This is a genomic window from Reyranella sp. (assembly GCF_044224635.1).
GTDB lineage: Bacteria > Pseudomonadota > Alphaproteobacteria > Reyranellales > Reyranellaceae > Reyranella.
Map to the genome: position 1 here is coordinate 110,242 of NZ_JBGAKA010000006.1, position 56,945 is coordinate 167,186.

Annotated in this window: 50 protein-coding genes (2 of these 50 only partly in view); 18 read left to right on the forward strand and 32 right to left on the reverse strand. The window is 67.4% G+C overall.

The genetic code is table 11. From position 1 onward, the window contains the following. The 4 genes in view from ACILR9_RS08035 to ACILR9_RS08050 are tightly spaced (at most 13 nt apart) and all read right to left on the reverse strand, a layout consistent with a single transcriptional unit that may run on beyond the window. On the reverse strand, positions 1-509 hold the 5' portion of the coding sequence (locus tag ACILR9_RS08035) for an ABC transporter ATP-binding protein (RefSeq protein WP_395709385.1). It extends 235 nt beyond the left edge of the window; the window shows 509 of its 744 coding nt (coding positions 1-509); its start codon is at positions 507-509; its stop codon lies beyond the left edge, outside the window. Continuing rightward, the gene (locus ACILR9_RS08040; protein ID WP_395709386.1) at positions 490-2,292 is read right to left on the reverse strand and encodes an ABC transporter permease subunit; all 1,803 of its coding nucleotides are present in this window, start codon (positions 2,290-2,292) and stop codon (positions 490-492) included. The genes ACILR9_RS08035 and ACILR9_RS08040 overlap by 20 nt, the downstream gene beginning before the upstream one ends. 13 nt (positions 2,293-2,305) lie before the next feature. Beyond that, positions 2,306-3,175, reverse strand: coding sequence for a branched-chain amino acid ABC transporter permease (locus ACILR9_RS08045; RefSeq protein ID WP_395709387.1), 870 nt, complete (start codon positions 3,173-3,175; stop codon positions 2,306-2,308). A gap of 3 nt (positions 3,176-3,178) precedes the next feature. Further along, positions 3,179-4,378 carry an ABC transporter substrate-binding protein gene (locus tag ACILR9_RS08050; RefSeq protein WP_395709388.1) on the reverse strand — a complete coding sequence of 400 codons (1,200 nt, stop codon included), beginning with the start codon at positions 4,376-4,378 and terminating at the stop codon, positions 3,179-3,181. A 198-nt stretch (positions 4,379-4,576) separates the two neighbouring features. Between ACILR9_RS08050 and ACILR9_RS08055 the strand changes: the two genes are divergently transcribed. Beyond that, positions 4,577-6,634 carry a molybdopterin-dependent oxidoreductase gene (locus tag ACILR9_RS08055; RefSeq protein WP_395709389.1) on the forward strand — a complete coding sequence of 686 codons (2,058 nt, stop codon included), beginning with the start codon at positions 4,577-4,579 and terminating at the stop codon, positions 6,632-6,634. 237 nt (positions 6,635-6,871) lie between these two features. Here ACILR9_RS08055 and ACILR9_RS08060 read toward each other — a convergent pair whose 3' ends face one another. Then, on the reverse strand, positions 6,872-7,309 hold the full coding sequence (locus ACILR9_RS08060; RefSeq protein WP_395709390.1) for a PaaI family thioesterase: 438 nt from the start codon (positions 7,307-7,309) through the stop codon (positions 6,872-6,874). 106 nt (positions 7,310-7,415) lie between these two features. Continuing rightward, the gene (locus tag ACILR9_RS08065; protein WP_395709391.1) at positions 7,416-8,618 is read right to left on the reverse strand and encodes an acyl-CoA dehydrogenase family protein; all 1,203 of its coding nucleotides are present in this window, start codon (positions 8,616-8,618) and stop codon (positions 7,416-7,418) included. 79 nt (positions 8,619-8,697) lie between these two features. Between ACILR9_RS08065 and ACILR9_RS08070 the strand changes: the two genes are divergently transcribed. Then, positions 8,698-9,627, forward strand: a complete 930-nt coding sequence (locus tag ACILR9_RS08070; protein ID WP_395709392.1) for a LysR family transcriptional regulator — start codon at positions 8,698-8,700, stop codon at positions 9,625-9,627. Positions 9,628-9,769: 142 nt separating this feature from the next. Here the strand turns inward: ACILR9_RS08070 and ACILR9_RS08075 are convergent, their stop codons facing one another. The 7 genes from ACILR9_RS08075 to ACILR9_RS08105 all read right to left on the reverse strand — a co-directional run bounded on the left by ACILR9_RS08075 (position 9,770) and on the right by ACILR9_RS08105 (position 18,440). After that, positions 9,770-11,011: an MFS transporter gene (locus ACILR9_RS08075; RefSeq protein WP_395709393.1), complete on the reverse strand. Its 1,242-nt coding sequence runs from the start codon at positions 11,009-11,011 to the stop codon at positions 9,770-9,772. Further along, positions 11,001-12,173 carry an MFS transporter gene (locus ACILR9_RS08080; RefSeq protein WP_395709394.1) on the reverse strand — a complete coding sequence of 391 codons (1,173 nt, stop codon included), beginning with the start codon at positions 12,171-12,173 and terminating at the stop codon, positions 11,001-11,003. The genes ACILR9_RS08075 and ACILR9_RS08080 overlap by 11 nt, the downstream gene beginning before the upstream one ends. Before the next feature lie 475 nt (positions 12,174-12,648). Then, entirely contained in the window at positions 12,649-14,076 is a 1,428-nt protein-coding gene (locus ACILR9_RS08085) for an NAD(P)-binding domain-containing protein (protein WP_395709395.1), read from the reverse strand. Between the two features lie 48 nt (positions 14,077-14,124). Continuing rightward, the gene (locus ACILR9_RS08090; RefSeq protein ID WP_395709494.1) at positions 14,125-14,454 is read right to left on the reverse strand and encodes an ArsR/SmtB family transcription factor; all 330 of its coding nucleotides are present in this window, start codon (positions 14,452-14,454) and stop codon (positions 14,125-14,127) included. A gap of 63 nt (positions 14,455-14,517) precedes the next feature. Further along, on the reverse strand, positions 14,518-15,579 hold the full coding sequence (gene arsB / locus ACILR9_RS08095; RefSeq protein ID WP_395709396.1) for an ACR3 family arsenite efflux transporter: 1,062 nt from the start codon (positions 15,577-15,579) through the stop codon (positions 14,518-14,520). 86 nt (positions 15,580-15,665) lie between these two features. Continuing rightward, on the reverse strand, positions 15,666-16,883 hold the full coding sequence (chrA, locus tag ACILR9_RS08100; protein WP_395709495.1) for a chromate efflux transporter: 1,218 nt from the start codon (positions 16,881-16,883) through the stop codon (positions 15,666-15,668). A gap of 321 nt (positions 16,884-17,204) precedes the next feature. Then, positions 17,205-18,440, reverse strand: a complete 1,236-nt coding sequence (locus ACILR9_RS08105; protein ID WP_395709397.1) for an LLM class flavin-dependent oxidoreductase — start codon at positions 18,438-18,440, stop codon at positions 17,205-17,207. 72 nt (positions 18,441-18,512) lie between these two features. Here ACILR9_RS08105 and ACILR9_RS08110 point away from each other — a divergent pair, with 72 nt between their 5' ends. From ACILR9_RS08110 to ACILR9_RS08140, 7 genes are all read left to right on the forward strand, one after another. Further along, the gene (locus tag ACILR9_RS08110; RefSeq protein WP_395709398.1) at positions 18,513-19,244 is read left to right on the forward strand and encodes an SDR family NAD(P)-dependent oxidoreductase; all 732 of its coding nucleotides are present in this window, start codon (positions 18,513-18,515) and stop codon (positions 19,242-19,244) included. Between the two features lie 165 nt (positions 19,245-19,409). Further along, positions 19,410-19,979, forward strand: coding sequence for a DUF5681 domain-containing protein (locus ACILR9_RS08115; RefSeq protein WP_395709399.1), 570 nt, complete (start codon positions 19,410-19,412; stop codon positions 19,977-19,979). Positions 19,980-20,269: 290 nt separating this feature from the next. Continuing rightward, a complete protein-coding gene (locus ACILR9_RS08120) occupies positions 20,270-21,244 on the forward strand; it encodes a Bug family tripartite tricarboxylate transporter substrate binding protein (protein ID WP_395709400.1) in 975 nt (324 codons plus the stop codon). An 88-nt stretch (positions 21,245-21,332) separates the two neighbouring features. Beyond that, on the forward strand, positions 21,333-22,841 hold the full coding sequence (locus ACILR9_RS08125) for a sulfatase (RefSeq protein ID WP_395709401.1): 1,509 nt from the start codon (positions 21,333-21,335) through the stop codon (positions 22,839-22,841). 173 nt (positions 22,842-23,014) lie between these two features. After that, the gene (locus ACILR9_RS08130) at positions 23,015-23,998 is read left to right on the forward strand and encodes a tripartite tricarboxylate transporter substrate binding protein (protein WP_395709402.1); all 984 of its coding nucleotides are present in this window, start codon (positions 23,015-23,017) and stop codon (positions 23,996-23,998) included. Beyond that, a complete protein-coding gene (locus ACILR9_RS08135) occupies positions 23,998-24,594 on the forward strand; it encodes a glutathione S-transferase family protein (RefSeq protein WP_395709403.1) in 597 nt (198 codons plus the stop codon). Before ACILR9_RS08130 ends, ACILR9_RS08135 begins: the two co-directional genes overlap by 1 nt. Positions 24,595-24,711: 117 nt before the next feature. Further along, entirely contained in the window at positions 24,712-26,037 is a 1,326-nt protein-coding gene (locus ACILR9_RS08140) for a methyltransferase domain-containing protein (RefSeq protein ID WP_395709404.1), read from the forward strand. A 10-nt stretch (positions 26,038-26,047) separates the two neighbouring features. Here ACILR9_RS08140 and ACILR9_RS08145 read toward each other — a convergent pair whose 3' ends face one another. From ACILR9_RS08145 to ACILR9_RS08175, 7 genes are all read right to left on the reverse strand, one after another. Next, entirely contained in the window at positions 26,048-26,521 is a 474-nt protein-coding gene (locus ACILR9_RS08145) for an NUDIX hydrolase (protein ID WP_395709405.1), read from the reverse strand. A gap of 8 nt (positions 26,522-26,529) precedes the next feature. Then, complete coding sequence (locus ACILR9_RS08150) at positions 26,530-27,879, reverse strand: MmgE/PrpD family protein (protein ID WP_395709406.1); 1,350 nt, start codon at positions 27,877-27,879, stop codon at positions 26,530-26,532. Positions 27,880-28,187: 308 nt separating this feature from the next. After that, positions 28,188-29,498 carry an amidohydrolase family protein gene (locus ACILR9_RS08155; RefSeq protein ID WP_395709407.1) on the reverse strand — a complete coding sequence of 437 codons (1,311 nt, stop codon included), beginning with the start codon at positions 29,496-29,498 and terminating at the stop codon, positions 28,188-28,190. Between the two features lie 93 nt (positions 29,499-29,591). After that, positions 29,592-31,289 carry an AMP-binding protein gene (locus ACILR9_RS08160; protein WP_395709408.1) on the reverse strand — a complete coding sequence of 566 codons (1,698 nt, stop codon included), beginning with the start codon at positions 31,287-31,289 and terminating at the stop codon, positions 29,592-29,594. Between the two features lie 27 nt (positions 31,290-31,316). After that, positions 31,317-31,805: a hypothetical protein gene (locus ACILR9_RS08165; protein WP_395709409.1), complete on the reverse strand. Its 489-nt coding sequence runs from the start codon at positions 31,803-31,805 to the stop codon at positions 31,317-31,319. 181 nt (positions 31,806-31,986) lie between these two features. Next, positions 31,987-32,751: an SDR family NAD(P)-dependent oxidoreductase gene (locus tag ACILR9_RS08170; protein WP_395709410.1), complete on the reverse strand. Its 765-nt coding sequence runs from the start codon at positions 32,749-32,751 to the stop codon at positions 31,987-31,989. Positions 32,752-32,769: 18 nt separating this feature from the next. Continuing rightward, positions 32,770-38,697: a hypothetical protein gene (locus ACILR9_RS08175; RefSeq protein WP_395709411.1), complete on the reverse strand. Its 5,928-nt coding sequence runs from the start codon at positions 38,695-38,697 to the stop codon at positions 32,770-32,772. A 163-nt stretch (positions 38,698-38,860) separates the two neighbouring features. Between ACILR9_RS08175 and ACILR9_RS08180 the strand changes: the two genes are divergently transcribed. Continuing rightward, positions 38,861-39,661: an SDR family NAD(P)-dependent oxidoreductase gene (locus ACILR9_RS08180; RefSeq protein WP_395709412.1), complete on the forward strand. Its 801-nt coding sequence runs from the start codon at positions 38,861-38,863 to the stop codon at positions 39,659-39,661. 155 nt (positions 39,662-39,816) lie between these two features. On the opposite strand, the gene ACILR9_RS08185 is transcribed toward ACILR9_RS08180, so the two are convergent. Genes ACILR9_RS08185 through ACILR9_RS08195 form a run of 3 tightly spaced genes read right to left on the reverse strand, consistent with a single transcriptional unit; the run spans position 39,817 to position 41,661 of the window. Continuing rightward, entirely contained in the window at positions 39,817-40,446 is a 630-nt protein-coding gene (locus ACILR9_RS08185) for a GntR family transcriptional regulator (protein ID WP_395709413.1), read from the reverse strand. A 36-nt stretch (positions 40,447-40,482) separates the two neighbouring features. Next, positions 40,483-40,908, reverse strand: a complete 426-nt coding sequence (locus tag ACILR9_RS08190) for a heme-binding protein (RefSeq protein WP_395709414.1) — start codon at positions 40,906-40,908, stop codon at positions 40,483-40,485. 12 nt (positions 40,909-40,920) lie between these two features. Further along, a complete protein-coding gene (locus ACILR9_RS08195; protein ID WP_395709415.1) occupies positions 40,921-41,661 on the reverse strand; it encodes a TenA family transcriptional regulator in 741 nt (246 codons plus the stop codon). A 97-nt stretch (positions 41,662-41,758) separates the two neighbouring features. On the opposite strand from ACILR9_RS08195, the gene ACILR9_RS08200 reads away from it, so the two are divergent. Further along, positions 41,759-42,544 carry an aromatic ring-hydroxylating dioxygenase subunit alpha gene (locus tag ACILR9_RS08200; RefSeq protein WP_395709416.1) on the forward strand — a complete coding sequence of 262 codons (786 nt, stop codon included), beginning with the start codon at positions 41,759-41,761 and terminating at the stop codon, positions 42,542-42,544. A gap of 199 nt (positions 42,545-42,743) precedes the next feature. Here ACILR9_RS08200 and ACILR9_RS08205 read toward each other — a convergent pair whose 3' ends face one another. From ACILR9_RS08205 to ACILR9_RS08215, 3 genes are read right to left on the reverse strand one after another with little or no spacing between them, the layout of a single operon-like run. Beyond that, positions 42,744-43,298, reverse strand: a complete 555-nt coding sequence (locus tag ACILR9_RS08205; protein WP_395709417.1) for a tyrosine phosphatase family protein — start codon at positions 43,296-43,298, stop codon at positions 42,744-42,746. Positions 43,299-43,309: 11 nt separating this feature from the next. Further along, a complete protein-coding gene (locus ACILR9_RS08210) occupies positions 43,310-44,047 on the reverse strand; it encodes a sulfite exporter TauE/SafE family protein (RefSeq protein WP_395709418.1) in 738 nt (245 codons plus the stop codon). Next, entirely contained in the window at positions 44,044-44,967 is a 924-nt protein-coding gene (locus ACILR9_RS08215; protein ID WP_395709419.1) for an alpha/beta fold hydrolase, read from the reverse strand. The genes ACILR9_RS08210 and ACILR9_RS08215 overlap by 4 nt, the downstream gene beginning before the upstream one ends. A gap of 375 nt (positions 44,968-45,342) precedes the next feature. On the opposite strand from ACILR9_RS08215, the gene ACILR9_RS08220 reads away from it, so the two are divergent. Genes ACILR9_RS08220 through ACILR9_RS08230 form a run of 3 tightly spaced genes read left to right on the forward strand, consistent with a single transcriptional unit; the run spans position 45,343 to position 49,414 of the window. Further along, entirely contained in the window at positions 45,343-48,135 is a 2,793-nt protein-coding gene (locus tag ACILR9_RS08220) for a glycosyltransferase (RefSeq protein WP_395709420.1), read from the forward strand. A 53-nt stretch (positions 48,136-48,188) separates the two neighbouring features. Further along, positions 48,189-48,788, forward strand: a complete 600-nt coding sequence (locus ACILR9_RS08225; RefSeq protein WP_395709421.1) for a class I SAM-dependent methyltransferase — start codon at positions 48,189-48,191, stop codon at positions 48,786-48,788. Then, positions 48,785-49,414, forward strand: a complete 630-nt coding sequence (locus tag ACILR9_RS08230) for an NUDIX hydrolase (protein ID WP_395709422.1) — start codon at positions 48,785-48,787, stop codon at positions 49,412-49,414. The genes ACILR9_RS08225 and ACILR9_RS08230 overlap by 4 nt, the downstream gene beginning before the upstream one ends. A gap of 228 nt (positions 49,415-49,642) precedes the next feature. On the opposite strand, the gene ACILR9_RS08235 is transcribed toward ACILR9_RS08230, so the two are convergent. Both ACILR9_RS08235 and ACILR9_RS08240 read right to left on the reverse strand, forming a co-directional pair. Further along, positions 49,643-50,098, reverse strand: a complete 456-nt coding sequence (locus tag ACILR9_RS08235; protein WP_395709423.1) for a MaoC family dehydratase — start codon at positions 50,096-50,098, stop codon at positions 49,643-49,645. After that, positions 50,095-50,598 (reverse strand): GNAT family N-acetyltransferase, encoded by a 504-nt coding sequence (locus ACILR9_RS08240; RefSeq protein ID WP_395709424.1) that lies wholly within the window; start codon positions 50,596-50,598, stop codon positions 50,095-50,097. Before ACILR9_RS08240 ends, ACILR9_RS08235 begins: the two co-directional genes overlap by 4 nt. A gap of 60 nt (positions 50,599-50,658) precedes the next feature. Here ACILR9_RS08240 and ACILR9_RS08245 point away from each other — a divergent pair, with 60 nt between their 5' ends. Beyond that, on the forward strand, positions 50,659-51,654 hold the full coding sequence (locus ACILR9_RS08245) for a Bug family tripartite tricarboxylate transporter substrate binding protein (protein ID WP_395709425.1): 996 nt from the start codon (positions 50,659-50,661) through the stop codon (positions 51,652-51,654). Positions 51,655-51,657: 3 nt separating this feature from the next. Here ACILR9_RS08245 and ACILR9_RS08250 read toward each other — a convergent pair whose 3' ends face one another. From ACILR9_RS08250 to ACILR9_RS08260, 3 genes are read right to left on the reverse strand one after another with little or no spacing between them, the layout of a single operon-like run. Beyond that, positions 51,658-52,716, reverse strand: coding sequence for a YeiH family protein (locus ACILR9_RS08250; protein WP_395709426.1), 1,059 nt, complete (start codon positions 52,714-52,716; stop codon positions 51,658-51,660). Beyond that, entirely contained in the window at positions 52,709-52,915 is a 207-nt protein-coding gene (locus tag ACILR9_RS08255) for a biotin/lipoyl-binding carrier protein (RefSeq protein ID WP_395709427.1), read from the reverse strand. Before ACILR9_RS08255 ends, ACILR9_RS08250 begins: the two co-directional genes overlap by 8 nt. Positions 52,916-52,949: 34 nt before the next feature. Continuing rightward, complete coding sequence (locus tag ACILR9_RS08260; protein WP_395709428.1) at positions 52,950-53,744, reverse strand: hypothetical protein; 795 nt, start codon at positions 53,742-53,744, stop codon at positions 52,950-52,952. A gap of 38 nt (positions 53,745-53,782) precedes the next feature. On the opposite strand from ACILR9_RS08260, the gene ACILR9_RS08265 reads away from it, so the two are divergent. Both ACILR9_RS08265 and ACILR9_RS08270 read left to right on the forward strand, forming a co-directional pair. Next, on the forward strand, positions 53,783-54,427 hold the full coding sequence (locus tag ACILR9_RS08265) for a DTW domain-containing protein (protein WP_395709429.1): 645 nt from the start codon (positions 53,783-53,785) through the stop codon (positions 54,425-54,427). Between the two features lie 152 nt (positions 54,428-54,579). Then, positions 54,580-55,035, forward strand: coding sequence for an acyl-CoA thioesterase (locus ACILR9_RS08270; RefSeq protein WP_395709430.1), 456 nt, complete (start codon positions 54,580-54,582; stop codon positions 55,033-55,035). Positions 55,036-55,301: 266 nt separating this feature from the next. Here ACILR9_RS08270 and ACILR9_RS08275 read toward each other — a convergent pair whose 3' ends face one another. Continuing rightward, positions 55,302-56,264, reverse strand: coding sequence for a LysR family transcriptional regulator (locus ACILR9_RS08275; protein WP_395709431.1), 963 nt, complete (start codon positions 56,262-56,264; stop codon positions 55,302-55,304). A gap of 240 nt (positions 56,265-56,504) precedes the next feature. On the opposite strand from ACILR9_RS08275, the gene ACILR9_RS08280 reads away from it, so the two are divergent. Then, positions 56,505-56,945 carry the 5' end (the start) of a hypothetical protein gene (locus tag ACILR9_RS08280; protein ID WP_395709432.1) on the forward strand. 855 nt of this gene lie beyond the right edge of the window, so 441 of the gene's 1,296 nt are visible here — the first part of the coding sequence; its start codon is at positions 56,505-56,507; the stop codon falls past the right edge of the window.

Below are 56,945 nucleotides of genomic sequence, written 5' to 3' on the forward strand. Positions count from 1 at the left end.
CCGGCCGACGGTTCGTCGAGCATCAGGAGCTTGGGGTGCCGCACCAGGCCCTGTGCCACCGCCAGCATCTGCTGCTGGCCGCCCGACAGGGTGACGGCGCGGTCGTTGCGCTTCTCGGCGATCTCCGGGAAGAACGCCAGCGCCTCCTCGACCCGATCTTCGAGCTCGCGCCGCGCCATGCCGTAGCCCGCCAGCATGACGTTGTCGTGCACGCTCAACTGGGTGAACACGCGATGGCCCTCGACCACGTGCACGAGGCCGGCATTGACCGCCTCGCGCGGGCCGGTCGTGCTCATGTCGTGGCCGGCGAAGGTGACTTTGCCGGTGCGTGGCAGCAGGCCTGACAGGGCCTTGAGCAACGTGCTCTTGCCGGCCCCGTTGGGGCCGAGCAGGGCCACGATCTCGCCGGCGCCGACCGTGAAGTCGATGCCGTTCAGCACGCCGATCTTGCCGTAGCCGGCGCTGAGGCCCCGGACTTCCAGCAGTGGCTCACGCCCCGAGATAGGCACTGACCACCTCCCGATGCGAGCGGATCTCGGCCGGCGTGCCCGCGGCCAGTTCCTTGCCGAGGTTGAGCACGGTCACGCGATCGCAGATGTCGAAGATCAGGTCGGCATGATGCTCGACCAGCAGCACACCGGTGCCGGCGCGACTGATCGCCTTGATCAGGTTGCCCAGCCGGCGGATCTCCTCGGCCGACAGGCCGGCCGCCGGCTCGTCGAGCATCAGGAAGGCCGGCCGCAGCATCAGCGCGCGGGCGATCTCCATGAAGCGCAGCTCGCTGTGCTGCAGGCGGTCGGCGCGCACCCCGGCCAGCGTCTCCAGGCCGACCGTGGCCAGCGCCTGCATTGCCGCCTGCTCGAGGTGCTTCTCGTCGCGGCGATGGCGCGGCAGGCTCAGCATCGCCTCGCTGAAGCTCGCCTGGCCGTGCACCGTGCCGCCGATCATGACGTTGTCCAGCACCGAGGCGGCGCCGACCAGGCGCGGCGTCTGGAAGGTGCGGGCGATGCGGTATTCAGCGCGCCGGTACGGTTGCTCGAACGGCAGCTCGGCGCTCCCCAGCGTCATCGTTCCGGTGCTCGGCCGGTAGTAGCCCGAGATCACGTTCAGCGTCGTGGTCTTGCCGCTGCCGTTGGGGCCGATCAGGCCGTGCACCTCGCCCGAGCGGATCTCCAGGTCGAGCCCGTCGATCGCACGCACGCCGCCGAAATGCAGCGAGATGTCCTTGAGCGCGATGGTGCTGGGCGCGCTCTTGTCGAGCACGCGGGCCAGCAGCTCGGGGCGCGGCACGATCTCACGGTGCTGCTCGAGCGGCCGGCGGTTCTTGAAGTCGAGCAGGTCGGCGATGCCTCCGGGGATCAACAGCACAATTGCCAGCAGCAGCGCGGCGTAGAGGAAGGTCGACCACTGGACCAGCGGCGCGGCGAACTCGGGCAGCGCCGTCAGGATGATGGTACCGAGCGCCGGCCCCAGGATCGAGCCGCGCCCGCCGATCAGGATGGCGATGAAGAACAGCACCGACATCTCGAAGGTGAAGGCGTCGGGCGTGATGTACGACTGCAGCGAGGCGAACAGCCCGCCGGCCACGCCGCCCAGGGCGCCGGCCAGCAGGAAGATCAGCATCAGCAGCTTGGGCTTGGCGATGCCGGAGGCTTCAGCGGCGACCTCGGCGTCGCGGATGGCGACCAGGGCGCGGCCATAGCGGCTCGCGCCGATGTTGGCCGTGATCCAGGTCGCGAGCGCCGCGAGGATGAAACAGAAATAGTAGAAGCCCCAGCCGGGATCGAACGGCCAGGGGAACACCGGACCGGGCGTGCCGACGCCGCCGCCGGTGACGTCCTTCCAGGCCAGCGCCACCTGGGTGACGATGGTGGCGAAGCCCAGCGTGGTCATGGCGAAGTAGAAGGTGCGCAGCCTGAGCGCCGGCAGGCCGACGATGACGCCGAAGATCGCCCCCATGACGCCGCCGGCGGCGAGCGCGAGATAGGCCGGCCACTCTGGCCCGACGCGGCCGGCGGCCAGCGCCGCCGTGGTGTAGGCGCCGAGCGTCAGCATCGACACCCAGCCGATGGCGATCTGACCAGCGTAGCCCACGACCAGGTTCAGCCCGGCCGACAGCACCCAGTAGATGTAGGCGCGCTGGGCGATGACGCCGATGTAGGAATCGTCGAGCAGCGGCAGCAGCAGGCCGATCAGCCCGAGCGCGATCCACGACGCCTTGCCCTCGAGCCAGCCGAGCAGGCCGGCCTGGGGGCGCGGCGCCGCGATGGGAGCGGCGGTATCCGTCGTCATGTGGTCCCGCCCGTCAGACGCGCCGCGCCGTCGCCGCGCCGGCCAAGCCCTCGGGCCGGAGCAGCAGCACGACGATGAAGACCGCGAACACCGCGACCGAGGCGAAGATGCCGCCGACCAGGACGTTGGCGGCCTGCTGGAACAGGCCGAGCGCCAGCCCGCCGATCACGGCGCCGCGGTTGGAGCCCATGCCGCCCAGGGCCACCGGCACGAAGCCATAGAAATTCAGGATCGCCTGGTTGCCGAAGTAGGCCAGCAGCATCTGCGCGCCGGTGAAGCCCGCCAGCGTGCCGATCACTCCGGCGAGGGCGTAGCTCGCAAGCCGGAGCCGCGTCTCGGGCAGGCCGAGCGCGCGGGCGGCATAGCTGTCCTCGGCGATAGCGAGGAAAGCGCGGCCGATCAGGGTCTTGCGATAGAGGAACTCCAGCCCCGCGACGGTGACGGCACAGGCAAGCAGAGGCAGCAGGAATTTCTGGTCGAGCCACGCCGATGCGGACCCCGATTCGATCGGGATCAGCACCGGGAAGGGCTGCGCCTCGGTGCCGAACTCGATGGCGGTGACCTGCTGGATCATGAGGGCAAAGGCAAGCGTCGACAGCACGTAGAGGTGCTGCTCGATGCTCTTCAGTACCGGGCGCACCGTCAGGATCTCGGTGACGAGCCCCAGCAGTGCGCCACACGCCAGCACGAGCACGAAGCCCAGAACGGCGTTCATGCCCCATTTGTGGATGAAGAGCGCGCCCAGCACACCGCCCAGCATTCCCAGCATGCCAGCGGTAAAGCTGAACACACGCGACGCCGAGAACATCACGTTGTACGTGATGCCGATCAGTGCGTAGACCGCTCCTACTGCCAAACCGTAGGAGACGATCGATTGGAACATGGTCTAGCTGCTGTAGCCGGGCGCCAGGTTGAACGCACCGTCCCTCAGTGAGTTGACCTCGCACATCACGACCTCCTGGTCGGGGAAGCCGTTATGCTCCTCGGGTGTCCAGGTCACCGTGCCGTAAACGCCCGGCCAGGCCTTGACCTTGTTCATGTAGGCCACGACGTCCTCAGGCTTGGTCCCCACCGCCTTGAAGACTTCGCCGATCATCTGGGCGCCGTCCCAGCCCAGCGCCACCCACCACAGCAGCGTGTCGCCGAACTCGACCTTGTCCTTCTTCAGCCGCTCGACGTAGGCCGCCGCGCGCTCCGGCAGCTTGCCGTTGACGTAGCAGCAGTTGCGGAAATTGTTGGAATAGACCTTGTTCCAGTACTCGGGCTTCTCGAGCAGGGCCTTGGTCTGCCCCGAGCCCAAAGTCGTCTGGCCGACCACCGGCACGTCCCAATTCATCGCGCCGCGCGTATTGAGGATGCGCGACAGGAAGCCGGCATTGACGCTCCACGGCATGATCGCCTGGGCGCCGGCGTTCTGCATGCGCAGCAGCTCGGGCTTGAGGTCGGGGTTCGCGGCGTCGACGTGGTTGGTGTAGACGACCTCGGCGCCCATCGCCTTCAGCATCGGCACGTAGGTGTTGACCGAGGCGGTGCCGTAGCCGGTGGTGTCGCTGATCACCGCCACCTTCTTCAGCTTGAGCACGTTGTAGACGTAGTGGTTGGCGCCCTTGCCGACCTGGGTATTGGTCGGCGCGATGCGGAACGACATCGGGTATTTCTTGACGTCGATCAGCTCGTCGACCCAGCACGGATGCAGCATCGGCACCTTGTCGCGCGCGATCAGGGGTGTCGCCGCCAGCGCCTCGCCCGAGTTGAGCGGCCCCCAAATGATCGAGGCCTTCGCGCGCTGCGTCAGCTCGGCCACGGCATTGACCGCCTTGGTCGGGTCGCTCTGGGTGTCGCGCGAGATCAGCTCGAGCTTGCGGCCCTTGATGCCGCCCGCCTTGTTGATCTCCTCGACCGCGAGCTGGGTACCGCGATTGATGCCGACGCCGGTCGACGAGCTAGGCCCGGTCAGCGCCGGCAGGTAGCCGATCTTGATCGGGTCGGATTGGGCGATGGCCGGCGCCGGGAAGCCTCCCGCGGCTGCGAGGGCCGTAGCAGTGGCGGCCGATCCGGCCAGGACTTGGCGACGACGAAGTGACATGTCATTCCCTCCCACACAGGGCCCTCGAAAAGGGGATCGTGTTGTTTTGCTTAGCATAGCCGGCGGCGGTGCATGGTCAATGCAGGCGCCTGTCGACAATGGGTATCGTAGTATTAACGATCGGTCTCGTACTATCGCCAATCGTCATTTGACAGCGGCAAGGCAGGCTTTCGAAACCGGCTGCCGCGGAGGAAGCAGATGGGCAAGGTGTTCTGGAAATCGGCCTGTCCGCACGACTGTCCGAGCGCCTGCTGTCTCGAGGTCGAGCGGCTGTCCTCGACGCGCATCGGCCGTATTCGCGGTGCGGCTGCGAACACCTACACCGATGGTGTCGTGTGCGCCAAAGTGGCGCGCTACGCCGAGCGGGCCCACCATCCCGACCGCCTGAAGCAGCCCCTGCGGCGCGCCGGCGAGAAGGGGCAGGGCGACTTCCGCCCGATCTCGTGGGAGGCGGCGCTCGACGAGATCGCCGAGGCCTTCCAGCGCGCGGCTCGCACGCATGGCGCCCAGTCCGTCTGGCCGTACCATTCGGGCGGCACGATGGGTGTCGTGCAGCGCTGGGGCATCGACCGGCTGCGCCATGCCTTCGGCTATTCGCGTCAGAAGACGACGATCTGCGTGACGCCGGCCGAATCGGGCTGGCGTGCCGGTGTCGGCAAGCTCACCGGTCCCGATCCGCGCGAGATGGCCGAGTCCGATCTCATCGTCGTGTGGGGCGGCAATCCGGTCTCGACGCAGGTCAATGCGATGACCCACATCGCCAAGGCGCGCAAGCAGCGCGGCGCCAGGCTGGTGGTCGTCGACGTCTACCGCACGCCGACAATCGAGGCGGCCGACATCGCCCTGGTGCTGCGCCCCGGCACCGACGGCGCGCTGGCGCTCGCCATGATGCACGTGCTGCTGCAGGAGGGCCTGGCCGATCGCGACTATCTGGCGCGTCACACCGACTTCGGGCCCGACATCGAGGCGCATCTCGTTGACAAGACCCCGGGCTGGGCGGCGGCGATCACCGGCTTGCCCGTGGCCGAGATCGTGGACTTTGCCCGCCTGTACGGCCGCACCGAGCGCAGCTTCCTGCGAGTCGGCTTCGGCTTCACGCGCTCTCGCAACGGCTCGGCGGCGATGCACGCCGTGACCTGCCTGCCGGCGATGACCGGGGCGTGGCGCCATCGCGGCGGCGGCGCGTTCTTCATCAACTGGGACAATTGGCGGCTGAACACGACGCTGGCGCATGGCCTCGACATGATCGACCCCAAGACGCGCGTGCTCGACCAGTCGCGCATCGGGCCGATCCTGTGCGGCGAGCCGGAGGCGCTGGCCGGCGGCCCGCCGGTCAAGGCGATGCTGATGCAGAACGCCAACTCGGCCAACGTCGCGCCCGACAGCGCCGCGGTGGCGCGCGGTCTCGGCCGCGAGGACCTGTTCGTCTGCGTGCACGAGCAGTTCATGACGGCGACAGCGAAGTACGCCGACATCCTGCTGCCGGCCGCGATGTTCCTAGAATACGACGACATCTATTACGGGCTGGGCCACACCCACCTGACGGTCGGCGCGCGTGTCCTCGACCGCTACGAGGACTGCCGCACCAACCACGAGCTGATCTGCGCCCTGGCACAGCGGCTGGGCGCGCCGCAGCCGAGCTTCCGCATGAGCGCCATCGAGCTGCTCGACGCCACCCTGCGTGCCTCGGGCAAGGGCCCCTGGGCGGAAGCCGCGGCGCGCGGCTGGGTCGATTGCGTCGAGGACTTCCAGGCGACGCACTTCCTCGACAGCTTCCCGTCGAGCGACGGCCGCTTCCATTTCAAACCCGACTGGAAGGCGGTTGGCCCTTATCACGCCGGGCTGCGGTCGCTGCCCGACCATCTCGAGAACTACGAGCGCGCGACCGACGACCTGCCGTTCCGCCTGGTCGTGCCGCCGGCGCGCGCCTTCCTCAACACAACCTTCACCGAGACGCCGGGCTCGAGCGCGCGCGAGGGCGAGCCGCGCGCCCTGATCCACGAGGACGACGCAGCGCGCCTCGGCCTGAGCGGCGACGGCGCCATGGTCCGCCTCGGCAATGCCCGCGGCGAGGTCACGCTCGCCGCCCGCGCCGCGCGCACCGCCCGCCCGGGCGTGGTCATCGTCGAAGGCAACTGGCCGAGCGACGCCTATCCCGATCGTGTCGGCATCAACACTCTGATCGGCGCCGACCCCGTCCCGCCGAACGGCGGCGCCGCCTTCCACGACACTGCGGTGTGGATGCGGCTGGCGTAGCTCTTTTCCTCCCCCTATGGCGCTGTAAACAGCGCCATAGGGGGAGGTGGCCCGTCATTCTCATTCTCCTCCCCAGCTTAGCTGGGGAGGTGCCCCGTCATACGGGGTGGAGGGGTCATAGGCCCCCTCACGTGACTCATGACCCCTCCGTCCGCGATTACGTGGACACCTCCCCAACTTCGTTGGGGGGACATGAGAAGAGCGCCACAGAGTGGCGCGATCCCGGCGATGAGTGCTTCAGGAGGGCCGATCCCCCGTCCGCGCGAACACCGCTGACGCATGCACGATGCGCTCGCCGTTGCACACCAGGTAGCAGTTGGCGAAGGCGAGGCGGCCGCCGACCTTGTGCACGTCGACATGCGCCTCGACCCAGTCGCCGATCCTGGCCGAGCCGGCGAAATCGGTCGTCACGCTGGCGGTGGTCAGCATCGGCGACGGTGTCTGGCTGCGCGTCGTGCGGTAGCCGAGCGCGATATCGCACATCGTCATCATCAACCCGCCATGGGCGAGGCCGCGCCCGTTGGCATGCTTGGGCTGGATGCGCACGCCGACGACGAACGTGCCGTCGTCGTTGGTCCGGTAGAAAAACGGCCCGTTGTGATCGAGGAACGCGCTCGAGCGGAACAGCGGCTGGAATCCGTCGGGCGGGGTGGATCCATGGTTGTCGTTCTCCATTCTCCTCCTATGAAAATCGGGGCGGGCACCGCCCCGATTTTCTCAGCATCGTGGTGCGCGCCGGCGTGCTGGGGGTCTCCCCAGCGAAGCCGGGGAGGAGTACGAACTAGTTGTACCGTCTGAGCTCGATCCGGCCGATCTGGTTGCGATGGACTTCGTCGGGGCCGTCGAAGATGCGCATGGCGCGCGCGCTGGCGAAGGCGGAGCCGAGGCCGAAATCCTCGGTCACACCGGCGCCGCCGTGCGCCTGGATGGCGTAGTCGATCACGCGGCACAGCATGTTGGGAGCGGCCACCTTGATCATGGCGATCTCGGCCAGCGCCTCCTTGTTGCCCACCTTGTCCATCTTGTCGGCTGCCTTGAGCACCAGCAGGCGGGCCTGCTCGATGGCGATACGCGCCTCGGCGATGCGTTCCAGCGTCACGGTCTGCTCGCCGAGCGCGCGGCCGAAGGCGGTGCGTGACTTCACGCGGCGGCACATCTTCTCGAGCGCCGCCTCGGCCTGGCCGATCGCGCGCATGCAGTGATGGATGCGGCCCGGTCCGAGCCGGCCCTGGGCGATCTCGAAGCCGCGGCCTTCGCCCAGCAGGATGTTTTCGAGCGGCACCTCGACATTGTCGAACACCACCTCGCCGTGGCCGTGCGGCGCGTCGTCGAAGCCGAACACCGGCAGCGAGCGCACGACGGTGATGCCCTTGGCCTCGCGCGGCACCAGGATCATCGATTGCTGACGATAGCGGTCGGGAGTCTTGGGGTCGGTCTTGCCCATGACGATGAACACCTTGCAGCGCGGGTTCAGCGCCCCGGAGGACCACCATTTGCGTCCGTTGATCACGTAGCGGCCGCCGCGCCGCTCGATGCGGCATTCGATATTGGTGGCATCGGACGAGGCGACCGCCGGCTCGGTCATGGCGAAGCAGGAGCGGATGCTGCCGTCGAGCAGCGGCTCGAGCCATTGCTTCTTCTGCGCCGCGCTGCCGTAGCGCTCGATCGTCTCCATGTTGCCGGTGTCCGGCGCCGAGCAGTTGAATGCCTCCGGTGCCCACTCGACGCGCCCCATGATCTCGCACAGCGGAGCGTACTCGAGATTGGTGAGGCCGGCGCCGTGCGCGCCCGGCAGGAACAGGTTCCAAAGCCCTTCGAGCTTCGCCTGCGCCTTCAGATCCTCGAGCACCGGCGGTGTCTGCCACTGGCCGTTGGCGCGCAGCTCCTGCTGGTAGCGCTGCTCGCTGGGTTGAACATGCCGGTCCATGAAGTGCTGCACGCGCGCCTGCAGCTCCTTGACCTTGGGTGAATGGTCGAAATCCATCGCGTCCTCCTCGACTGCGGTTGCACCAGGATCGGGAGATGCCTAGCATTGATCAAATGAATTGATGGAATATTGCGATATGAATGCTGTGCATCTATCGCGCGTCGACCTCAACCTGTTCGTGGTGTTCGACGCGATCTTCTCGGAGGGCAGCATCACGCGCGCAGGACGGCGGCTCAACCTGTCTCAGCCGGCGATCAGCCACACGCTTTCCCGACTGCGCGGTCTCGCCGGCGATCCGCTGTTCGTGCGCAGCGGCCACGCGATGGCGCCGACGCCGCGGGCGCGCCAGATGATCGCCTCGGTGCGCGATGCCCTGCACGGCTTCGAGACCGCGTTGGCCGCGACCGACAGCTTCGACGCCGGCGCCGTCAGCAAGCGCTTCGTCATCGGCCTGCAGGGCGTGGCCGAGCCGATGGTGGCGCCGGTGCTGATGCGGGCGATCGCCAGGTCGGCGCCGCGCGTCGACATCAGCCTGGTGAGGCCGGACCGGCGGGAAATCGAACGCGAGCTGGCGGCCGGAACGCTCGATCTCGTGCTCGACGTCCTGCTTCCTTTGCCGGAGGAGGTGAGGCGGCTGCGGCTCGGCACCGAGCGCCTGATGGTGATGGTGCGGCGTGACCATCCCAAGGTGCGCAGGGCGCTCACCCTCGCCGCCTATCTGGCGCTGGAGCATATCCAGGTCTCGCAGCGCCGGCGCGGCCTGTCGGCCGAGGATTTCGAGTTGTCGCGCCAGGATCTGCGCCGCCGTATCCGCCTGCGTTGCCAGAACTATTACGGCGCCTGTCGCGTGGTCAGCGCCACCGATCTCGCGCTTACCATGCCCGAGCGCCACGCCAGGATCATCAACCACCATTTCGGCAACCGCCTGCTGCCGTTCCCGCTCGATGTCGCCGCGTTCGACACCTATGCCTACTGGCACGCCAACAGCGATAGCGATCCAGCGAATCGCTGGCTGCGCGCGCAGCTGTTCAAGGCGTTCGCGAAGGATGCGGGGAAGAAGCGGTGATTCATTCTCCTCCCCAAGCGTCGCTTGGGGAGGTGCCCCCGTAATCGGGGGCGGAGGGGTCATGAGCGTCAGTGGTGGTGCTCATGACCCCTCCGTCGCCGTATGACGGCGACACCTCCCCAGCGGAGCTGGGGAGGAGGGGCTACTTTCGCATCGCCAAGTCGCCCTCGAGCTCGCGCGGGCGGATGCGCACGAAGGCGACCAGCGCCAGCGCCATCAGCAGCGCGACCATCGCCCAGGCGAGGCCCCACCCGAGCGGCGACATGCCGCCCGACAGGTCGAGCGTCCAGCCGATCGCGAGCGGGCCGACGAAGCCACCGCCGTAGCCCAGCATCGAATGGACGGCGAGCGTCGCCCCGCGCCGCGCCGGGTCGGCCGAGCCGGCCGCACCGGCGGTCAGCGACGACGAATCGAGCCAGATGATCATGCCGTAGAGCACGATCAGGCCAACCGCGATCCAGTAGCCGAGCGAGCCGAGGAAACCGATCAGCGCGCCGGTCAGGATCGACAGCACCATCGCGGCGGCGATCAACCGGCGGCGCCCGAAGCGGATCGAGGCCTCGTTGCCCAGCACGCTCATCAACGTGCCGAGCAGGCCCAGCACCGTCACCACGACGGCGGGCGAGAGCAACTCGCCGGTCCTGCCGCTGCTCGCGGCGACCCAGACAAGGAAAGTGACACCCCAGCCACGCAGTGCGTTCATCTCGAGCGTGTGGGCGCAGTAGGCGAGCGAGTAGGCGAAGGCCGAGCGGTTGCGCAACGCCGGGCGGAAGTCGAACATCGCCGCCGCCGGTCCGGCCGGCCGCGCCTGATGCGGGCGAGCAGGCACCATCAGGGCCACGGCGACCCAGGCGATCGCCGCCGTCAGGCCGGCGCTGGCGAAGGCCAGCCGCCAGCCGAACGCGTCGGCCAGCAGATCGCCCAGCAGGTAGGATGCGGCACCGGAAATGCCGATGCTCGCGGCATGGCCGGTCACCGCGCGTGACATCATCTTGTTGTCGACCTGGTCGGCGAGCAGCTTCAGGCCGGTCATGTAGGTGCCGGCCCAGCCGAAGCCAGCCAGACCGCGCAGCGCCAGCGCCGACCAGAACCCCTCGGCCAGCAGGCCGAAGGCGAAATGGGCGATCGTGGTGAAGCCGACACCCAGCAGGTAGACGCGTTTGGGGTCGACCCGGTCGGTCGCCGTCACCAGCACCGGCACGGAGACCATGTAGGTGGCGTAGAACGCCGACGTGATCCAGCCAGCTTCGCTATTGGTGAGCGACCAACGGGTCATCAGGTCGGGCATCAGCACCGGCCAGTAGCCGGCGCCGAGCTGGACGAAGACCTGCGCGGCACAGACGATGGCGACCAGGCGCCGGGCGGTCCGCTGATCAGTCGGCATGGTGGGCTGCCTCCTGTCGGGGCATGCGCAAGGCGCACAAGGCCAGGCAGGCGGCCAGGCTGAGCCCCGCCGTCACGAGCAGGACACTGGCGCCGATATGATCGAGCAACACCGCGAAGGCGAACGGCGCCAGCGCCGACAGGAAGCGCGACGGCAATCCGATCAGGCCCAGTCGATAGCCGTAGCTTTCCGGTCCGAAGATGGCGAGCGGGACCGTGCCGCGCGCGATGGTGAGGATGCCGTTGCCCGATCCGTGCAGCACCGCGAAGGGGCCGGATGCGACGCTGCCGCCAATCAGCAACAGCACGGCGACCCCGACCGGATGGGTGAGCGTTGCCAGGCGCGCGGTGATCAGCGGATGGAGGCGCGCCAGCGGCCCTGCCTCGAGCAGTCTTGCGCCGACCTGGGCCGGTCCGATCAGGGCGCCGGCGGCGATGGCCTGCGTTGGCGAGGCGCCGGCGGCTTCCATGATGCGCGGGAAATGCGCCGCCATGCCGGCCGTCACGATCCAGGCCGCGGCAAAGGCGAAGCCCAGCAGGATCATCGCCCGGTCGAGCGGAACCGGCTTGTCGGCCGCACGCTTCTCGGCCACCGCCAGGGTCGGTCGCGGCAGGCACCAGTAGTTCAGCGGCAAGGCGACGAAGCAATGCAGGACCGCCCAGGCAAGGCAGGTGTCGCGCCAGCCGATCGTCGAGGCGCCCAATGCCGTGAGCGGCCAGCCGATGGTGCTGGCGAAGCCCGCGAACAGCGTGATGCCGGTGATGGCGCCGCGCGCACTCGTGCCGTAGATGCGGCCGAGCACGGCGAACGCCGCGTCATAGAGCCCGATCCCCATGCCGACACCCAGCACGATCCAGGCAAGCTGGAGAGTGAGCAGGGACTGAGCGAGGTACAGCAGCACCAGTCCGCTGGCGAACAGCAGGTTGGAGACGGCCAGCACGGCATTGCCGCTGCCGCGATCGATCAGCCGGCCGGCGCGCGGGCCTAGCAAGGCCGAGATGATGAGCGATACCGAGAAGCTCGCGAACAGCCAGGTGGTCGAGGTGCCGGTATCGCGCGCGATGTCGTCGGCCAGGATGGCCGGCAGATAGTAGGACGATGCCCAGGCGAGCGTCTGCGTCGAGCCCAGGATGGTGATGGTCGCGAGTCGTCGTGGATCCATCAGGTCACCGCAACTGTCCGGCGAGGGTCGCTCGAGGCCGGCGAGCGCACGTGGACCATGTCATGTCATGACAGGACACTCGCATATGGGCGCATTCTTCATTCCCCTCCCCAGCTCCGCTGGGGAGGTGTCGCCGTCTCACGGCGACGGAGGGGTCATGAGGACCACCACTGGCGCCCATGACCCCTCCGCCCCGTATGACGGGGCACCTCCCCAGCGGAGCTGGGGAGGAGAGTGAAGGGCGTATCCATATGCAAACGTCCTGCATGTCACGGGGTGCGGCGCGGGCTTTCATCAGTCAAGGCGCCGCGCCTCGCCCGCTCTCGTCGTGAAGGGCGCCAGCCTGGCAGATGACGGAGCTGCATGAAGCGCGCTACTCCTGTGGCGCTTATGGGCTGTGTGATCGACAAGGAGAGCGCCACAGGAGTGGCGCTCCCCCCGCTTGGACCCGGCAGCATCGGCGCGGCCTCGCTCATCAGCCGCAGCCACAGCCCTTCTTGCCTTCTTCCTTGGCCTTCACATCAGCGACGCAGCAGCCGCTCGCCGCCGGTTCCGCCGTTTGCGGCGGCGGGCCGCCGCAGCAGCCGGCTTCTGCATCGATCGATCCCCCGAGACCTTCGGCCGAACGGCGATCTGCCACTGGACCTGGCCCGGAGCAGACGCCGGTCTCGGGCAGCACCAGCTCGACGCGCGCCGCAGCCTCGCGGTCGCCGGCGATCTCGGCCACGATCGACCGTACCTGCTCGTAGCCGGTCAGCATCAGGAAGGTCGGCGCCCGGCCGTAGCTCTTCATGCCGGCGAAATAGAAGCCCGGCTCGGGCTGGGCCAGCTCGCGCGCGCCGTGCGGGCGCACGGTGCCGCAGCTGTGGATGTTGGGATCGATCAGCGGTGCCAGTGCCGGCGGGCATTCGACGGCGGGATCGAGCGACAGCCGCACCTCGCGCAGGAAGTCGAAGTCCGGCCGGAACCCCGTCGCTACCACCAGCTCGTCGGCGGCAATGAAGCGGCCGCAGCACGAGGAGCCGGCGCCGATGCGAAGCTTGTCGCCATCGCGGGTGACGTGCGAGACGCGGAAGCCGGTCTCGACACAGATCTTGCCCTCCATGACCAGCCTGGCGAAGGCCGTGCCGAGGGCGCCGCGCGCCGCGAGCTTGTCCTTGGCGCCGCCGCCGAAGGCCTTCTCCGGCTTGTCGCCCCGCAGCAGCCAGATCACCTCGGTCCCGGGCGCCTCTTCCGCGAGGCGCACGAGGTCGATCAAGGTGCCGATCGCCGAATGGCCCGAGCCCAGCACCGCCACGGTGCGGCCGGCATAGCGGCCACGTTCGCGGCCCAGCACGTCGGGCATGCCGTAGGCGAGGCGGTCCTGCACCTCGCGCTCGCCGATCGCCGGCAGACCGTCGGCGCCCGCCGGGTTGGGCGAGAACCAGGTGCCGGTCGCGTCGATCACCGCGTCGGCCTCGAGCTGCTCGGGACCCTTACCGTTCTGGTAGCGGACGGTGAAGGGCGCGAAGGCGCGGCCGTTGCTCTTCATCTTGTCGAAGCCCGCGCGCCCGACACTGGTCACCATGCTGCTGGTGCGGATGTGGTTCTTGAGCGGCGTGCGGGTGGCCAGCGGTTCCAGATATTGCGCCAGCAGCTCACCGCCCGTCGGATACTGGTCGGGCGGCGGCGAGTTCCAGCCGGCCGCAACCAGCAGGCGCTCCGATGCCTTGTCGATGGCGTACTCCCAGGGCGAAAACAGGGGCACATGACTCCACTGGCGCACGGCATGGCCAACCTGCGGTCCGGCCTCCAGGATCACCGGCTCCATGCCGCGCTCCAGCACATGGGCGGCGGCGGCGAGGCCCACGGGGCCGCCGCCGAGGATGGCAACTGTCCTGGGCTTGCTGGCTGAGTCGGGCATGGCGTGCTCCTGTTCTCCCGGAATAATCGAAATAGTGGGGCAAATTTTTTACGCGGCGGCCTTCGACGTCTTGGACACGCGCGGAGGGCAGGTGCCTTCGGCGCAGCATTCCTCGACCATGTAGTCGATCAGGCCGCGCATCAGGTCGTAATTGGTGTGGCAGACCAGGGTCGTGCCTTCGCGGGTCTGGGTGACGAGGCCGACCGCGACCAGCGACTTGAGATGATGGGACAGCGTCGACGCGGCGATCTCCAGCCGATCCTGCAGGCGACCGACCGGCATGCCTTCTTCACCCGCACGCACCAGGATGCGGTAGATCTTGAGGCGCGTCGGGTTGCCCAGGGCTTCCAGGCGGGCGGCCGCGTCGTCGAGCTTCATGTTTCCAATGTAGGACATCGCCCGGCGATGTCAACCGTATTTCCAGAAATTTAGAAATACAAGTCAGATCTTCGACGCCTTGGCGTCGCGGCTCGCCACCGCCGTCCCCTCTTCGTACCAGGGCTTGCTGGCATTCACGATCTTCACCACCGACAGCATGACCGGCACCTCTATCAACACGCCGACGACGGTCGCAAGAGCGGCGCCCGAAGAGAATCCGAACAGACTGATGGCGGCGGCCACCGCCAGCTCGAAGAAATTGCTGGCGCCGATCAGCGCCGAGGGGGCGGCCACGCAGTGGGCTTCGCCGGTCGCGCGGTTCAGCAGATAGGCCAGTCCCGAGTTGAAGTAGACCTGGATCAGGATCGGAACGGCCAGCAGCGCGATGATCAGCGGCTGCGAGATGATCTGCTTACCCTGGAAACCGAACAGCAGCACGAGCGTCGTGAGCAGCGCGACCAGGGAAATAGGCTGCAGCCGGGAAAGCAGCGAAGACAATCCGGCCACGCCTGCGCTGGCCATCACACGGCGGCGAATGACCTGCGCGAGGATTACCGGCACGACGATGTATAGCCCGACGGACAGAAGCAGCGTCTCCCACGGCACGCGGATCGCCGAGAGGCCGAGCAGCAGGCCGACGATCGGCGCGAAGGCGAACACCATGATCGTGTCGTTGAGCGCCACCTGGGTGAGCGTGAAGTCCGGCTCGCCGTCGGACAGGTTGCTCCACACGAACACCATGGCGGTGCAGGGCGCCGCGGCGAGCAGGATCAGGCCCGCGATGTAGCTGTCGATCTGGTCGGCCGGAAGCCATGGCTTGAAAAGATGGCCGACGAACAGCCAGCCCAGCAGGGCCATCGAGAACGGCTTCACCGCCCAGTTGATGAACAGCGTCACGCCGATGCCGCGCCAATGCTCGCGCACCTTGCCGATGGCGCCGAAGTCGACCTTCACCAGCATCGGGATGATCATCAGCCAGATCAGGACGGCGACCGGCAGGTTGACGTGCGCCACCTCGGCGGCGCCGATGGCATGGAAAAGGCCGGGCATCCAGTGCCCCAGCGCGATGCCGGCTACGATGCAGAGGGCGACCCAGACGGTGAGATAGCGCTCAAACAGCGACATGCAGGATGACCGGATTTACTTCCATCATTCGCGAATAATCGAATTTATAGCAGCCGGTCAAGCCGGTGACGCGGTAGGCAGATCGATCAAACGATGGCGAGCAGGGCTCCTCCAGCGGCGCACAGCACAACGACGGCCCACGGGGCCGTCTTCCACATCATCAGCAGCAGGAAGGCGGCCGCGGCGAGCGCGAAATCGCCGCGGCCGGCGATCGCGGACGTCCAGACCGGATGATAGAGCGCCGCCAGCAGCAGGCCGACCACGGCGGCGTTGACGCCGCGCAGAGCCGCCTGCACCTCGGGTCGACGCCGCAGCGCTTCCCAGAAAGGCAATGCGCCGACCACGAGCAGGAAGGACGGCGCGAACACGGCGATCAGGCAGATCAGGGCGCCGCCGACGCCGCTGGGCGCCGGCTGCATCGCCGCGCCAAGATAGGCGGCGAAGGTGAACAGCGGACCGGGCACGGCCTGGGCCGCGCCGTAGCCGGCAAGGAACGCATCGTTCGAGATCCAGCCGCGCGGCACGACTGCTTCCTGCAGCAGCGGCAGGACGACGTGGCCGCCGCCAAACACCAGAGATCCGGCACGATAGAACGCATCGACGAGATCGAGCGCGTGAGAGCCGACGGACGCCGCCAGGACCGGCAGGCCGATCAGCAGCACGAAGAACATGACCAGGCACCAGAGGCCCGTCCTCCGGCCGACCGAAAGCGGCAGATGGGCGTGATCGGCCGGCGCCGCATCCCGCGTCAGCAGCAACCCGGACAGGCCGCCCAGCACGATGCCGCCGACCTGCGCCCAGGCCGACGGCACGGCGAGCACCAGGGCTGCCACCGCGACCATGATCGTCGCCCGTTCCCGGTCGGCCGCCAGCGAGCGCATCATGCCGAGCACGGCCTGCGCCACGACCGCGACGGCCGCGACTTTCAGGCCGTGCAGCCAGCCCGAGCCCGCGGCGCCGCCGAGGACGTCGATGGCGTAGGCGAATGCGACCATCGCCGCAGCCGATGGCAGCGTGAAGCCCAGCCAAGCGGCGAAACCGCCGGCATAGCCTGCCCGTGACAGGCCGACGGCAATGCCGACCTGGCTCGATGCGGGACCGGGCAGGAACTGGCAAAGCGCCACCAGATCGGCATAGGCGCGATCGTCGAGCCAGCGGCGACGATTCACGAACTCCTCGCGGAAGAAGCCGAGATGGGCGACCGGCCCGCCGAACGAGGTCAAACCCAGGCGCAGGAACACCGCGAGCACTTCGCTCCAACGTCCGGTCGGCCTCGGGCTGGAGCCGGCAGGGTTGGATGGCATGGTGTCTTCGCTCATGGTCTTCCTGTGCAGGCAACTCGCATCGTGCCGTGTTTCATGTCGTCGCGATGACGAACCTCGGCGACTTGATCCGACTGCATATTCTGCGCTGGCCAAGCAGGCTTGCCTGACCGCAGGAGACAATCATTGTCGAGGGCGTCGACATGCAGGGCGTGAATCTGTCGCCCGTGCAATTGATTGCACGTCGATGGCTGCGCCTACTGACGCAAGGTGGATCTCGCGAGTGCGCTTGCGTCAGTGCGGGAGCCAACTCATGGCTAGGACCGCGCCATGAGGTGTCCCGTAGACGGCAACCGTGCCATGCTACTCGGCTGCCTGCTTGCCGAGGCCCTTCGGCACGGCGGCGGAGGCGGCGGCGAAGCGCGGCGAGTCGGTGACCTTGAGCGCCTCGGCGGCGTCCTTGTTCTCCATGATCTTGGCCATGATGGCCTGGCCGGCGCGGTCGAACACGGCGCGATTGTCGATCAGGAACTTCTGCGATTCGCGCAGCTTGGCGACGTAGCCGTTGATCTCGGGGATGACGTAGCGCGCCACCAGATCCCAGCTGCGGAAGGTGTTCTCCGGGTTGGCCCAGTCGTGCACGAAGCCCACCACGGTGCCGAAGCCGCCGCTCTTGTCGTAGACCGACTTGATTATCTTCACCAGGTCGTCGGGCGTGCCGACGGTCGAGGCCGCGCCCTCGACGAACGCCGTCTTGTCGACCGCCTCGTCGGGCGAGTTGAACGGCACCGACCCTGGCCGCTGCAGCGTGCCGTGGATGTATTCGTTGTGCCACTTCATCAGGCCGTGCCTGGCCTGCTGGCGCGCTTCCTCGCGGGTCTCGGCGATGTGCCAGTTGAGCAGCACGCGCCAGTTCTTGCGATCTACCGTGGTGCCGTGCTTCTTGGCGGCCGCCTCGGCAAAGCCCCACTGCGTCGGCAGGGCGAGCAGGCCCTGGTCCGACATCGAGCCCAGCGAGATGATGCCGATGCCATACTTGCCGGCCAGCGTCATGCCCGACGGGCTGATCTGCGAGGCGACGGCGAAGGGCATGTCCTCCTGCAGCGGCAGCAGCTGCAGGGCCGCGTCCTGCAGGGTGTACCAGTCCGTCTTCTTGGTGACGCGCTCGCCGCGCATCAGGCGACGGATGACGTCGATTGCGTCGTCTTGGCGATCGCGCTGGACCATCGGATCGATGCCGAGCGTATGCGCGTCGGACGGCAGCGCGCCGGGGCCGGAGCCAAAAATGGCGCGGCCGCCGGTCATGTGGTCGAGCTGCACCATGCGCTGGGCGACGTTGTAGGGGTGATGGTAGGGCAGCGAGATCACGCCGGTCGCGAGCTTGATGCGCTTGGTGCGCTCGCCGGCGGCGGCCAGGAACATCTCGGGCGAGGCGATCATCTCCCAGCCGCTCGAATGATGCTCGCCGCACCAGAACTCGTCGTAGCCGAGCTCGTCGAGGTGCTCGACGAACTTGAGATCGCGACGGAACTGCAGGGTCGGGTTCTCGCCGATCGGATGGTGCGGCGCGAGGAAGGCGCCAAAGCCAAGTCGCTGCATAAGACTCTCCTGTGCGTCGGGAGGGCGTAACATGGCCGACCGGCGGGGTCGAACGGATATGGAGCACGAGCAATGGCGTTGCTGAAAAACCGGGTTGCACTGGTGACAGGCGGGTCGCGCGGCATCGGCCGGGCTATCGCGATTTCGCTGGCCGAAGCAGGTGCGGGCGTTGCTGTAAATTATCGCGAACGCGAGGACGAGGCGCGGAGCGTCGTCGAGGCGATCCGTGGCGCCGGCGGGCAGGCGATGATGGTGAAGGCCGATGTGTCGCAGGCGGTCGACGTGGAGGCGATGATGGCCGCGATCGAGCGCGAGCTCGGCCCGGTCGACGTGCTGGTCAACAATGCCGGCGTCGGGCTGGTGCGCAGCGTCGACGAGCTCACGGAGGCCGATTTCGACCTCACCATCGCGGTGAACCTGAAGTCGGTGTTCCTGTGCACGCAGGCCGTGCTGCCCGGCATGCGGGCGCGCCAGTGGGGGCGCATCGTCAACATCTCCTCGGGTGCAGCGCGCGGTGCTGGCGGCGTGGGGCCGCACTACAACGCCTCCAAGGCCGGCATGGAGGGCATGACCCGCGGCTACGCCGCCCGCCTGGTGAAAGACGGCATCACCGTGAACGCCGTGGCGCCGTCGCTGATCGAGACCGACATGGTGCGCGGCGGTGTTGCCGCCTCACCGGCGCGCATCCCGCTCGGCCGCTTCGGCACGCCGGACGAGTGTGCCCAGATCGTGATGATGCTGGTCGGCAACGCCTACATGACCGGCCAGACCGTGGCGCTGAGCGGCGGGCTGTCGTTCCTGTGATGATTCATGGCCGGGAGCGCGCCACTTGAGGCGGAGTAACCTCCGCCGACGTGGCGCGCTACCCTGGCTCACAAACAGAGCCACTTCGGCTGCCCCTCCTTCGCGCGACCAGGATTGGCAGATACCTCGTGGTCCGTCGTGAGGTGCGGAGGAGGATTGGCGGCCATGACGAAGAAGGCGAAGGACGGTACCGCGGAGAACCCGACTGGCGGCGGCAACCCGGCAAGCTTCAAGGTCGGCTACGGCAAGCCGCCCGTTGCCACACGCTTTCCGCGGGGCAGGTCGGGCAATCCGCTGGGGCGGCCCAAGTCCCAGCGCGGGAAGGTGACGCTGCGTGGGGCGATGCGCGAGCTGCTGATGAGCGACGTCACCGTTGCCGTCGACGGGCGCCGGCGCACGATGCTGCGTATCGAGGCGCTGGTCGATGCGTTGATCGCCAGCGCCGTCGCAGGCAATACCGGCGCCGCCCGGCTCGCGCTCGACCTCGCCCACAGATTCGTGCCGCCCGACGAAACGATCGCCGACATGCACCAGGCGCTGACGCACGGGCCCAAGGCACTGACGCCCCAGGACTCCTACAACCGCTACAGCGATGAAGAACGCGCCCGGATGTCCTACGAGTGGATCACGCGCGACATGACCGACGAGTCGCTTGGACCCGACAAGCCCGAAGAAGGCCAAGCCGATGGCAACCCGTCTGACGGCGATCCGCCGGCGGGCAGCAGAGGCGGCTGACCGCTCCCGGCCGCCGCCGTTCCATCCCTGATCTCCGTCACCGATTTCCCTGATCCGATGAGTCAAATTCCCTGTTCTGGTGCAAGCAATTCCCTGATCCAATTCCCTGTTTTGCCATTGACGATGACCGAAGAAGACCGTGCAAGGCTTTGCAATGATGGACCAATCTGCTGCCGCGCCGTTCACGGACCAGATTTTTCTTCCGTCCACGCCGTGGCGCGTGCGCGGTGACCGGCATATCGTGGCGGTACAAGGTGCGGACAACGCGCCGTCGAAGCGGGGAGGAAACGATGCAACGAACGATCAGCCGGCGTGCCGCGCTCGTGGCAGCACTCGGTCTTGCCGTGCCGGCAAGGGCTGGGCGCGCGCAGGCGTGGCCGACCCGGCCGCTGCGCATCCTTGTGCCGGCGGTGCCGGGCGGCGCGACGGACATCGTGACGCGGGCGGTCGCGCAGCCGATGGGGGAACAGCTGGGCCAATCGGTCGTGGCGGAGAACCGGGCCGGCGGATCGGGCCTGATCGCGCTCGACACGGTCATGGCCTCGCCGCCCGACGGCTACACGCTGCTGCTCGTCACCGAGGGCAATCCGATGGGCCCCAACATGTACAAGGACTGGAAGCCCGATCCGGTGCGCAGCCTCGAGTACATCACGCTGCTCGGACGCGGCATGTTCATCGTGGTCGTCCATCCGTCGTCTCCGGCCGACACGCTAGCCGAGTTGATCGAGCAGGCGCGGCAGAGCCCGCAGCCGATGCTCTATGCCACGCCGGGCGTCGGCCAGCGCCTGGTGTTCGAGCAGCTGAAGAGCCTCAACAAGTTCCGCGCCGACAACGTCGCCTACAAGGGCGGCGCCCAGGCGGTGGCCGACCTGGTGTCGGGCCACATCAAGGTCGGGGTGCTCGGCCTTCCGCCGGCGATCCCGCACGTCAGGGCCGGCCGGCTGCGCGCGCTCGCGGTGTCGGGACTGCAACGGTCCGCGGCGCTGCCCGACGTGCCGACGGTGGCCGAGCTGGGGTTCCCGGGCTTCGAGTTCACGCAATGGCAGGGCCTGGGGGCGCCGGCGGGAACGCCGGCCGAGATCATCGACCGGCTGCACCGCGAGGCGCTGCGGGCGATGGCGCTTCAGGCGACGATTGACAAGCTCGCCACGATCGGCATGGACAACTCCACCAGCGCCGCGCCGGCCGCCTTCACCGACTTCATCCGGCGCGAGACCGATCGCTGGCCGCCGCTGTTCAAGACCGCCGGGATCCAGCCCGAGTGAGTGTTCGTTCGCGAGCGCGAGTTCGTTCGCGAGTGCGTGTTCGCGCGCACGTGTTCGTTCGATTGTACGTAAGCGTGGGGAGAGACCATTGAATATCCTGTTCATCACGTCCGACCAGCAGCGGGCCGACTGCTACGGCTTCGAGGGCCGCAAGGTGAAGACGCCTCATCTCGACATGCTGGCGCGCGCCGGCACGCGCTTCTCGGCCTGCATCACGCCCAACCTGGTGTGCCAGCCGACGCGGGCTTCGATCCTGACCGGCTTGCTGCCGCGCACCCACGGCGTGTCGGACAACGGCATCGACCTGCCCGATGCGGTGGGCGAGGCGGGTTATGCCGGCGGCTTCACCAGGGCAGGGTATCGCACCGGCTACATCGGCAAGGCGCATTTCAAGACCTGCAACACCTTCGCCCCGACCGGCACGCCGGAATGCCGGCTGACTGCACAGCCCGACAATTGGTACGGACCGTACATGGGCTTCGATCACGTCGAGCTGATGGTCGAGGGCCACAACACCAATCCGCCGCGCAAGCCGCCCTACTGCCAGCATTACGAGCGCTGGTACCACGCCGACGGACGCGGCGAGGAGAAGAACCGCCTGCTGCTGAGCCGGCTGGCGCCCGAGACCGATGCGGCGCAGACCTATCATTCGGGCCTCCCGGCGGCCTGGCACAACTCGACCTGGATCGGCGATCGAACGATCGAGTTCCTGCGCGCCAATCGCGACAAGCCGTTCTGCGTCTGGGCGTCGTTCCCCGACCCGCATCATCCGTTCGACTGTCCCGAGCCGTGGAGTCGGTTGCACCATCCCGACGAGGTCGACCTGCCGCAGCACCGCACGATGGATCTCGAGCGCCGGCCGTGGTGGCACAGGGAGAGCCTCTACGGCACACCCAAGATGGAGAATGCCGAGCTGCGCAATTTCCGCGAGAAGCATTCGCGCACGCCGGTGCAGGACGATCGCCAGCTGCGCGACCTGATCGCCAACTACTACGGCATGATCTCGCTGATCGATCACAATGTCGGCCGCATCCTGGCGGCGCTCGACCAGTACGGCCTGGCCGACGATACGCTGGTCGTCTACTCGACCGACCATGGCGACTGGCTGGGCGATCATGGCCTGATCCTCAAGGGGCCGATGGCCTACGAGGGCCTGCTGCGCGTCGGCCTGCTGGTGCGCGGGCCGGGCGTGCCGGCGGGCAAGGTGGTGGCCGACGCGGTCTCGACCGTCGATCTGCCGGCGACCTTCGCCGACTATGCCGGCGTATCGCTCGCCGATGCGCGCCATAGCACGAGCCTCAGGCCGCTGATCGAGAAGGACGGCTCGCGCGACTTCGCCTTCAGCGAGTGGGACCTGCGCGCCTCGCGTTGCGGCGTCGATCTGTGGCTGCGCACGGTGCGGACGAAGACCCACAAGCTCACGCTCGAGACCAACTCCGGCGCCGGCGAGCTCTACGACCTGGCGAACGACCCGCAGGAGATGGACAACCGCTTCGGCGATTCCGCTGTCGCATCGGTGCAGCGCGAGCTCACCGCCATGATCAAGAGCCGCCCCGACGACGCCGTCGCCCAGCTCCCGCAAGTCGGCATGGCGTGAGCTATCCAGCCCTCCTCCCCAGCTCCGCTGGGGAGGTGCCCCCGTAATCGGGGGCGGAGGGGTCATGAGTCACGTGAGGGGGCCTATGACCCCTCCGTCGGCGAAGACGCCGACACCTCCCCAGCGAAGCTGGGGAGGAGGATGGGAGAATCGAGAGAACAAGCATGACCCCAATGAAAGCCCTCATCGCCCTCGCCGTCACCATCGCCGCCGCTGCCCTTGCCCTCGTCGTCGCCGCTGCCGCGCCGTCATCGGCGCAGGCCTGGCCGACCGGTCCGATCCGCATCGTCGTCGGCTACGCACCGGGCGGCAGCTCGGACATCTCGGCGCGCATCGTCGGCGAGGCGCTGTCGCAGATGGTGGGACAGCCGGTGCTGGTCGAGAACCGGCCCGGGGCGCAGGGCGGCATCGCGCTCGACACCGTCGCGCGCGCCCGGCCGGACGGCCATATGCTGCTGGTCAGTCCGGCGGAGGCGCTCTACCAGCGTGCGCTCGACGACAAGGGACCATTCGACGTCGGCAAGACCTTGGCGCCGATCACCATCCTGACCTCGCAGCCGCTGGTGATCGCCGCCAACCCGCGCACCGGCTGGACCTCGATTGCCGACATGATCGCCGCCGCCAAGGCCAATCCATCCAACCTGTCCTACGCCACGCCGTCGTCGGGCGGCACCAACGTCATTGTCGGCGAGCTGATGTTCCGCCGCGCCGGCGTAAAGGTGCTGAACGTCCCCTACAAGGGCGGCGGCCAGGCGGTGCAGGACGTGCTGAGCGGGGTCGTGCCGGTGGGCGTGCTGGGCGCCGGACCGGTCATGCCCTACGCGCAATCAGGACGTCTCAGCCTGCTCGCCGTGACGTCGAAGGAACGCTCGCCGATGTTGCCCACCATCCCGACGATGGCGGAAGCCGGTTATCCCGAGATCGCCATTACCCAATGGTTCGCCGCCTTCGCGCCGGCCGGCACGCCCGGCGAGATCGTCGAGCGCCTCGCGGCCGCCTGCGCCAAGGCGCTGGCCGATCCGACGGTGCGCGAGCGCCTGGCGGCGGCTGCACTGGAAACCGTGGGCGGCACGCCGGACGAATTCTCGCGTCGCCTCGCCGCGGAAGGCGAGGCGTGGCTGCGCCGGGCGCGGGAATTCGGGCTGGACCGGCACTGATGCTGAGAGTGCTCGGCAAGTCCACCTCGATCAACGTGCGCAAGGTGCTGTGGACCTGCGAGGAGATCGGCATTGCCTACGAGCGCACCGACAGCGGACCGGAGCTGGCGCAGAATCCCAACGGCCTGGTGCCGGCGATCGTCGACGGCGACTTCGTGCTGTGGGAAAGCAACAGCATCATCCGCTATCTCGCCGGCAAATCGGCGGCGCAGGCGCTGCTGCCGATCGAGGCGCGGGCGCGCGCTGAAATCGGTCGCTGGATCGACTGGCCGGCGAGCGAGTTCAACTCGGCCTGGCGCTATGCCTTCTCGGCGATCGTGCGGCGCGATCCGGCGTTCACCAACGGCGTCCAGATCGAACGGTCGAAGCAGGCGTGGACGCGCATGCTCGCCATCCTCGACGGCCAGCTCGCCGCCACTGGCGCCTACGTTGCCGGCGCTACGTTCACGCTCGCCGACATCCCGATCGGCCTGTCGGTCAATCGCTGGTTCCTGACGCCGATGCTTCGCCCGGATTTCCCGGCCGTGTCGGCCTACTACGAGCGCCTGTCGCAGCGTCCGGCCTTCCTGACGCACGGCCGCAATGGCGTCGTGTAGGCGCGGACTAAGGGGCATGGCCGAGAGCGCAACTTTCATTCTCCTCCCCAGCGAAGCTGGGGAGGAGAACCTGAAGAGCGCCGCAGAATGTCCCAGCAGCCTGAAGTGGAGATGAGCGTGGCGTCCGACCAATCCCTGTCACCGATCGAGCGGCTGATTGCGTTGTGGGATCATCTTGGCCTCGGCGTTGCGCATGTCGCCACGCAGATGCCGGGCGACATCGCCGGGCTGACGGCCCGCTATCCCGAGCGGCTGGGCGGCGTGGTGCTGTGCGCGCCGACGCGGCTCGATCCCGGGCCCTTCGCCGCAGTCAGCGATCGCCTGCTGATGGTGAGCGGACAAGGCGGCCTCACGGCCGATGTGACGGCGCGTGCCGTATCACGCCTGCCCGGCGCGAGGCGCTACGTGCTCGAGGGCTACGATGCGCCTGGTTGGGCCGATGTGGTGGCCGATCGCACGGATGAGATCGTGCGAGAGATGACGGCCCTGCTGGCGACGAGCAAGGCCGACACGCCCTCGGCCTGCGCGCGTGAGGGCACGCATGCCGGCATCACCTATCGGCTGGAAGGCTCCGGCCCGGCATTGATCCTGCTGCCGTTCTTTCTCGCGCCCTCCCAATGGGAGCCGGCGGTAGCGGCGCTGGTGCAGCGCTTCACCGTGGTCACCCTGGGCGGCCGGCATCTCGGTGGCGTCGCGGCGCTGGAGGATCGCGCCCGCGCGCCGACCTACCAGGCGATGTTCCGCACTCTTGTCGATCTGATGGCGCCGGCGCCGGGGGGGACGATCCTCGATGTCGGCTGCGGCGCCGGTTCGCTCGATCGCCTGCTGGCGCGCCGTCTCGGTGCCGCCAACCCGATCACCGCGATCGACGTCAATCGCTTCCTGCTCGGCGAGGCGGCGGCGCTGGCGCGCGAGGACGGACTGGAGGGCGCCATCCGCTTCGCGCCCGGCAGCGCCGAGGCGCTGCCGTTCGCCGACGCCTCGTTCGATTGCCTGTTCTCGGTCACCGTGCTCGAGGAGTGCGATGCCGATCGCGCGCTGGCCGAGATGGTGCGCGTCGCCAGGCCCGGCGGCCGCGTCGGTGTGATCGTGCGCTCGATCGACCTGCCTCAATGGTGGAGTGTCGGCATGCCGGAGCCGTTCCGGCAGAGGATGGTGACGCCGCCGCAATCGGTCGCCGCCAAGGGCGTCGCCGACGCGAGCCTCTATCGCCGGGCACAGGCGGCGGGCCTCGCCGATCTTGTCTGCTTCCCATCGCTGGTCACGCTCGATCGCCCCGACGGCCCGATCTGGCGCTACCGCGAAGATCATCTGTTGGCATCCCTGAGTCCGGACGAGACCATGGCGTGGCGCCGTGCGCGCAACGAGGCGATAGATCAGGGCCTCCTGCTCATGGCCCATCCGATGCATTGCGTCGTCGGGCGCAAGCCCGTGCGGCCGTGACGCGATGACCTCAGTCGACCAGGACTTCTTCCTCGGGCAGGGGATCGGGGGCGCCGACGCTCAGGTAGGCGTCGAGGATGGCGGCGAGCGTTTTCGGCGTCACCCGCTCGGTCGTCCGCGCGAGGTCGGCGATCGGCCACCAGCGAAAGGCCTGGAACACCTTGGCTTCGACCTCGTCGCTCATCACCGGTTCGAAGCGATCGACATGCACCACCCGGTATTGCTCGCGCTGCGACAGACGGCGCTCGCCCCAGTTGAAGGTGTGATGGCGCCGCCACAGGATCGGTCCCGCGTCGAACTGCAACAGCCCGAGCTCCTCGGCGAGCTCGCGCTTCAGGGCCTGCTCCTGCGTCTCGTCCGGTTCCATCCCGCCACCGGGTGCGATCCAGAACGGGTCGCCGCCCTGGGGCGCGCGGATGCGCATCAGCAGCACCTCCCGCGCCGGCGTCAGGATGAGCGCGCGGATCGCGCGTCGTTCGACCACGGCTGTCATCACGAATGTCTTGGCACGGTCATCCCGGCCAGCGTCGACACGTCGCCGCTCTTGTCGAGCGTCCACACGGCGTCGATCAGCGGGCGGACGTCATGATCAGCGCGCCAGCTGCGCGCCTCGTCGATCAGCTTGCGCTCGATGTCGGAGTCGGAAAGCGGGTTGGCGGTGCTGCCGCGCGCCGCTTGGGTCGACACCGAATGCTTCTTGCCGTCGGTCGTCCAGACATCGAGCTCGGCGGCGATGGTCGAGATCGCGGGATCGCTCGCGACCTCGATCTTCTGGCGCATCGCGCGGACCTCGGGATTGTTGACGCAGGTGTCGGTGAACTGCTCGAGGCCGGCCTTGCCCAGCACCAGGGCGACGGCGACGGCGTGCTGCAGGCTGACCTGCGATTCGCGGCCGGTGGCGACGTTCGGCCGGTCGGTGCGCTGCAGCAGCAGCGGGTTGCCGCGAATGGCGACGCGCTCGACGGGGGCGCCGGGGTTCTGCTGCCGCCAGTCGAGGGCGCAGTCGAGCACGGGATGGATCACGAAACCGGCGGGGTAGGGCTTGAGCGAGTTCTCGGTCACCTCCCAGGTCTCGCCCAACCGGTCGGTCAGGGCCGGCCAGTTCGGCGGCTCGTTCATGACGGCGAGAAAGCCCTGGGCGCCGGCGATCGGCTCGGCCGGACCGGAGAACCCCTTGTCGGCCAGCAGGGCGGCGAGAAGGCCGTTGCGCGCGGCATTGCCGACGCTGACGCTCTTGGCCGGCCAGCCGAGGCATTCGCACAGGCCGCCCGACTGGGTCGCCGCACTGCCCAGTGCCCACACGGTGCGGTCCGCGCCGAGGCCGAGCAGGCGCGCCGCGCCGGCGGCCGAGCCGAACACGCCGCAGGTCGAGGTGATGTGCCAGCCGCGCGGATAGTGGCCGGGCGACACGGCGAGGCCGACCCGGCATTCGATCTCGAAGCCCAGCACGAAGGCGGCCAGCAGCTCCGGTCCGCTGACGCGACGCAGGTCGGCGAGCGCCAGCAGCGCCGGTGCGAGCGGCGCGGTCGGGTGCACGACAGTCGGCAGGTGGGTGTCGCAATAGTCGAAGACGTTGGCGCCGGCGCCGTTCAGAAAGGCCGCGCTCAGCGCGTCGATGCGCTCGCTGCGGCCGATCACCGTCGCCTGCCGGCCGCCGGAGAACTCGGCGAGGGTCTTCAACGCGAGCTCGACCGGCTCGGTGCGGCAGCCGGCCAGGGCCACGGCAAAGAAGTTGAGAAGCGCACGCTTGGCTTCGTGACGCGGCCGTTCGGGGATGTCCTCCCAGCGCGTGTCGACGACGAAGCGGGCGAGGGCAGGCGTGATGCCCGGTCTTGGCTGCATGAGGGTCATCCTGGAATGGCATGCGGCGCCGCTGTGACGGCGCCTCATTCCTACTACGACCGGCCGAGCCGGCAGCGCAACGTCGTTGCGTCGGGACAGGATCGTGGCGTCTGGTGTCGTGGCTTGCTCGCACGGCATTCGCACGTTGCAAAAAAATCCGTCATCCCGACCGAAGCCGAGCGCAGCGAGGCGCAGTGGAGGGACCTTTCTTGTTGCAGCACGAGGAAGAAAGGTCCCTCGACTGCGCCGCCCCTCGGGCGTCTCCGCTCGGGATGACGGGATGTTTTCTCGTATGCAAATGCCTTTCGCTACTCCGCCGCCAGCGGCCGCGCCTGGCGCTGCGGCGCCGGCGCCTTGTGGAACGCGCCGTCCTTCATGATGGCGAGGAAGCGCGTCGGATCCTGCAGGATCGACACGTCGATCGAGGGATCGCCGTCGACCAGCAGCAGGTCGGCGAGGAAGCCTTCCTTCACCTGGCCGAGTTCGACCGTGCCGCGCTCGGTCTCGCCCGGGCCGGCGCCACTTGCCATCAACTCGCCGCCCATGCGGGTGGCCGAGACGATCGCCTCCATCGGCGTGAAGCCGAACAGGGTCACGAAGTGCTCCATGTCGCGCGCATTGCGCGGCATCGGGTTGAAGGCGAAGCCGTAGTCGCCGCCCGGCAGCACGCGCACGCCGCGCTTGTGCAGCGCCTTCATGTTGTCGATGCCACGCATGAACTCGTTGTCGAAGCGCCGCTTCACGGCGTCGGCCAGGGTGACGCCGCGCACCGGTGCTTCCTTGTAGGCGCTCCAGGTGATGCCGATGGTCGGCGCCACGAATACGCGATCCTTCGCCGCCTCGAGCATGTCGAGCGCTTCCTCGTCGCAGAGCGTGGCGTGATAGATCACGTCGACGCCGTGACGCAGGCACATCTTCACCGCGCCGGCGCTGCGGGCGTGCGCCGCCATGCGCTTCTCGTGCGCCACCGCGACCTCGGCAACAGCGGCGACCTCGGCGTCGGTCATCACCGTCATGTGCGCCTTGGAGCCTGGCGTGCCCTCGTCGCCCGACGGGTTGATCTTCAGCACGTCGACGCCCTCGCGCACGAAGAAGCGCGCCCAGCGGCGGAACTCCTCCGGTCCGTCGGCGACGACGGCGAAGGTCTCGCGATGCAGGTGGTTCAGGCGCACGTCGCCCAGGCCGCTGGTCACCGTCATCTCGAGCGAGGCGGCGAGCATGCGCGGCCCGACGATGTCGCCGGCGTTGATGGCGTTGCGCACGACGACGTCGAGGCGCGGTTTGGCCGAGGCGGCGCTGTGCAGGGCGGTGAAGCCGTGGTCGAGCAGCATCTTCGCGAACTTGGCGGTGAGCAGGGTATGCTCCTCCGGCGGCACCTCGCCCAGCGCCGGCGAGGACGGCGTGTTGATGAAGCTCGGATGGGCATGCGATTCGACAAGCCCCGGCATCAGCGTGGCGCCACCGCCATCGACGACGACGGCATCGGGTGCCACGGCGAGCGTCGCCGGACGGCGTGCCAGCGCCTTGATGCGATTGCCGCTCACCAGCACCTCGGCAGCAAACGGCGCTGCCCCCGATCCGTCGATCACGCGGACGTTACGGAACAGCGTATCGGTCATGGTGCTCACCCCTCCCAGGGCCTGATGTTGTTGGCGGGAGTGTACACGCTTCTTCTTTTCCTCCCCAGCTTCGCTGGGGAGGCGCATGACATGTCACCCCATCACATCCTTCTCGTGGAACTCGACGCCGCGCACGACGTCGGCGGCGGTGCCGTCGTACTCGACGCGGCGCAGCTGGGTGCGGCGGATCTTGCCGGAGATCGTCTTGGGCAGCTCGGTGACGAACTCGAGCCGGCGGATGCGCTTGAACGGCGCCAGCCGCTTGTGGGTGTAGTCGAGGATCGAGCGCGCGGTCTCGCGCGAGGGCGGAGCGGAGGCGACCAGCAGGATGTAGGCCTTGGGCACGGACAGCCGGATGTCGTCCGGCGTCGGCACGATGGCAGCCTCGGCGACCGCCTCGTGCTCGATCAGCACGCTCTCGAGCTCGAACGGGCTGATGCGATAGTCCGACGACTTGAAGACGTCGTCGGCGCGGCCGACGAACGTGAGGTAGCCGTCCTCGTCGAGGCTGGCGACGTCGCCGGTGCGATAGACCGCGCCGTCGGCGCCCGCAAGCTTGCCCGCGGCGTCGGCATAGCCCTGCATCAGCCCGGCCGGGCGCTCGCCGCCGAGGTCGAGGCAGATCTCGCCTTCGCTGCGCGGGCTGCCGTCGGCGTCGAGGATCAGCACGCGATAGCCCGGCATCGGCCGGCCCATGGCACCTGCCTTGACCGGCTGGCCGGGCGAGTTGGCGACCTGCGCCGTCGTCTCGGTCTGGCCGTAGCCGTCGCGGATGGTGAGGCCCCACGCCTCCTGCACCTTGTTGATGACCTCGGGGTTGAGCGGCTCGCCGGCGCCGCAGACCTCGCGCAGCGCGAGCTTGCAGGCGGCAAGGTCCTCCTGGATCAGCAGGCGCCACACCGTGGGCGGGGCGCAGAAGGTGGTGACAGCGCAGCGCTCGAGCACGCCCAGCAGCGCCTTGGCGCTGAACGGCGCCTGGTTGACCATCAACACCGTGGCACCGGCATTCCACGGCGCGAAGAAGGTGCTCCAGGCATGCTTCGCCCAACCGGGCGAGGAAATGTTGACGTGCACGTCGCCGGGCTGCAGCCCGAGCCAGTACATGGTCGACAGCGAACCCACCGGATAGCTGCGATGGCTGTGGCGCACCAGCTTGGGCTTGGCCGTGGTGCCCGAGGTGAAGTAGAGCAGCAGCGGATCATCGGCGTCGGTCGGGCCGTCCGGCGCGAAGTCGGCGGGGCAGGTGTAGGCGCCGGCGAGCGGCAGCCAGCCGTCGATCGGCCTGGTGCTGGTATTGACGAACACCACGCCGTCGCGCAGCAGGCCGGCGCACTTGGCGACCTGGTCCTCGTCGGCCACGATCATGCGGGCGCGGCCACGCTCGACGCGGTCGGCCAATTCTTCGCCGGTCAGCAAGGTCGTTGCCGGGATCACCACGACGCCGAGCTTCATCGCCGCCAGCATGATCTCCCACAAGGGTGCCACGTTGTTCAGCACCAGCAGCAGGTGATCGCCGCGTTTCAGGCCGTGGCCGCGCAGGAAGTTGGCGACCTGGTTGGAGCGCGCCGCCAGCTCGGCGAAGGTGAGCCTGGTGTCGCGGCCGCTGGCGACGTCGACGATCCACAGTGCGTCGCGATCCTTGCTCGCAGGGTTGCTCGCCAGCTCGGCGTCGAACCAGTCGAGCGCCCAGTTGAACGGCATGGGATCGGGCCAGCGGAAGCCGGCGACGGCCTTGGCGTAGTCGGTGCGATGGGCGAGCAGGAATTCGCGGGCTTGGCGGAAAGTCGGCATGAGCGGTTGGACCCTTCGTTCGCCTGTCTACTCGTTGACGGGCGCTCCTTCGAGAGCGAGCGGCGCATCTTGCGCGGGCCGCTCGCCGCCGTCGAGGCGCAGGCAGCCGGCATTGAGGCCATCGCCCGGCGCCTTTTCGACGGGCGCGATGAACAGTGCCGTGATCTTGATGTCGCCGACCAGGAGGCGGGCCTCGCTCAGCCAGCGCGCGGCGCGGATCGCGTTGCCGGTCCCATCGAGTCGCAGCCAACCGCACAGGATGGGCCGCTCGCCGGAGGTGTCGATGCGCACGTAGGCGGTGTCGTTGCCCTTGAAGGCGCCGGCCCGGCTGTTGATCCGCCATTCGAACGGCACCGCGCGATAGAGCTTGGCGTCCTCCACCGAGACGTCGATCGTGCCGATATAGTCGCTTTTCGCCAGCGACGGATCGCGGATCCAGCCCATGTGGGCGGCAAACCCGAACGCCACCAGCGCGACGGCCATCAGCAGGATCACCCAGCGCGGGATGCCGGTCATCTCTATTCCTCCCCAACGAAGTTGGGGAGGTGTCGCCGTCTTACGGCGACGGAGGGGTCATGAGTCATGGCCCCGCCATCTCTTGTGACTCATGACCCCTCCGCCCCGTCAGACGGGGCACCTCCCCAGCGGAGACGCTGGAGAGGAGAATGAACTCGCGGTCGGGAAGAGCATGATCACCTCACGCCAGGATCGTCGTCAGGCCGCCGTCGACCACCAGCGTGTGGCCGGTCATGTAGGCGCCGGCGTCGGAGGCGAGCAACAGGAGCGGGCCGCGCAGATCTTCCGGCTTGCCCCAGCGATGAGCGGCGGTGCGCTGCTCGAGCATGGCGTTGAAGGCGGCGTTCTGCTGCAGCGGCACGTTGAGCTCGGTGCGGATGTAGCCCGGCGCGATGGCGTTGGCGGTGACGTGCGGGCCGAACTCGGCGGCGAGGTTCTTGGTCAGGCCGACCAGCCCGTGCTTGGCCGCGACATAGCCTGCCACCGAGGCGCGGCCGAGGATCGCCATCACCGAGGAGATGTTGACGATGCGGCCGTACTTGCGCGCCAGCATGTGGCGGCCGACCTCGCGCACCATCACGAACTGGCCGATCAGGTCGGTCTCGACCGCTTTGCGGAAGGTGTCGGTCGGCGTGTCGACGATCGCCTCGCGGTAGATGATGCCGGCGTTGTTGACCAGCACGTCGATGCGGCGGTGGCGGCGCACGACGGCCTCGACCTGCTCGCGCACCTGCGCCTCGTCGGTGATGTCGATCGGCACGACATGCGCCTTGCCGCCCTTGCGGGCGATGGCGCGCGCTGTCGCTTCCAGTTCCTTCACCGTGCGGCCGGCGCACAGGACGGTCGCGCCGGCGGCGGCAAGGGTGAGCGCCATGTCGCGCCCCAGTCCGCGCGAGGCGCCGGTCAGCAGCACCACGCGGTTCTTCATCGAAAACAGATCAGCCATGTCCCGTTCGCTTTCGGCTTAGACCAACCATCCATGGCCGGACGCGCTCGTGAAGTCGAGGCCTACGATCAGGTCGTTGTAGTCTCGGTCGCCGCCGCCGGCGATATCTTCCCATCCCCAGACATTCATCCCGTAGTTCCACAGGTGGCCGATATGTGCGCCGGCGACGACCTCGTTGGCCTGGGCAAAGGCCCAGAACCGCTGGGTTCCGTTGAACAAGGTCATGGCGATCAGGTCGCCGGCATCGACGCCCTTCAGCTCAGTTTGCAGGAAGTTGCCATAGCCCGGGCCGGCAATCGTCGTGCTGCCCGAGGTCGTCGCATAGGCGCGCGCATCGGCAGCGGCGGCATAGCCGGCGGAGCCTGGCTGCAGGCCGCCGATGGTGCCGTTGAAATCGTCGACGCGATAGAACTTGAGCTGCAGGCTGTCCTCACCGTTCTGGCGGATGCGAACGACGGCGTGCTGGTCGTCGGCGCCGCCCGCCGTCTCGGCCACGGCGGCGGGGCGGGCGATTCGCACCAAGGCCTCCGTCGAGGACGACGTGAAATCGATGAAGCCGAAGGCATTGCTGAGGGTTGCCTGTGGCGTTTGCGTGCCAAGGCCGTCGATCAGGACGGCAACCTGAGTGCCTGCGCTCGCGGTCGCCTGCACCAGGGCGCCTTGTGTCTGCCCGTCGAACATCCGGGCGAGATCGGGATCGAAATCGGGCTGCAGCGACTGCTGGGCGACCCGGCTTGTCCAGGCATACGGTCCCATCGTCGGGCTGGTGAAGGTCGCGCTGCTGGAGCCGACAAGCAGGCCGACGTTGGCGGCAACCGTCGATGTCGTCTGGATCAGCAGGGTTTGTGCCACCGGCGACGTCCAGCCATTCGTGCCTGACGACTGGAGGAGATCGGGAACTGCGTCGAACGAGGTCTGCTCGTGGGCGATGGCGGTGAGAGCGCGGGCGAGCAGCAGTCCGTTGGGCGTCCCCAGGCCCGTCGTCAGGTCGTAGCCGGGAGAGGCGGAGTAGCCGAAGCCGGTCGGCGTGATGGCGGTATCGTCGCTCGTGATTGGACCGCCCAGGGTGAACGAGGAGGTGTTGTTTCCCACCGTGATGTCGTTGAACGACGCCGGCGAGACTACGGCTGCGGTATAGAGCAGATCGTTCAGGTAGCCGAGCTGCGGCAGTCCCTGGTCCTTGAACACGGCGTCGATCTGGGATGCGAGCGACGCCCATAGCGGTGCCGCCGCGCTGGTACCGTCGTCGTTCGATGTGCCCGTCATGTCGGCCGTCGGCACGATGTAGAGCATGTTGCCGCCGGCATCTGCCGCGACGTCGGGTGTGCCGCGGCCAACCAGCGCCGACGGATCCGACGTGGTCGGCGTGAGGCCGAACTCGCTCTGGTAGGATGGCACCGGCTGGGTGGTGTCAACTCCGCCAGAGCCGGTGTTGTTGTGCAGGAAGCCGGTCTGGTCCTTGGTGCCCGGCACGCCGATCTTCGTGCCGTCGAGGTAGTACCGGTTCCACACCGTCTCGATCAGGTTGGCTGTACCGACGGACCGATTGGGCAGGGCGGTCAATCCGCCGGCGATCAGTTGCCACAGCGTCGCCGGGTCGCCTGCCAGTGCGGCGGCCGTAAGGGATGCCAGAGTGGAGTCGGCAAGGGCCGCGTCGACCGTGCTGAGCGACGTGCCGCCGACCATGACGGCATAGGGGCTGGCGCGGCCGGAGCTGACGTTGGTCAGCCCGTTGCCGTACTTGTCGCCCGAGCCGCCGTCGCTGTTCGCGTTGAAGACCGAGATGTTGCGCAGGGCGGCATCGACAAAGAGCTCCCGCACCGCGCTATAGAAGGGTGAACTCGGCGCCGACTGAGGCTGGTAAGCGAAGGACGAGCTGACGACCGCGGGATTGTTCGTGGTGTCCCAGAACGCCGATTGATAGGCCGTGAAAGCATTGGACTCCGCACCGGTTGCGTAACCGGAGCCCGCGTAGAGAATCAGCGGGCTTTGCGGGTTGGTGGCGGTCACAACGCCGACATCGAGCGAGCGCTCGCCGGCGGGATTGGAGGCTGGCGGCTGCACCGTCGGGTACTTCTGGCCCCCGGGCGCGACGACCGTGACGACGGCGCTGGTGGTGATGCCGGCCGTATGCCGATACGTATCGATTGCCGACTGAAAACCTGTGCCCGTATTGTCGCCGGGCAGCGACGTGCCGACGCCCGGTTCGACGAGGCCGATCGCGCCAGTCGCCACGGCACTGCCGGACGCCGGATTCCAGAGTGGACCCGAGAACGGGAAGCTATAGTAGGAGTCGGCGATCCTTTGCGGGAACAGATCCGACTGGGCCGACCCGGCGGCATTGCCCGGGCTCTGCCAGCCCTGCGCCATGGGCGCCGGCACGCCATTGCCGGGATTGGGCAGCACCGAACCGAAGAGGTCGGTATCGAACCACAGGCCGCTCACGCCCAAGGTCGTCGCGAGCTCGGTGGGAAGCGAAAGATTACCCTCCCAGTATCGAACGACGTTGCCGGACTGATCCTTGCCCTGGAGCAGGGTCGCCGTCGGTCCGAACAACGTGGTGAAGGTGGCTTGATCGACCTGGACCCAGATCGTGCGCGACTCGGGCGACGAGACATAGCCGTTGACAGGAGAGACCGCATCGACCGTCTTGATGCCGAGCGAGGCCAAGTCGGCGATCACGGCGTCGTACTTCGCCTGCTCGGCACCATAGGTCGACCACAGCTTGCCGCTTGTGGTCAGGTTGGCGAGTTCGTGCTGACGCGAGGCCCAGTCGCCGTCCAGTAGTGCGGTCGGATCGTTCGCACGGTCGAGGACGAGCGCCACATTGAGAATGAAGGACGCAACCGCGGTACCGCCGGTCAGGGGAACGGCGCCGCTGCGATAGCTGTCGAAATCGAGAAAGGTCGAATTCGGTAATTCGGTGTAGGGCGCCGACGATGACGGGACGGACAGGGCGGCGAATCGGATGTTGGCCGGGGAAAGGTTGGCCAGGTTGCCGACACCGGGAAGGCTTGCCATGTCCGACGCGCTGACGGCGACAGTGCCGTCGGCCGTACTGAACGAGCTCAAGCTTGCCGTCGACACGTTCTTGATCGCGACATCGGCAATGTTCACGCCGCCGCCCGGCGTGGCGTAGGCCATGATCAAATGCTCGATGCTGCCGCTGGAGAATCCGCTCTGCGTGAACTTCATTTGCCCGGCTGCGTGCATCAGGCCGGCGGCGAGGTCGGCAGCGCTCGCGTACTTGTCGACAAGGTCGACGATTACGTTGGCGTTGCCGGCAACCGTGTCGCCCGCCTTGGAGATCTCGTCGACGATGGTGGTGGTGCCGGCGGCGATCTGTTGACCGGATCCATCGACCAGGCCCCGGGCCTGCGGCCCAGGCAGCGGGAAGTCCACGCCGAGCCGACCCGATGCCCAATCCGGCGCATAGAGGTTCAGGTGGTCGCCCTGGTCGCCCAGCGTGAAGTTGACGACGGTCGTGTACCACGGCGTCGCGTTCGTCGGGCTATAGCCGCCGTAACCGTTGACATAGGTTTCGACGAACTGGTTCGCCTTGGCGTCGAAAACGATATCGGTGATCGCTTGACCGTAAGTCGCCCCGATGCCGGCGCTCGCGAGCTGGCTGCTATGCGGCCCGTGACCGACATCGTAGAAGCCGATCCAGACGGTGCTCGGCTGGTAGTCCTTGCCATGAGTTCCAAGGGTGATCGTGTCGGGACCGCCTGCGCCAAAAAAATTATCGCCGCCTACGACGGCAATGCCCTGCTGGGAAGTGCCTGCACCGCCCTTGAGCGCGTCCGCACCGACGCCGGAGAGGCCGTTCGACTGCGGACCGATCTGGACCAGCGGGGTGTAGACCTTGGCGCTCGCCAGATGGCCGTGAGTGTCGAGCTCGATCTGTCCGGACGTACCCTGGATAAGGTTCTGGTAAGTAGCCGACCCAACGACCTTTATGCCGGCAATGTGCTGCGCTGTCCCGGTCTCCGTGCCCGCCACATCCATCACCAGCCCGGCGGTCGATGCAGCGCTCAAGTCGCTGGCGTCGGTCGCGCCGATGAAGAACATGCCGCGGCCGGAATGCGCAATCGTCGAGGTTCCCGGCTCCCCTCTGACCAGGACGGAATCGTGGCCAATCGCCTCGGTGGGATCGCCGGCCGGGAACGGCACCGACTGCATGCCGTCGACGCGCCCGAGATAGAGATCGGTGGCCGGCGCGTTCGGCGAATAGGTGTCGGTGTTGTCGAAGAAGTTCAGCGAGCTGGGCGCCGTCGTCGCCGGGAAGTCGTTCACGAACGTCGAGCCGAGGAAGACAGCGTGACGCGCGGCCGAGTTCGAGCTGTCGTAGCGCAGGTAGATGTCGGTGATGGCGTATTCGCTGACGGAGAAAGTCGGTATGTCCAATCCCGAGGTCAGGCCCGCCGGCAGGTGGGTCATGCCGTCGTACGACAGCCAGAGCTTCAGGCTGTCGGTGGCGTTGATCGGGAAGCCACGCTGGATGGTGACGTTGCTGCCCGAATTGGGCTGCCGGTAGTCGCCGCCGTTGGCCATGCCCTGCATGTTGACGGCGAAGCTCGACGGGCCGTTCTTGATGAGGAAGTCGCCGGCCTGCGAGGTTGCGATGCCGCCTTTGTCGTTGAGGAACTGCAGCACCGTGAAGGAAGACGACACGTCGTTGGTCGACGAGATCGAGTCCGACATCAACGTGTAGACGGTGCCGCTTGTCACCGGAACGAGACCGGGGAACTTGGACATGTCCATTGCCGACGCGCCGCCGGAGCTCGCCCCGTGAGTCTTGCCGACAACGTCGAGCACCTGGATCTTGTCGAACTGGATCGTGTCCTGGCCGACCGCGACCGTAGTGCCGATGGCGACCTCGTTGTTGCCTTTGCCGGTGCCGCCCTGGATGACGGCGCCCGACGCCGGCGCTGCGCCGGCCGCGTCGGCGAGGCCGGAAAGATCGTAGAAGCCGTTGCCCGTGCCGCCCTTGATGGCGAGGTCGCGCAGGTTGGTCGCGGTGTCCGCGAGCAGACCTGCGTCGCCCGCTTCGGCGCCCGTGAGAATCACGAAGCCCTTGGTCCCGCTCAGATCGATGGTCGCGACCTTCGACCAATCGTGGGCGGAGCTCCCCTCGAAAAGCGATGCCTGCAACATCGTGCTGGAGCCGTCGTCGTGCACCGAGATGAGTGTGGCGCTCGCCGCGTTTGCCGCGCCCAGGGCAACGATGTTGAGGCCGGAAGGGGTCGAGTAATTGGCGAAGTCCACGGCAGATCCGCTGGCGTCGCTGGACGCGAGCTGCCATGTCGTGAAGCCGTCGGCTCCGTGCGACGGCCCGGCAACGACGGCGTAAGCCAGCTTGCCGAAACCTGCCCAATTCGGGTCGCCGCCGACGACGGCGGGCGGAGCGACGGCGCCGCTCGGCAAGCCGCCGACATTCCTCGCCGCGACGTTGATCGTGTCGGCGTCGGTGAAGGCATCGGCAGCCAGGACCATGGCGAGGCCGTTGGTGCCGTCGCCGAGCGCATCGCGGAGGGCGATTTGAAGATCGTACGCCTTGCCGATGATCGGCTTGGCGTCGTTGCCGACGATCAGGGACGAAGGATGTCCGGTGCCATCGTAGTCGAGCGTTGCGAAGGCGATGAACTGGCCCGATTGATTCAAGCCCGTGAGGAGGACGGTACCGTCGTCGCCGAGATTCTGGATGGACCAGGTGTCGATGCCCTGAATGTTCAGGCCGCTTACCGTCGTGTCCTCGGCCGACGGCTGGCCAGTCAGGAAAGTGGCGTTCAGGACGGCAGTGCCGCCGGAATTAAACAGGCTGTCGCCATCGGTCAGCGTGTGCTGGGTCTTGGAAGTTCCGGCCAAGGGGGCGTTGAAGATGGCGTCGCCGACATTGACGATATGATCCTGCTTGACGGTGAGCGTGTAGATCGCAACGGCCATTCGGCTCGCCTCCTGTCCCTGGCTGTCGAGCATCGCGGCTGAACATTGAACCGTCTACAGCGCTCATCGGGCGTGAGCCTTTTGCGATGCGGCGCTGGCAATCTAGGATTCGAGATACCAGTGGCCTATGAATGGCCGAACGCTGCAATGGGGGAGAACCGTAATGGCGAGTACAGGCAAGGTGGCGATCGTGACCGGCTCGGCCACCGGATTGGGCGCGACCTGCGCCATCGATCTGGCCGAGAAGGGCTGGAACATCGCAATCAACTACACCAAGAGCAAGAAGGAAGCCGACGAGACTTATGCCGCGGTGACGGCGAAGGGCGTCGAGGCGATCCTGGTGCAGGCCAATATGGGCGAGGACGCCGACTGCCGCCGGCTCGCCGCTGAGACGATGAAGAAGTGGGGCCGCATCGACGGCCTGATCAACAATGCCGGCACCACCAAGTTCCAGGCCCAGGGCGATCTCGAGGGTGTGACGCCGGAGGATTTCGACATCATCTTCCGGGTCAACGTCACCGGCCCCTACATGATGAGCCGCGCCGTCTACCCGGCGATGAAGAAGCAGTGGGAAGAGAAGCAGGAGCGCGGCTCGATCGTGCACGTCTCGTCGATCGCCGGTGTCATGGGCATCGGCAGCTCGATCCCCTACGGCTGCTCCAAGGGCGCGCTGAACACTCTGACCTTGGCATTGGCGCGCCAGCTGGCGCCTGCGGTGCGCGTCAACACGATCTGCCCCGGCTTCATCCAGACGCGCTGGCTGCTGGGCGGTCTCGGCGAGGAGAACTACAACAAGCTCAAGGAATCGCAGGAGCAGAGCGCCCCGCTGCGTCAGGCCGGCACGACCGAGCAGATGGCGGAGGCGGCGCTGTTCTTCCTGACCAGCGCCTCCAACATCACCGGCGAGTTCCTGATCGTCGACGCCGGCACCCATCTCGGCATGCTGCCGATGAAGCCGCGCTGATCAGTTTCCTCCCCAAGCGTAGCTTGGGGAGGTGTCGCGTCATACGCGACGGAGGGGTCATGAGCCTCAGTCGCGTTGCTCATGACCCCTCCGTCCGCGATTACGCGGACACCTCCCCAGCGAAGCTGGGGAGGAATATCAATGGGCCGCCAGCGTCAGTCCGCCGCCTCGTCGGCCGGCTGTGCCGCGGCGCGGGCGAACGCCTCCGCGGCGTTCCTGACGTGGCGGGAGGCGAGCAGGGCGGCCAGCTCCTCGTCGCCGTCGATCACGGCGGCGAGGATGCCGGCGTGCTCCTTCCAGTCCTCGCGCGCGCGAGCGCGGCCGTTGAGCGAGAAGGCTAGGCTGGTGCGTTCGCGCAGCGAGCGCATGATGTCGGAGAGGACCGAGTTGCGGCTGGCTTCGGCGAGGCGGTCGTGGAATTCGCCGTTGAGCCGCGTCAGCTGGTCGGGGCTGCCCGACTGGGCCGCCTCGTTGCCGCGCCTGAGCGTGTCCTGCAGCAGACCGACGATCGCCGGATCGTGACGGCGCGCGGCGAGGCGGGCGTTGAGCGCCTCGAGGAGCGTGCGCACCTCGACCAGCTCGGCCACCATCTCGGGCGTCACTTCGGTGACGGTGGCGCCGCGGCGCGGCTCCAGCTTCACCAGGCCTTCGATCGACAGGCCGAGCAGGGCCTCGCGCACCGGCACGCGCGACACGCCGAGCTCGGCCGACAGGCGGTCCTCGACCAGCCGCTCGCCGGGCCGGAGCTTGCCGTCAAGGATCTGGCCGCGGATCTGCTCGCTCACGACCTTGCTCAAGGAAGCGCGATCAACGGTCATGGGTCATTTGCCGAGGGTGGCCATGAAGGCGGCGATGCCGGCCTCGCAGCAGGCGATGTCCTGCTCGCCGTTGCCGCCCGAGGCAGCAACGGAGCCGACGCACTGGCCGTCGACGAAGATCGGGAAGCCGCCGACGAACACGGTGAAGCGGCCCTCGTGCTGGGTGAAGATGCCGAACGCCTCCTCGCCGGGCAGGGCGTTCTTGTAGACGTGCGTGGGCTTGCGATGGCCGGCGGCGGTGAACGCCTTGTTCATGGCGATCTGCACGCTGGTGACCTTGCCGCCGTCGAGGCGCCGGAGCGCGATCGGGTAACCGGCATTGTCGGCGACGCAGAGGACCTCGGGCACGCCGATTTCCTCTGCCTTCTTCTGCGCCGCGTCGAGGATGAGATGCGCCTCGGCGAGCGTCAGGGTCTTGTACGTGTGCACGCGTGTGTCCGATCAGGCGGCGAGCTTCTTGGCTCCGGCGGCCTGCGGCTCGGCGATGAACTTGCGATAGACACCATCGAGATAGAGCCGACGCATCATCGTCGCCTCGCGCACCAGTCGCACGCAGGCGGCGCGCTGATCGTCGGTCGTCGCGTACTTCTCGACGATCTCGAAGCCTTTCTCGCCATGCTCGGCGTCGGCCACGATGTGCAGGGTGAAGAAGGTCACTTCGTCCTCGGCGAAGCCGTACTTCTCGAGCAGGGGCGGGGTGGTCTTGCTGTAGATGCGCGGCACCTGGCTCTCGAGGCCGATCAGCAGGCCCGACAGCGCCTCGACGAACGGCTTGGTCGACTGCACGGCGCACCAGCTCTGCAGGCCGAGCGTCTCGGGCAGCAGCTCGCCGTTCACCTGGGCATTCAGGATCTCCTCGCGCTTCATGCCGCAGGTCGCGGCGAACTCGAGCAGCAGCTCGGAATGGCGCACCGGCGCGAAGTCGCCGGAACCGACGAAGCCTTCCTCCTCGGTGATGTTCTCGAGCAGGAACTGCTGGACGTCCCAGTGCGGGCAGGTGGCGTAGACCGCGCCCAGCCATTCCGAGAAGTGGCTGACGTAGTGGAAATGCTGCTTCACCCATTCGCCGAGCAGGCGGCGGTCGAGCTTGCCCGAGGTCCAGGCCTCGCTCCACGGATGGACGGCCGAATGCCGCTGCTCGATCGCTTCCTCGAGAGCCTGACGGAACGCACTTTTGGCCATGGCGGCGCCTCCTTGGTTCGAATGCCATGATCGTATACAATCTGGGCTTAAAGAGTCAAATTCGCGCGAATCTATTCAAGGATTGTATACGAGGACAATGAAACCGAGCGATTATAGCCAAGGCGATGCCTTCCAGGCCGAGAAGCAGACCATCTTTTCCTCAGGCTGGCTGCCGCTCTGCGCCGACGGCCAGCTGGCCAGGCCGGGCGACTTCGTGGTGCTGACGGTGGGTGGCTGGAGCGTCTTCGCCGTGCGTGGCAAGGATGGCGTCGTACGCGTGCTGCGCAACGCCTGCCGGCATCAGAACATGCAGGTGATCGCCACGCCCTCGGGCCACTGCGAGACTTTCCGCTGCCGCTTCCACGGCTGGACCTACGACCTCGATGGCCGTTTCGTCGGGGCGCCGCAGCCGGTTGCCCCCAGGGATCCCCAGTCGCCCGACCTGCATCTGACGCCGCTGGCGACGGCGGTGGTGTCAGGACTGGTGTTCTTCAGCATGGCCGCGCCGGCTGAGCTGCCCGACCTCGGCGCGCCACCGCCGGCCTACGGCGGCACGGTCACGATGGAGATAGCCTGCAACTGGAAGGTCTGCGTCGAACACCTGCTGGCCGACCAGACGCCGTCGCCGGACTTCACCTGGACATGGCCACTGCTCGCCATCTGCCGCGCCGGGCCGGTGACGATCATCGAGCAGGTCGTGCCGCACACCTTCCTGCGCACCAAGCTGCTCACCCACGTTTTCGGCCGTGAGGCCGACGACCGGCAGACGGCCGGCACCATCAAGTACGCCTGCGAGCACCTGCAGATCGAACGCGCCGCCGGCACGCCCGCCGCCGCGAGCCCGCTGGTCGCCGACTTCCATCGGCGGCTGGCGCAGGGTTGAGTAACGTTTCGGGAGGACTCATCGCCCCCCTTGTCATCCTGAGCGTAGCGAAGGATCTCATTACCGCAGACCATGAGCGTACTCTGAGCCTACTGGCGATGAGATTCTTCGCTGCGCTCAGGATGACAGAAAAGAGGCTTGTTCGGCCAACATAGAAACAAGCCGAAACGTACGCTTCCGACAAGAAGCGTCGCGCAGCTCACGTCGGCAGTTCGTGGCCGCGGCCGATGTTGCGGATGATCTCGCTCAAATGCGGCTTGGCGAGCAGCAGGGCGCGGCGATAGGCGACGAGTCCCTCCATCATCGCGCCGTCGCGCTTCAGCAGGCGGTCGGCGAACTCGACCATGCGGGTGTTCGGCCAGCCGTGCTTGCGCAACTCCAGGAGCTTGAGGAACGCCTCGACCTCGCGGCCCGGCGCGTGCTGGCACATCAGGATCGCCGCCGCCGCCGTCGAGCGCGACACGCCGGCATGGCAATGCACGAGCACGTGGCTTCCGGCCTTGGAGTGGGCGCGCTCGCCGAACAGCAGGACTTTCTCGATGTGCGCCGGCGTGCAGGCCTCGAAACCCGGATACTCGGCGACGACGTCGTCGAAGCGGATCAGCTCGTGGTCGACCTCGAAGTAGTCGTCGAGTGCCGGCGGGCGGGGCTCGTGAGTGTCGATGATCGACAGGAGATGGCTCACACCGACCGCGCAATGTTGCGCCAGCTCGGGGATGCCGCAGATCGTGACCTTGTGACTCGGGATAGGCATGGGTGGCGGGTCTACAGGAGGCTTGAGGCCATTTGGAGGCCGATGGCGAACATGCCGATCAGGAAGATGCGGCGGAAGGTTTCGGGCGTTACTGCATTGCGGGTCTTCTGACCGATCCAGACGCCGGCCATGGTGGGCGCAATCACGGCGATGGCGCCGATCAGGTTGGTGGTGTCGAACGCTCCCTTGATCGCCAGCGCCAGCGTGAGGGCGCCGATGATGAAGATGAACATGACGCCGAGCGCCTGGACGAGCTCGTGCCGGTTCATCTCAAGCGACTGCATGTAGGGCAGGAACGGCACCGCGGCGACGCCGGTTGCGCCGGCCACCGCGCCGCTCGCCAGCCCCACCAGCGGGTTGGCCCAGCGCTCGGCCGAGCGCGGCACGTGCGGCCGCCAAGCCGTCAGGGCGAGGGCCGAGTAGATCACCAGGATCACACCTACCCAGGCGGTGGCGCCGTGCGAGCCCAGGCTGCCGAAGGCCAGGGCGACGACCATCAGCCCGATGATCGAGGCGGCCGCCATGGTCCAGAAGCGACGCATGAGGATGCCGAAGCCTCGTCCGTAGATCGCCTGCCAGACATTGGTCACCATGGTCGGCACGACCATCAGGGCGAGCGCGGTTTCCATCGGCACGGCGAAGCTCATGATGCCGAGAGCGATCGGCGGCAGCCCCATGCCGATCGCCCCCTTGGCGATGCCGGCGACGATGAAGGCCGCGGCGATCACCAGGACCTCAGTCAGCGTCATGAGGCGAGCACGCCGCGGGCCAGCCGGTCGAAGCCCTCCCAGAACAGAGCCCTGAGATCGTCCGTCTCCATCATGATCTCGTGACGCGCGCTGGCGATGGTGAAATGCTCGCCGCGGCGCAGCCGCGCTGCGACCGGTCCGTGCGTGCGCGGGTCGACCAGGCGGTCCTCGCCGGCGGTCATCAGGAGCAGCGGCAGCTCGATGCGCTCGAGATAGCCCGGCGCCAGCGCCGCCGTCATCGACCGCGCCGCCTGGCGTCCCCAGCCCAGGGTCGGCCCGCCCAGGATGAGGCGCGGGTCGGCGGAGAACCAGTCGTCGGTGAAGCGGTAGCGGCGCTCGTCGTGGGTCACGAAGTTGGAGTGGAACTCGCGCGCCAGCAGGATGAACGGTCCGGTGCCGAACAGGTAGCGTTCCTCGACCGCCGGCATCTCGGGCATCAGCATCAGGACCGAGCGCAGCATGGCCTCGCGCCTCAGCCCGGTCATCGGCGACACCAGGACGCCGGCGGAGAAGGGACCCGGGCCGTTCTCGGCGAGCTCGCGCATTGCGATGTGCGCGCCCATCGAATGGCAGAGCGCCATGACCGGCCGCGGCGCGCTCGGGACGACGACCTCGTCGAGAAACGCCCGCAGGTCGGCCATGTAGGTGGTGAAGTTGTCGATATGGCCCTTGCCGCGATCGGCCAGCGGCCGATCCGACAGACCCTGGCCGCGCCAGTCCAGCGCCATCACCGCCCAGCCGCGGGTGCGCAACTCGCCCACCACCTCGGTGGCGTACTTCTCGATGAACTCGCCGCGGCCGGTGAGCAGCACGACGGTACCGCGCGGCGGACCGGACGCCTGCCAGGTCGCAAAGCGCAGGCGCGCGCCGGCGCGTTCCAGGAAACCGTACCGATCGGCCTCGACGTAGGTGGCGGCCACGGACTCTGGCCGGGCGGCCGGCGCCGCGGACGGGTCTTCAACGATCATCCAGTGCGGCGTTTTGGCGAAGGCCGTCGCGATAAGCCAGCGGAGATTTGGGCATTTTAGCGAACTTGCGCGCCGTCCCTTTACCGTTTGTGCACGCACCGCTATATGTCGGCCCTGTCGCCGCATCGCCTGCGAAGGGTCGCAGGGGAGGAAAACCGGCGCAAGGAAGCCTCGCAGAGGTCAACCGCATTGCGTGGTTATCGGCTCGTCGGTTGAGTCGATCCGGCACGGTCCTTGCGTCGACGTTCACGTCCGCAGGAGACATGCGACCGCGATCCCGACGATAGCGAGTGCCACCGGCGGTTTCGTTGGAGCGATCGCCTGTTCATGTTCCGTCAGGCCTTGGTTCTTCTCACTGTTGCCGCGGCCACGCTGGTGGGCTGGCGGCTGCTCGATTCGCGGATCGACGCGGCGAACATCGATGGTCCCCTGCACGGCGTCACCTATGCGCCGTGGGCCAAGGACCAGGATCCGATCGAGGCCAAGTCGAGCGGCGTCGTCAGCTTCCTGCGCACCGCCTTCACCGATACGCCGCCGCCGCCGGTCAAGCCGCGCAAGGAGCAGATCGAGCGCGATTTCGGCATGCTCTCTGGCAAGGTCAACTATGTCCGAACCTACCGCGCGTCGGACGGCGGCGACGTCATGCCGGAGATCGCTGCGAGAAACGGCCTGAAGCTGGTGCCCGGCGCCTGGATCTACAGCGCCAGTGAAGCCAAGCAGCAGTTCGGCCGCGAGGCGGGCGAGGTCAATGCCGAGGAGACCCGCGCCCTGATCCGCATGGCCAACCAGAACCCCAACATCGAGCGCGTGCTGGTCGGCAACGAGAACATCCTGCGCTGGGACGGCCAGAAGCATCTGCGCGATCCCAACGCCACCAGCCCGGCCCAGCTGATCCGCGAGATCCGCAACGTCAAGCGCAACGTCAAGGTGCCGGTCAGCACCGCCGAGCCGTGGCACGTCTGGCTGCACTACCCCGAGCTTGCGCGCGAGGTCGATTACCTCGCCGTGCACATTCTGCCCTACTGGGACGAGAAGTCCGACGAGACGCCGCTCGAGTATCTGAAGAGCCGGATCGGCATGCTGAAGCAGGCCTATCCCAACAAGAACATCATCGTCACCGAGGTCGGCTGGCCGTCCAACGGCGCGGCGCGGCGCAGCCCCGGCAGCGGACTGGTGAAGTACGCCACGCCGGCCGAGCAGGCCAAGAACATCCGCGATGCGGTGGCCTGGCTGCGGTCGCAGAACATCGAGCACTTCGTCGTCGAGGCGGTCGATCAGCCGTGGAAGTCGTACGACCTCGAAGGCAAGGCCGGTGGCTACTGGGGACTGTGGAATGCCGACCGCCAGCCCAAGTTCGCCTGGACCGGCACCATCGACCGCTTCCCGCAATGGAACGCCGCGGCAGCCTGGTCGCTGGTCCTCGCTCTGCCGGTGATCCTGCTGTTCCTGTGGCGCTGGCCCGGCATCGGCATGGTGGGGCAGGTCGGCTTCGCGGGACTGGTCGCCCTGTCGACGAGCGCGCTGGTGTACGGCGCGTCGGTCGCGGCCGGCACCTACATGCTGGTCGGCGAGATGGCGGGGTGGGCGGTGCTCGCCTTCTTCCTGGTGCTGAGCCTCGCCATGGCCCTGGTCCAGGCGCTCGAGATGGCTGAGACGATCTGGCGCGGCCGGTGGCGCCGCGAGGCACTTCCGGCGGCCGAGATGATCGCCCGCCAGCCGGCCGATCGCGTGTGGCCGAAAGTGTCGCTGCACCTGGCGATCTGCAACGAGCCGCCGGCCATGGTGATCCAGACGCTCGATTCGCTGGCCGCGCTCGACTATCCGAATTTCGAGGTCATCGTCATCGACAACAACACCAAGGACCCGGCTGTATGGCGCCCGGTGCAGGAATACTGCGCCCAGCTCGGCGAGCGCTTCCGCTTCTTCCATTTCGACGTCATGAAGGGCTTCAAGGCCGGCGCGCTGAATTACGTGCTGAGCCAGACTGCGCCGGATGCGCGCGTCATCGGCGTCATCGACAGCGACTACATGGTGCGCCCCGACTGGCTGAAGGCGCTGATCCCGTATTTCGACGACGACAAGATCAGCTACGTGCAGGGGCCGCAGGACCATCGCGACTGGCAGGGCGACCGCTTCAAGGAGATGCTGAACTGGGAGTATGCCGGCTTCTTCGATATCGGCATGTGCCTGCGCAACGAGTACGACGCCATCATCCAGCACGGCACCATGACCCTGGTGCGGCGCGACCGCATGGAGGAGATGGGTGGCTGGGCGACCTGGTGCATCACCGAGGATACCGAGCTCGGCCTGCGCCTGATGGAGAAGGGCTACGGCGCGATGTACAGCCGCGAGCGCTTCGGCCACGGCCTGACGCCCGACCATTTCGCCGGCTACAAGAAGCAGCGCTTCCGCTGGGCCTACGGCGCCATGCAGATCATGAAAGCGCATGCCGGCAAGATGCTGGGCAACAGCACCCGGCTCACCTTCTGGCAGAAGTATCATTTCGTCGCCGGCTGGCTGCCGTGGTTCGCCGACGCGCTGAACCTGATCTTCACCTGGGCCGGCCTGGCCTGGCTGCTCGCCGTCATCGTGCCGCCGCTGTTTGGCATCAAGCCGGTCGGCCTGCCGCCGGCCGAGTTCATCCTGCCGACCATCGGCATCTTCGTCTTCAAGCTGCTCTATTCGTTCGGCCTCTATTTCGACCGCGTGCGCTGCACCTTCCGCCAGAGCGTCGGCGCGTCGCTGGCGGGCCTGGCGCTGACCTACACGGTCGGCCGCGCCGTGATCTATGGCTTGGCGACCAGCCGCCTGCCCTTCATGCGCACGCCCAAGATGGACGAGCGCGCCACGCTCGGCATGGCGCTCGGCATGGCGCGCGGCGAGGCTGTGCTGGCGATCCTGCTGTGGCTGGGCGCGGCCGTGCTGTGGTTCACGAGTGGCCAGCTCGATCCCGAAGCGCGCCTGTGGTCGGCCTTCATGGTCGTGCAGTCGCTGCCCTTCGCCGCCGCCGTCTACGTGTCGATGGTGAATGCCCTGGAGCAGATGCGCCATGCGCGCGCCCTGTTCGAGCCCGCCCCTGCCGCCGCAATTGCTGCCCCAGCGATGCAACCGGCGCAATAGGGCGGGGCGTTTTCCCCAATCGACTTGTCGAAAACGTCTGTTAGCGTTCACCCATGCCTCAGCCTGCGCATGCCGGCACGACCCTCTTCCTGAAACGGTGGCTGCGCCGGCCCTTCGCCATGGGCGCGGTGGTGCCAAGCGGCCGATTGCTCGCCGAGGAGATGGCGCGCGTCACGGTGGCGGTACTCGGCTCACGGCCGGGACATGTCATCGAACTGGGCGCAGGCACGGGTGAAGTCACCAAGGCGCTCTTGGCCGCCGGCATACCGGCGGGGCGGTTGGCGCTGGTCGAACGCGATCCCGAGCTTGCCGTCTTCCTGCGGAGTCACTTTCACGGCTTGCAGATCGTCGAAGGCGATGCGATGCGGCTGCCCCGGCTGATCAGCGACCACGGCCTCGCTCCCGTCGCCGCCATCGTGTCGAGCCTGCCGCTGCTGTCGCTGCCGGCCGAGGTCGTGAACGGAATCGTCGGCGGCGCGTTCGAAGCCCTGCCGCCCGGCGGCGCGCTGGTGCAATTCACCTACGGCCCCAAGCCGCCGGTGCCGCGCGGCCTGCGCGAGCGCCTCCACCTGGTCGGCACGCACGGCAAGCGTGTCTGGCGCAACGTGCCGCCGGCGGTCGTGTGGACGTTCCGGAGCTCGGCAGCCGCGTGAAAGCCTTTCGCTTCGACGACGGCTTGCGGTCAGCCATCACGGGCCACCTCGGTCGCTTCCCGCTGCGCCGCAATCCCAATCCGGCGGGCCTCAAGCGCGCAGCGGTGGCCGTCGTCGTGGTCGAGGCCGACCAGGCGGGGCAGGCGGCATTCCTTCTCACCAAGCGGACACCGCGGCTGCGGGCACATGGTGGCCAGTGGGCCCTGCCGGGCGGGCGGGTCGATCCCGGCGAGACCATCGAGCAGACGGCGCTGCGCGAGTTGCACGAGGAGCTGGGCGTGCTGGCCTCGACCGACGATATCCTGGGCACGCTCGACGACTATCCGACAAGGTCCGGCTACATGATCGCGCCGGTCGTGGTGTGGGCGCCCGGCGTGACGGTGATTCCCAACCCGGGAGAGGTCGCTGCCGCCTATCGCATCGAATGCGCCGAGCTGTTCCGCGAGGGCTCACCCGAGATCGTCGCCATCGAGGAATCGGACCGTCCGATCATCCGGCTGCCCTTGTCGGTCTCGACGGTGAATGCGCCGACCGCCGCCGTGCTGTTCCAGTTTCGCGAAGTCGCTCTGGCCGGCCGCGACACCCGCGTCGACCATTACGAGCAACCGGTCTTCGCCTGGCGTTAGTCATTCTCCTCCCCAGCTTCGCTGGGGAGGTGCCCCGTCATACGGGGCGGAGGGGTCATGAGCCTCAGTCCTGCTGCTCATGACCCCTCCGTCGCCGAAGACGGCGACACCTCCCCAACGGAGTTGGGGAGGAAAATCATTGGACCGCGAGCGTCTCGCTGCTCTCCTACGCGCTCATGAACGGCGCGGTTACGCGCCGTGCGAGCGAGACGCTCGCGGTCCGGAAGACTATGAGCGCGCAACCCGTCGCTTGAGAAACACCACCGTGTCCTGCTCCATCACCGGCTCGCCGCGCTGATTGCTGCTCACCTGCCTGATCTTGACGAGGCCGCGGTCGGGCTTGGACGCCGAGGCGCGCAGTTCGACGATCTCCGTCGTGACGTGCAGCGTATCGCCGGGCCGGACGGGCCGCGCGAAGGTCACCGGACCGAGGCCGCCCGCGCCGATGCAGCAGGCCTTGAACACCCCCTGGTCGAGCCACAGCCGGAGCGTCGCCGACATCGTGTGCAGGCCCGACGCAATCAGCCCGCCGAACTGCCATGTCTTGGCGAACTCGATGTCGATGTGAAACGGCTGTGGATCCCACTGCCGCGCGAAATCGAGGATGGCCGATTCGGTGATCGTCATGCCGCCGCTCGTGAAGCGCTCGCCGACCTTGAAATCCTCGAAGTAGCGATCGCTCAAAGCGCCAGTTCCATGTAGGCGGTGTCGGCCAACGGGCTGGCGTAGTAGGGCGGGGTGCTCACGAAGCCCATCGAGCGGTAGAGGCTCATCGCCGCCCCCATCTTGCCGGCGATGGTATCGAGCCTGACCCGGCGGGATCCCTGGCGGCGCGCTTCGTCCACGATACCCTCTGCCAGGGCACGGCCGATGGAAACCCCGGCCTCGGTGCGCCGGCCGCGATAGGTCGGGCGCACGTACAGGCGCTTCATCTCGCAGATCTCCGGCGAGACCTTTCGCAACGCAACGGCGCCGGCGGGAGTTCCATCGTCGCTGCGGGCCAGCAGCAGCGCGCCGCCGGGTGCGGCATAGGTACCGGCGAGGTCGGCGAGTTCGGCATCGAAGCCTTCGTGCGCGAGCGACACCCCCAGCGAGCCGGCGTACTCGACAAAGAGAGTCTTGATGGCGTCGAAGTCGGCTGGCGTGCTAGGCGGCGCGATCGCAATCGTGGAGGAGGTGTTCATGCGGTTCGATTGTCGGAGGGGTATGGTAGCCTGTCATGCAGGGGCGATGGGAGGCAAGTAATGACGGGTGATCTGAAACGGCGGCGGGCGCTCGGCCTCGCCGCCACGGCGCTGGCTGCTCCGCTGGTGGTGCGACCGGCGGCGGCGCAAACGACTTGGCCGGCCAAGCCGGTGCGCTTCGTCGTGCCGTTCCCGCCCGGCCAGGCAGCCGACATCTTCGCCCGGCTGATGGCGGAGAAGCTGACGGACGTCTGGAAGCAGCAGGTCATCGTCGAGAACAAGGCAGGCGGCAGCGGCATTCCGGCAACCGAATATGCAAAGAACGCGCCGCCCGACGGCTACACCCTGATGGTGGTGTCGAGCGGGACCTTCGGTGTCAACCCGAGCCTGTTCCCCGATCTGCCCTACCGGCCGCTCGTCGATTTCCTGCCGATCTCCAACATCTTCCTCGTGCCGCTGGTGATCGTAGCGCATCCCAGCTTTCCGGCCAATACGCTGCCCGAGCTGATCGAACTCGCGCGCAAGGATCCCGGCAAGTACTCCTATGCATCGGCCGGACCCGGCACCTCGCAGCACCTGTCGATGGAGCTGTTCAAGCTCAAGGCGGGGATCGACGTCGTCCATGTGCCGTACAAGGGCAGTGGTCCGGCGATGGCCGACCTGCTGGGTGGCCACGTCAAGCTGATGATGGACAGCACCGCCGCGGCGCTCGGCGCGATCAGCGACGGTCGCATCAAGGCGCTGGCGTTGACCACGGCACGGCGCGCCGCGCCGCCGCTCGACAAGATCCCGCCCATCGCCGAGACCTTGCCCGGCTTCGACGCCGCCGGCTGGTCGGGCCTCGCCGCGCCGGCGCGCACGCCGCTCGAGATCGTGGCCAAGGTCAATCGTGACCTGCAGGCTCTGCTCAACGAGCCCGAGATCATCCGCCAGATAGAGCAGAAGGCGGCCATGCCGGCGCCCGGCTCGCCGATCCAGTTCGCCGAGTTCATCAAGAAGGAGATCGACACGTGGGGCGAGGTGGTGCGGGCTACCGGCACCAAGCCGGGCACCTGAGATTTACGTCCCGAGCGGCCGCAGGGCGTAAATCAGGCTCATGACCAGGAGGCCGATGAACGCGGTCTCGGTGATCAGCAGGAGTACCGGCGCCATGCCGATGCGCGCCAGCGCCAGCAAGGACGTCTTCATGCCGAGCGCGGCGATGGCGGTGATGATCAGGAACGAGGAGACCTGGGTGATTGCCGCCTTGACGTCGGTTGCCACGACGCCGGCCGAATTGAGAGCGGCGAGCGCCAGGAAGCCGAACAGGAATATCGGCGGCGAGGGTCGAGCATTGCCGGCCAATCCGCCGCCGCGCGCGATCCACCAAGCGATGCCGGCGATCGCCGGCAACAGGAAGGCGACGCGCAGGAGCTTGGTGACGATCGAATCGGTGAGGACCTGAGGTCCCATCGTCTGGCCGGCGCCGGCGACCTGCGCCACGTCGTGGATGGCGCCGCCCAGGAACACGCCCATCTCGAACAGCGAATAGCCGAGCACATTGTGCAAGGCCGGATAGATCACCATCACCACGGTGCTGAGAAAATTCACGCCCATCACGGTGAAGGCGAGATCGCGATCGGAGTTTTCGTGCTTGGGCAGCACCGCCGAGGCGGCCATTGCGGCCGCGGCGCCGCACACGCCGGTGGCGCAGCCGGTCAGCAGGCCGAAATCGCGGCTGAGCCCGAAGAAGCGCGCCGCCCACGCCCCGAAGGCGATGGTGCCGCCGACCGCGGCCAGGGCGACCACGATCGGCAAGGCACCGCCATCGACCAGCTGGTCCAAGGTGAGCCGTGCGCCGTAGAGCGCGACGCCGACCCGCAGCAGGGTGCGCCCGGCAAAATCGAGGCCAAGCTTCACCGCCGACCGATTGGAGAGCGGTTGCAGCGCCATGCCGATGACCAAGGTCAGGATCAGTGGCGGGACCCACACTGCGCCGAAGCGCAGGAAGTTCTTCGTGTCGGCAATGAAGGCGACGGCGGCGATCGTCGCGCAAACGGCGACGCCAGGCGCCACCCGACGCAGATTGTCGGGCGCCCAAAGCCGGACGATTTCGACGGCGACTGTGCTGCTACGCATCGAGGACGGCGACGAGCTGCCCTTCGCCGATCGCCTCGCCTTCGCTGACCTTGATTTCCTTGATGACGCCCGCCTTGGGGGCGAGCACGGGGATTTCCATCTTCATCGATTCGAGGATCATGATCTCACCCTCGAGCTCGACCCTGTCGCCTGGCTTAGTCTGGATCTTCCACACATTGCCGGCAATTTCAGATTTCACGTTAACGACCGCCATACCCCGCTTATCCCTCCGATCAAGATGTCAGCAAGCCTTTTTCGGCCACGGCGAGAGCCAGCGCAAGAGCGGAGCCGCCGATGCGCGCGCCGAGCCGGTATGCGGTCTGATTCACTTCCGACAGGAAGCCATCGACCAATGTGGAGCGACCATCACCGATGCGCGCCGACAGGGTCGACACGGCAGCGGCGGCGATGCCGGTCCGGTCGAGGATGGCAAGGCCGGCCACGCCGGCATGCTCCATGCCGAAACCGGCATCATTGAACAGGGCCAGCCTCGGCGCGAAGGCGGTTGCCGTTTCGCCCGCCGGCACGCCGCCATGGCTGCCGCTGGCCACGACCCGACCGCGATCCCGTCCATCGCCCAGTGAGATCGAATCGACGCAGATGACACGGCCGGCGACCGAGCGGCCTTCGGCCAGGGGCGCAGGCCGGGTATGCGGCCACGGCGCTGCCTTCAAGAGCTCGACGGCCTCCTTGGCGGATTGGCCAGGTGCCACGCCGCACGTCGTGGCGATCGCGTTGGCGCGACTGATGATTCCTCGGCGCAGCATGTCCTCGCCGTCGCCGATGCGCGCGCTGCTGCTTAGCACGGCCGCCATGGCCATGCCGTGTGAGTCTGCCCAGGCCAAGCCGCTCACGCCGGCCTCATCGCGGCCGATGCCGGCGTCGTTGTGGATGGCGGCGCGCACGCCAGCCCGAGCCGATAGATAGGCCGCATAGACTGCGCCATGCGAGCCGCCGACCACGACCGCCCCGTCAGTCTCGGGGGGAAGTTTGGTGACACTGGGCAGGGCAATGACGGCAATGGCCATGGCGACAGGGTCGGCGTTTGCAGCCTATATGTTCGCCCATGCGCGACGCGCCGCCAAGGGTCGACAATGGGGTTGCTGCCAATAAGGTCCCCAACAAGATCGCTGTCCTGATCCTGCAACACCCGCAGGAGCAGGATCGTGTCCTGGGCACCGCCCGTTTGATCACCGACACGCTTGAGAACAGCCGCGTTGTCATCGGACTGTCATGGCGCAACCTCGGGCATGCACTGGGCGCTCCCGCCGAGCCGCGTCATTGGGGGGTGCTTTATCTCGGTTCAGCCCAGATGCGCGATCTTGCCAGGAGCAGCGGCCCCCTGCTTGCCGTCGATCGGAAGGGCGCGCCGCTCGCCGACCAGGCGGCGGCCCGCGCCGGATTGGCCGGGGTGGTGGCGCTCGACGGGAACTGGGCCCAGGCCAAGGCGTTATGGTGGCGCAACGCCTGGCTGACCAGGCTTCGGCGCTTTGTGGTCGTCCCTTCCGGTCCGTCGCTCTATGGCGATCTGCGGCGAGAGGCGAGGGCAGGCGCCGTTTCGACGCTCGAAGCTGTCGCCCTGGCGCTGACCGCCCTGGAAGATGATCCGACCGTGGCCGAGCAGCTGCTGCAGCCGTTCCGCGAACTCATTGCCGCCGCGCGCAAGGCCGGCATCCGCGATTCCAAACGCGACCGGCGCGGCCGTCGGTAGAAGCCGATGCTCATGTGTTGGAGCGCGCCACGTCGGCGGAGATTACTCCGCCTCAAGTGGCGCGGTCCCAGCGCCTGGATCGGTCAGGAAACAAGCCCAGAAGCGGTGCATCCTTCTCGCCAGCGCGCCATGCCTCGGAGTAACGTCGGGCGATGAACAGCGACCCGTCCTCCGCCGAAGCGACCATCGCGCCCTTTCTCAGTCGCCACGAGGTCACTGTCGAATGGGGCGACTGCGATCCCGCCGGCATCGTCTACTATCCCACCTATTTCCGCTGGATCGATCAGGCGACTCATCGGCTGTTCCACAATGCCGGAGCGACGCGCGAAGGCACGACGGGCGGGCGATGGACGGAGGGCATCCCGCTAGTCGCCGCGGAATGCTCGTTCAGGCGGGCGTCGCAGCCGGGCGAGAGACTGATCGTCGAAAGCCACATCTCCCGGTTCGGGCGCAGTTCCTTCACCATCACCCACGTCTTCCGCGATGCCTCGGGCGAGATCGCCGCAGAAGGAACGGAGACGCGCATCTGGGCACGCAAGCAGGGCGACGCGAATTCGTTGAAATCGGTGCCGATTCCCGCAGACGTCAGACGGCGATTGGGCGGCTGACCTGGAGCGCGATTCTCTTTGTCTGAAGCACCGACGGAGACCTCACCCTGAGCAGCGGCCGCAAGCCGCGTCTCGATGGGTGGGATAAATCACCTCTGTTGCGCTCCCTTCGGGACGCCACGCTCCGCCTGGCTCCTCAGGGTGAGGTCATTCTTTAGCGCTTGGATCAAGTAAGATCGCGCTCTGGAGGCGCGGGTCGCCCGCACCGTGCAACAACGTGGCTCGATGATGTCTCAAGAGGGGCGGCGCGCGCAGCTCTTGCCGGGCTAGGCCGCCTCAGTGTCGTTGGAAGGGTGCAACAGGGAGAACCATTCGCGCTCGTCCTGGCGGAACTGATCGCGGATGTAGTCGATCACGGCGCGGATGCGCGCTCCCTTGTTGGTTTCCTCATGCGACACCAGCCAGATGTCGCGCGATATGTTGAGATCGATGGGAGTCTCGACGATGTTTGCCATCTTGCTGGTGTAGCTCGGGAAGATCGAGAGCCCCCAGGAGGCTTTCACGGCTTCCATTGCCGAATGCGACGAGTTGGTCCGCAGCGCGACGCGCGTGCTACGTTCGACGACCTCGCTCCACGGCTTCATCGCCGGCAGATTGTGCAAGGTCGTGTGGTCGACGATGTGGTGCTCATGCAGATCGTCGAGCTGCCGCGGCATGCCGAATTGCTCGATGTAGGCCGGCGCGGCGAACACCGACATTCTGAACTGGCCGACGCGGGCGGCGACCAGCTGACTGGAGGTTGGCCTGAAAAAGCGAATGGCCAGATCGGTCTGGCGGGTCGCCAGATCGAGGATCTGGTCGCCGACGATCACCTGCACGAGAATGTCGGCGTGCCGCCGCCGCAGTTCGGTGAGGCGCGGGACGAGCCACTGCGCGGCCAGACCCTCGGTAACCGCGACGCGCACGACGCCGGCCATTTCCCGATCCAGCCCGGCCAGGTGCCGTTCGATCGACGAAGCGTTTGACTGCATCGATTCGGCTTGGGCGAGAACACCACGCGCAGCGGGCGTCACTTCCATGCCGTGGCGATGGCGGTCGAACAGCTTGGCGCCGAGCCGGCGTTCAAGCGCCTGGATGCGGCGCCCGACCGTCGTCTGCTTGGTGCTCAACTGCGTCGCAGCGGCGCTGAAACTGCCGGTCTTTGCAACCGCAAGGAAAAACCGCACGTCGTCCCAGTCGCCCAGGATGTTCGTGATCTTGCCTTTGCCGTCAGAGGTCGTATTCATCATGACATGCAATAATGTAAAGGTACGGCTTGAAGCTTGAATGACAGGAAGTAGTGCAACATCCTATAACATTGTCGACAAAAAGTCGGTCTCATCGTTGTTTTTGCGCCTTGTGATTTTCCCCGGTGACGATGTGCTATCGCAGCTTCTATAGTAAGAAGTTAAAGGTTTCTGTTTCTTCCCAAAGACTTGCGGCAATCTTCTGAATAGCCGAATCAAGCTTTTTCTGGAGTGGGGGATCGGGTGACTGCCGTAGATTCTGAGCGCAAATCGCTCAATTTTCCATTGGTGGCACGTAAATTAGGCCAGTACTTGCGCAGCCCCTCGACCCGGTTGGCGGCGGTTGTGGCGTTCGTTTCGTACTTGAGTTATGCGTACGCGCATATCAGTTGGACTAACCCTGCGCTGATAAGCGTGTCAGTGTTCACCGGGGTATTCCTTCCGAGCTACGCCAAGCTCAGCAACAAAGCCGAACTGTGGGCCAACAACCGCTTCGGCTTCGTGACAGCCGGTCGGCTTGGGCGATTCGCCCCGCAATACGCGTTCAACTTGGCGGTGTTCTGGATCATGTACTGGGGAGGTGCCCTGAACCGGGAAGGCATCGCGTCCGTCGGTGGCTTTGCATCGGCGGCGCTGCTCACGTCGCTTGCGTCGCAGGGCGTCCAGTACCTTAGCCTCTTCCTG

Excerpts from the sequence above, each read along its gene's own strand:
- ACILR9_RS08220 (WP_395709420.1), top strand. The coding sequence starts at position 45,343 with ATGTTCCGTCAGGCCTTGGTTCTTCTCACTGTTGCCGCGGCCACGCTG.
- ACILR9_RS08165 (WP_395709409.1), bottom strand. The coding sequence starts at position 31,805 with ATGACCGGCATCCCGCGCTGGGTGATCCTGCTGATGGCCGTCGCGCTG.
- chrA (WP_395709495.1), bottom strand. The coding sequence starts at position 16,883 with ATGCCATCCAACCCTGCCGGCTCCAGCCCGAGGCCGACCGGACGTTGG.
- ACILR9_RS08225 (WP_395709421.1), top strand. The coding sequence starts at position 48,189 with ATGCCTCAGCCTGCGCATGCCGGCACGACCCTCTTCCTGAAACGGTGG.
- ACILR9_RS08170 (WP_395709410.1), bottom strand. The coding sequence starts at position 32,751 with ATGGCTGATCTGTTTTCGATGAAGAACCGCGTGGTGCTGCTGACCGGC.
- ACILR9_RS08155 (WP_395709407.1), bottom strand. The coding sequence starts at position 29,498 with ATGACCGATACGCTGTTCCGTAACGTCCGCGTGATCGACGGATCGGGG.
- ACILR9_RS08115 (WP_395709399.1), top strand. The coding sequence starts at position 19,410 with ATGACGAAGAAGGCGAAGGACGGTACCGCGGAGAACCCGACTGGCGGC.
- ACILR9_RS08050 (WP_395709388.1), bottom strand. The coding sequence starts at position 4,378 with ATGTCACTTCGTCGTCGCCAAGTCCTGGCCGGATCGGCCGCCACTGCT.
- ACILR9_RS08150 (WP_395709406.1), bottom strand. The coding sequence starts at position 27,879 with ATGCAGCCAAGACCGGGCATCACGCCTGCCCTCGCCCGCTTCGTCGTC.
- ACILR9_RS08120 (WP_395709400.1), top strand. The coding sequence starts at position 20,270 with ATGCAACGAACGATCAGCCGGCGTGCCGCGCTCGTGGCAGCACTCGGT.
- ACILR9_RS08180 (WP_395709412.1), top strand. The coding sequence starts at position 38,861 with ATGGCGAGTACAGGCAAGGTGGCGATCGTGACCGGCTCGGCCACCGGA.
- ACILR9_RS08175 (WP_395709411.1), bottom strand. The coding sequence starts at position 38,697 with ATGGCCGTTGCGATCTACACGCTCACCGTCAAGCAGGATCATATCGTC.
- ACILR9_RS08200 (WP_395709416.1), top strand. The coding sequence starts at position 41,759 with ATGAAACCGAGCGATTATAGCCAAGGCGATGCCTTCCAGGCCGAGAAG.
- ACILR9_RS08250 (WP_395709426.1), bottom strand. The coding sequence starts at position 52,716 with ATGCGTAGCAGCACAGTCGCCGTCGAAATCGTCCGGCTTTGGGCGCCC.
- ACILR9_RS08080 (WP_395709394.1), bottom strand. The coding sequence starts at position 12,173 with ATGGATCCACGACGACTCGCGACCATCACCATCCTGGGCTCGACGCAG.
- ACILR9_RS08045 (WP_395709387.1), bottom strand. The coding sequence starts at position 3,175 with ATGTTCCAATCGATCGTCTCCTACGGTTTGGCAGTAGGAGCGGTCTAC.
- ACILR9_RS08195 (WP_395709415.1), bottom strand. The coding sequence starts at position 41,661 with ATGGCCAAAAGTGCGTTCCGTCAGGCTCTCGAGGAAGCGATCGAGCAG.
- ACILR9_RS08105 (WP_395709397.1), bottom strand. The coding sequence starts at position 18,440 with ATGCAGCGACTTGGCTTTGGCGCCTTCCTCGCGCCGCACCATCCGATC.
- ACILR9_RS08040 (WP_395709386.1), bottom strand. The coding sequence starts at position 2,292 with ATGACGACGGATACCGCCGCTCCCATCGCGGCGCCGCGCCCCCAGGCC.
- ACILR9_RS08055 (WP_395709389.1), top strand. The coding sequence starts at position 4,577 with ATGGGCAAGGTGTTCTGGAAATCGGCCTGTCCGCACGACTGTCCGAGC.
- ACILR9_RS08240 (WP_395709424.1), bottom strand. The coding sequence starts at position 50,598 with ATGAACACCTCCTCCACGATTGCGATCGCGCCGCCTAGCACGCCAGCC.
- ACILR9_RS08090 (WP_395709494.1), bottom strand. The coding sequence starts at position 14,454 with ATGAAGCTCGACGACGCGGCCGCCCGCCTGGAAGCCCTGGGCAACCCG.
- ACILR9_RS08065 (WP_395709391.1), bottom strand. The coding sequence starts at position 8,618 with ATGGATTTCGACCATTCACCCAAGGTCAAGGAGCTGCAGGCGCGCGTG.
- ACILR9_RS08135 (WP_395709403.1), top strand. The coding sequence starts at position 23,998 with ATGCTGAGAGTGCTCGGCAAGTCCACCTCGATCAACGTGCGCAAGGTG.
- ACILR9_RS08130 (WP_395709402.1), top strand. The coding sequence starts at position 23,015 with ATGAAAGCCCTCATCGCCCTCGCCGTCACCATCGCCGCCGCTGCCCTT.
- ACILR9_RS08160 (WP_395709408.1), bottom strand. The coding sequence starts at position 31,289 with ATGCCGACTTTCCGCCAAGCCCGCGAATTCCTGCTCGCCCATCGCACC.
- arsB (WP_395709396.1), bottom strand. The coding sequence starts at position 15,579 with ATGTCGCTGTTTGAGCGCTATCTCACCGTCTGGGTCGCCCTCTGCATC.
- ACILR9_RS08110 (WP_395709398.1), top strand. The coding sequence starts at position 18,513 with ATGGCGTTGCTGAAAAACCGGGTTGCACTGGTGACAGGCGGGTCGCGC.
- ACILR9_RS08205 (WP_395709417.1), bottom strand. The coding sequence starts at position 43,298 with ATGCCTATCCCGAGTCACAAGGTCACGATCTGCGGCATCCCCGAGCTG.
- ACILR9_RS08070 (WP_395709392.1), top strand. The coding sequence starts at position 8,698 with ATGAATGCTGTGCATCTATCGCGCGTCGACCTCAACCTGTTCGTGGTG.
- ACILR9_RS08085 (WP_395709395.1), bottom strand. The coding sequence starts at position 14,076 with ATGCCCGACTCAGCCAGCAAGCCCAGGACAGTTGCCATCCTCGGCGGC.
- ACILR9_RS08275 (WP_395709431.1), bottom strand. The coding sequence starts at position 56,264 with ATGATGAATACGACCTCTGACGGCAAAGGCAAGATCACGAACATCCTG.
- ACILR9_RS08265 (WP_395709429.1), top strand. The coding sequence starts at position 53,783 with ATGCGCGACGCGCCGCCAAGGGTCGACAATGGGGTTGCTGCCAATAAG.
- ACILR9_RS08245 (WP_395709425.1), top strand. The coding sequence starts at position 50,659 with ATGACGGGTGATCTGAAACGGCGGCGGGCGCTCGGCCTCGCCGCCACG.
- ACILR9_RS08260 (WP_395709428.1), bottom strand. The coding sequence starts at position 53,744 with ATGGCCATTGCCGTCATTGCCCTGCCCAGTGTCACCAAACTTCCCCCC.
- ACILR9_RS08075 (WP_395709393.1), bottom strand. The coding sequence starts at position 11,011 with ATGCCGACTGATCAGCGGACCGCCCGGCGCCTGGTCGCCATCGTCTGT.
- ACILR9_RS08210 (WP_395709418.1), bottom strand. The coding sequence starts at position 44,047 with ATGACGCTGACTGAGGTCCTGGTGATCGCCGCGGCCTTCATCGTCGCC.
- ACILR9_RS08060 (WP_395709390.1), bottom strand. The coding sequence starts at position 7,309 with ATGGAGAACGACAACCATGGATCCACCCCGCCCGACGGATTCCAGCCG.
- ACILR9_RS08270 (WP_395709430.1), top strand. The coding sequence starts at position 54,580 with ATGAACAGCGACCCGTCCTCCGCCGAAGCGACCATCGCGCCCTTTCTC.